At 69.7% G+C, this 57,089-nt stretch carries 49 protein-coding genes (2 of these 49 only partly in view); 29 read left to right on the forward strand and 20 right to left on the reverse strand.

From position 1 onward, the window contains the following. The 5 genes from ACYVGI_RS14780 to ACYVGI_RS14800 all read right to left on the reverse strand — a co-directional run. Positions 1-226: the 5' portion of a S66 peptidase family protein gene (locus ACYVGI_RS14780; RefSeq protein WP_460633348.1), read on the reverse strand. It extends 746 nt beyond the left edge of the window; 226 of the gene's 972 nt are visible here — the first part of the coding sequence; it begins with the start codon at positions 224-226; the stop codon falls past the left edge of the window. Further along, positions 223-1,869: an ATP-binding cassette domain-containing protein gene (locus ACYVGI_RS14785; protein WP_460633349.1), complete on the reverse strand. Its 1,647-nt coding sequence runs from the start codon at positions 1,867-1,869 to the stop codon at positions 223-225. The genes ACYVGI_RS14780 and ACYVGI_RS14785 overlap by 4 nt, the downstream gene beginning before the upstream one ends. Continuing rightward, positions 1,869-2,786, reverse strand: a complete 918-nt coding sequence (locus tag ACYVGI_RS14790) for an ABC transporter permease (protein ID WP_460633350.1) — start codon at positions 2,784-2,786, stop codon at positions 1,869-1,871. The genes ACYVGI_RS14785 and ACYVGI_RS14790 overlap by 1 nt, the downstream gene beginning before the upstream one ends. Further along, positions 2,783-3,823, reverse strand: a complete 1,041-nt coding sequence (locus ACYVGI_RS14795) for an ABC transporter permease (protein WP_460633351.1) — start codon at positions 3,821-3,823, stop codon at positions 2,783-2,785. The genes ACYVGI_RS14790 and ACYVGI_RS14795 overlap by 4 nt, the downstream gene beginning before the upstream one ends. A 69-nt stretch (positions 3,824-3,892) precedes the next feature. Further along, on the reverse strand, positions 3,893-5,749 hold the full coding sequence (locus tag ACYVGI_RS14800) for an ABC transporter substrate-binding protein (protein ID WP_460633352.1): 1,857 nt from the start codon (positions 5,747-5,749) through the stop codon (positions 3,893-3,895). 320 nt (positions 5,750-6,069) lie between these two features. Between ACYVGI_RS14800 and ACYVGI_RS14805 the strand changes: the two genes are divergently transcribed. Next, a complete protein-coding gene (locus ACYVGI_RS14805; RefSeq protein WP_460633353.1) occupies positions 6,070-7,182 on the forward strand; it encodes a C39 family peptidase in 1,113 nt (370 codons plus the stop codon). 17 nt (positions 7,183-7,199) lie between these two features. Here the strand turns inward: ACYVGI_RS14805 and ACYVGI_RS14810 are convergent, their stop codons facing one another. Next, on the reverse strand, positions 7,200-8,342 hold the full coding sequence (locus tag ACYVGI_RS14810) for a M20/M25/M40 family metallo-hydrolase (protein WP_460633354.1): 1,143 nt from the start codon (positions 8,340-8,342) through the stop codon (positions 7,200-7,202). A 111-nt stretch (positions 8,343-8,453) separates the two neighbouring features. On the opposite strand from ACYVGI_RS14810, the gene ACYVGI_RS14815 reads away from it, so the two are divergent. From ACYVGI_RS14815 to ACYVGI_RS14870, 12 genes are all read left to right on the forward strand, one after another. Then, positions 8,454-9,302, forward strand: a complete 849-nt coding sequence (locus tag ACYVGI_RS14815; RefSeq protein ID WP_460633355.1) for a hypothetical protein — start codon at positions 8,454-8,456, stop codon at positions 9,300-9,302. Continuing rightward, a complete protein-coding gene (menC, locus tag ACYVGI_RS14820) occupies positions 9,299-10,423 on the forward strand; it encodes an o-succinylbenzoate synthase (protein WP_460633356.1) in 1,125 nt (374 codons plus the stop codon). Before ACYVGI_RS14815 ends, menC begins: the two co-directional genes overlap by 4 nt. A gap of 13 nt (positions 10,424-10,436) precedes the next feature. Continuing rightward, positions 10,437-11,318, forward strand: coding sequence for an aminodeoxychorismate lyase (locus ACYVGI_RS14825; RefSeq protein WP_460633357.1), 882 nt, complete (start codon positions 10,437-10,439; stop codon positions 11,316-11,318). Continuing rightward, the gene (locus ACYVGI_RS14830) at positions 11,315-13,144 is read left to right on the forward strand and encodes a membrane dipeptidase (RefSeq protein WP_460633358.1); all 1,830 of its coding nucleotides are present in this window, start codon (positions 11,315-11,317) and stop codon (positions 13,142-13,144) included. Before ACYVGI_RS14825 ends, ACYVGI_RS14830 begins: the two co-directional genes overlap by 4 nt. Then, the gene (locus ACYVGI_RS14835; RefSeq protein ID WP_460633359.1) at positions 13,141-14,718 is read left to right on the forward strand and encodes a serine hydrolase domain-containing protein; all 1,578 of its coding nucleotides are present in this window, start codon (positions 13,141-13,143) and stop codon (positions 14,716-14,718) included. Before ACYVGI_RS14830 ends, ACYVGI_RS14835 begins: the two co-directional genes overlap by 4 nt. Further along, positions 14,718-15,770 carry a P1 family peptidase gene (locus ACYVGI_RS14840; protein ID WP_460633415.1) on the forward strand — a complete coding sequence of 351 codons (1,053 nt, stop codon included), beginning with the start codon at positions 14,718-14,720 and terminating at the stop codon, positions 15,768-15,770. The genes ACYVGI_RS14835 and ACYVGI_RS14840 overlap by 1 nt, the downstream gene beginning before the upstream one ends. A gap of 162 nt (positions 15,771-15,932) precedes the next feature. After that, positions 15,933-17,147: an ROK family protein gene (locus ACYVGI_RS14845; RefSeq protein ID WP_460633360.1), complete on the forward strand. Its 1,215-nt coding sequence runs from the start codon at positions 15,933-15,935 to the stop codon at positions 17,145-17,147. Continuing rightward, a complete protein-coding gene (locus ACYVGI_RS14850) occupies positions 17,144-18,103 on the forward strand; it encodes a carbohydrate ABC transporter permease (protein ID WP_460633361.1) in 960 nt (319 codons plus the stop codon). The genes ACYVGI_RS14845 and ACYVGI_RS14850 overlap by 4 nt, the downstream gene beginning before the upstream one ends. Then, positions 18,096-18,911 carry a carbohydrate ABC transporter permease gene (locus tag ACYVGI_RS14855; protein WP_460633362.1) on the forward strand — a complete coding sequence of 272 codons (816 nt, stop codon included), beginning with the start codon at positions 18,096-18,098 and terminating at the stop codon, positions 18,909-18,911. The genes ACYVGI_RS14850 and ACYVGI_RS14855 overlap by 8 nt, the downstream gene beginning before the upstream one ends. An 84-nt stretch (positions 18,912-18,995) precedes the next feature. Next, on the forward strand, positions 18,996-20,240 hold the full coding sequence (locus ACYVGI_RS14860) for an ABC transporter substrate-binding protein (protein ID WP_460633363.1): 1,245 nt from the start codon (positions 18,996-18,998) through the stop codon (positions 20,238-20,240). 83 nt (positions 20,241-20,323) lie between these two features. Beyond that, a complete protein-coding gene (locus ACYVGI_RS14865) occupies positions 20,324-21,499 on the forward strand; it encodes a glycoside hydrolase family 15 protein (protein WP_460633364.1) in 1,176 nt (391 codons plus the stop codon). Then, complete coding sequence (locus ACYVGI_RS14870; protein ID WP_460633365.1) at positions 21,496-23,772, forward strand: glycoside hydrolase family 31 protein; 2,277 nt, start codon at positions 21,496-21,498, stop codon at positions 23,770-23,772. Before ACYVGI_RS14865 ends, ACYVGI_RS14870 begins: the two co-directional genes overlap by 4 nt. 62 nt (positions 23,773-23,834) lie before the next feature. On the opposite strand, the gene ACYVGI_RS14875 is transcribed toward ACYVGI_RS14870, so the two are convergent. Beyond that, positions 23,835-24,578, reverse strand: a complete 744-nt coding sequence (locus ACYVGI_RS14875; RefSeq protein ID WP_460633366.1) for an ABC transporter ATP-binding protein — start codon at positions 24,576-24,578, stop codon at positions 23,835-23,837. Continuing rightward, a complete protein-coding gene (locus ACYVGI_RS14880) occupies positions 24,575-25,687 on the reverse strand; it encodes an FtsX-like permease family protein (protein ID WP_460633367.1) in 1,113 nt (370 codons plus the stop codon). The genes ACYVGI_RS14875 and ACYVGI_RS14880 overlap by 4 nt, the downstream gene beginning before the upstream one ends. 148 nt (positions 25,688-25,835) lie before the next feature. On the opposite strand from ACYVGI_RS14880, the gene ACYVGI_RS14885 reads away from it, so the two are divergent. From ACYVGI_RS14885 to ACYVGI_RS14895, 3 genes are all read left to right on the forward strand, one after another. Beyond that, positions 25,836-27,023: a sensor histidine kinase gene (locus tag ACYVGI_RS14885; protein ID WP_460633368.1), complete on the forward strand. Its 1,188-nt coding sequence runs from the start codon at positions 25,836-25,838 to the stop codon at positions 27,021-27,023. Beyond that, entirely contained in the window at positions 27,020-27,640 is a 621-nt protein-coding gene (locus ACYVGI_RS14890; RefSeq protein WP_460633369.1) for a response regulator, read from the forward strand. The genes ACYVGI_RS14885 and ACYVGI_RS14890 overlap by 4 nt, the downstream gene beginning before the upstream one ends. A gap of 80 nt (positions 27,641-27,720) precedes the next feature. After that, positions 27,721-28,452, forward strand: coding sequence for a flavodoxin family protein (locus tag ACYVGI_RS14895; protein ID WP_460633370.1), 732 nt, complete (start codon positions 27,721-27,723; stop codon positions 28,450-28,452). Between the two features lie 28 nt (positions 28,453-28,480). On the opposite strand, the gene ACYVGI_RS14900 is transcribed toward ACYVGI_RS14895, so the two are convergent. Continuing rightward, positions 28,481-29,176: an NAD(P)-dependent oxidoreductase gene (locus ACYVGI_RS14900; protein ID WP_460633371.1), complete on the reverse strand. Its 696-nt coding sequence runs from the start codon at positions 29,174-29,176 to the stop codon at positions 28,481-28,483. 54 nt (positions 29,177-29,230) lie between these two features. Here ACYVGI_RS14900 and ACYVGI_RS14905 point away from each other — a divergent pair, with 54 nt between their 5' ends. From ACYVGI_RS14905 to helR, 4 genes are all read left to right on the forward strand, one after another. Next, entirely contained in the window at positions 29,231-29,725 is a 495-nt protein-coding gene (locus tag ACYVGI_RS14905) for a MarR family transcriptional regulator (protein ID WP_460633372.1), read from the forward strand. Positions 29,726-29,808: 83 nt separating this feature from the next. Beyond that, the gene (locus ACYVGI_RS14910; RefSeq protein WP_460633373.1) at positions 29,809-30,474 is read left to right on the forward strand and encodes a GAP family protein; all 666 of its coding nucleotides are present in this window, start codon (positions 29,809-29,811) and stop codon (positions 30,472-30,474) included. 85 nt (positions 30,475-30,559) lie between these two features. Next, complete coding sequence (locus ACYVGI_RS14915; protein WP_460633374.1) at positions 30,560-32,575, forward strand: acyltransferase family protein; 2,016 nt, start codon at positions 30,560-30,562, stop codon at positions 32,573-32,575. A 109-nt stretch (positions 32,576-32,684) separates the two neighbouring features. Beyond that, positions 32,685-34,883, forward strand: a complete 2,199-nt coding sequence (gene helR, locus ACYVGI_RS14920) for an RNA polymerase recycling motor ATPase HelR (RefSeq protein ID WP_460633375.1) — start codon at positions 32,685-32,687, stop codon at positions 34,881-34,883. Between the two features lie 8 nt (positions 34,884-34,891). Here the strand turns inward: helR and ACYVGI_RS14925 are convergent, their stop codons facing one another. Then, on the reverse strand, positions 34,892-35,146 hold the full coding sequence (locus ACYVGI_RS14925) for a hypothetical protein (protein ID WP_460633376.1): 255 nt from the start codon (positions 35,144-35,146) through the stop codon (positions 34,892-34,894). Positions 35,147-35,349: 203 nt separating this feature from the next. Here ACYVGI_RS14925 and ACYVGI_RS14930 point away from each other — a divergent pair, with 203 nt between their 5' ends. Then, entirely contained in the window at positions 35,350-36,111 is a 762-nt protein-coding gene (locus tag ACYVGI_RS14930; RefSeq protein WP_460633377.1) for an SDR family NAD(P)-dependent oxidoreductase, read from the forward strand. A 251-nt stretch (positions 36,112-36,362) separates the two neighbouring features. Then, entirely contained in the window at positions 36,363-37,454 is a 1,092-nt protein-coding gene (locus tag ACYVGI_RS14935) for a DUF561 domain-containing protein (protein WP_460633378.1), read from the forward strand. A gap of 72 nt (positions 37,455-37,526) precedes the next feature. On the opposite strand, the gene ACYVGI_RS14940 is transcribed toward ACYVGI_RS14935, so the two are convergent. Continuing rightward, positions 37,527-37,742 (reverse strand): hypothetical protein, encoded by a 216-nt coding sequence (locus ACYVGI_RS14940; RefSeq protein ID WP_460633379.1) that lies wholly within the window; start codon positions 37,740-37,742, stop codon positions 37,527-37,529. Between the two features lie 164 nt (positions 37,743-37,906). Further along, entirely contained in the window at positions 37,907-38,623 is a 717-nt protein-coding gene (locus ACYVGI_RS14945) for a pentapeptide repeat-containing protein (protein ID WP_460633416.1), read from the reverse strand. Positions 38,624-38,755: 132 nt separating this feature from the next. On the opposite strand from ACYVGI_RS14945, the gene ACYVGI_RS14950 reads away from it, so the two are divergent. Both ACYVGI_RS14950 and ACYVGI_RS14955 read left to right on the forward strand, forming a co-directional pair. After that, complete coding sequence (locus ACYVGI_RS14950; protein ID WP_460633380.1) at positions 38,756-42,835, forward strand: Pls/PosA family non-ribosomal peptide synthetase; 4,080 nt, start codon at positions 38,756-38,758, stop codon at positions 42,833-42,835. Next, entirely contained in the window at positions 42,832-44,181 is a 1,350-nt protein-coding gene (locus ACYVGI_RS14955) for a M1 family metallopeptidase (protein ID WP_460633381.1), read from the forward strand. The genes ACYVGI_RS14950 and ACYVGI_RS14955 overlap by 4 nt, the downstream gene beginning before the upstream one ends. Here the strand turns inward: ACYVGI_RS14955 and ACYVGI_RS14960 are convergent. Further along, a complete protein-coding gene (locus ACYVGI_RS14960; RefSeq protein ID WP_460633382.1) occupies positions 44,159-44,659 on the reverse strand; it encodes a 4'-phosphopantetheinyl transferase family protein in 501 nt (166 codons plus the stop codon). The two genes, ACYVGI_RS14955 and ACYVGI_RS14960, sit on opposite strands and share 23 nt — an antisense overlap. Before the next feature lie 60 nt (positions 44,660-44,719). On the opposite strand from ACYVGI_RS14960, the gene ACYVGI_RS14965 reads away from it, so the two are divergent. Together ACYVGI_RS14965 and ACYVGI_RS14970 are read left to right on the forward strand one after the other, a co-directional pair. Next, positions 44,720-44,932 (forward strand): three-helix bundle dimerization domain-containing protein, encoded by a 213-nt coding sequence (locus tag ACYVGI_RS14965; protein ID WP_460633383.1) that lies wholly within the window; start codon positions 44,720-44,722, stop codon positions 44,930-44,932. 90 nt (positions 44,933-45,022) lie between these two features. Further along, positions 45,023-45,877, forward strand: coding sequence for an alpha/beta hydrolase (locus tag ACYVGI_RS14970; protein ID WP_460633384.1), 855 nt, complete (start codon positions 45,023-45,025; stop codon positions 45,875-45,877). Between the two features lie 128 nt (positions 45,878-46,005). Here the strand turns inward: ACYVGI_RS14970 and ACYVGI_RS14975 are convergent, their stop codons facing one another. After that, complete coding sequence (locus ACYVGI_RS14975) at positions 46,006-46,566, reverse strand: TetR/AcrR family transcriptional regulator (RefSeq protein WP_460633385.1); 561 nt, start codon at positions 46,564-46,566, stop codon at positions 46,006-46,008. Positions 46,567-46,674: 108 nt separating this feature from the next. Here ACYVGI_RS14975 and ACYVGI_RS14980 point away from each other — a divergent pair, with 108 nt between their 5' ends. Both ACYVGI_RS14980 and ACYVGI_RS14985 read left to right on the forward strand, forming a co-directional pair. After that, positions 46,675-47,571 (forward strand): SDR family oxidoreductase, encoded by an 897-nt coding sequence (locus ACYVGI_RS14980; protein WP_460633386.1) that lies wholly within the window; start codon positions 46,675-46,677, stop codon positions 47,569-47,571. 630 nt (positions 47,572-48,201) lie between these two features. Beyond that, entirely contained in the window at positions 48,202-50,142 is a 1,941-nt protein-coding gene (locus ACYVGI_RS14985) for a chitinase (RefSeq protein ID WP_460633387.1), read from the forward strand. 127 nt (positions 50,143-50,269) lie between these two features. Here ACYVGI_RS14985 and ACYVGI_RS14990 read toward each other — a convergent pair whose 3' ends face one another. Next, positions 50,270-51,688, reverse strand: coding sequence for an APC family permease (locus ACYVGI_RS14990; protein ID WP_460633388.1), 1,419 nt, complete (start codon positions 51,686-51,688; stop codon positions 50,270-50,272). A 150-nt stretch (positions 51,689-51,838) separates the two neighbouring features. Between ACYVGI_RS14990 and ACYVGI_RS14995 the strand changes: the two genes are divergently transcribed. After that, positions 51,839-52,624: a GntR family transcriptional regulator gene (locus tag ACYVGI_RS14995; protein WP_460633389.1), complete on the forward strand. Its 786-nt coding sequence runs from the start codon at positions 51,839-51,841 to the stop codon at positions 52,622-52,624. 45 nt (positions 52,625-52,669) lie between these two features. Here ACYVGI_RS14995 and ACYVGI_RS15000 read toward each other — a convergent pair whose 3' ends face one another. The 5 genes from ACYVGI_RS15000 to ACYVGI_RS15020 all read right to left on the reverse strand — a co-directional run. Then, on the reverse strand, positions 52,670-53,614 hold the full coding sequence (locus ACYVGI_RS15000) for an ABC transporter ATP-binding protein (protein WP_460633390.1): 945 nt from the start codon (positions 53,612-53,614) through the stop codon (positions 52,670-52,672). Continuing rightward, on the reverse strand, positions 53,611-54,489 hold the full coding sequence (locus ACYVGI_RS15005; RefSeq protein ID WP_460633391.1) for an ABC transporter ATP-binding protein: 879 nt from the start codon (positions 54,487-54,489) through the stop codon (positions 53,611-53,613). The genes ACYVGI_RS15000 and ACYVGI_RS15005 overlap by 4 nt, the downstream gene beginning before the upstream one ends. Beyond that, positions 54,489-55,469, reverse strand: coding sequence for an ABC transporter permease (locus ACYVGI_RS15010; protein WP_460633392.1), 981 nt, complete (start codon positions 55,467-55,469; stop codon positions 54,489-54,491). The genes ACYVGI_RS15005 and ACYVGI_RS15010 overlap by 1 nt, the downstream gene beginning before the upstream one ends. A 24-nt stretch (positions 55,470-55,493) precedes the next feature. Further along, positions 55,494-56,477 (reverse strand): ABC transporter permease, encoded by a 984-nt coding sequence (locus ACYVGI_RS15015; RefSeq protein ID WP_055897742.1) that lies wholly within the window; start codon positions 56,475-56,477, stop codon positions 55,494-55,496. 67 nt (positions 56,478-56,544) lie between these two features. Further along, positions 56,545-57,089, reverse strand: partial view of an ABC transporter substrate-binding protein gene (locus ACYVGI_RS15020; RefSeq protein ID WP_460633393.1) — the end only. Its footprint extends 1,135 nt past the window's final position; only the last 545 of its 1,680 coding nucleotides appear in the window; the start codon falls outside the window, past its right edge — the gene reads right to left on this strand; it ends in the stop codon at positions 56,545-56,547.

Below are 57,089 nucleotides of genomic sequence, written 5' to 3' on the forward strand. Positions count from 1 at the left end.
GTCCGTCGTCGGCCCCGGCGAGGTAGCTCGCGCGTGGATGAGGGTCGAGCACGTGCTCGCCTACCACCACATCCAGCCCCCAGTCGCGGTAGTAGCCGACCGCGCGCTCGAGGCTCTCGGCGCTGCCCAGGCCGGACGGCGACACGAACCGAACGCGGTCCCCTGGCTGCAGGGGAGCGGTGTCGAGATACGCGGACCTGTCGATCGCGATGGTCGATGTGCTCATGCCAGCTTCCTCTCGATGCTTGGTGCGGCCGCGAGCAGACGGCGCGTGTACGGGTGCTGCGGATCGAGCAGCACCTGTTCGGTCGGCCCGTACTCCACGATGGCTCCCTCGTACATGACGGCGACGGTGTCGGCGATGTTCCAGGCGAGACCGAGGTCGTGCGTGATCACGAGGGCGCTCAGGTCGAGCCTGTCGCGCAGCGAGAGCAGCAGCGCCAGGATCTCGCCGCGCACCGAGGCGTCCAGCGATGCCACCGGTTCGTCGGCGACCAGCAGTTGCGGGCCGACAGCCAGTGCGCCGGCGATCACCGCCCGCTGCCGCTGACCGCCCGAGAGTTCCTGCGGGATGGCGCGGAAGAAGCGCTCGGGCGGCAGGAGCTCGGCGTCTGCGAGGCTCTGCGCCACGCGCTCCTGCTCGTCGCCCTGGTAGCGCTGCACTCGCAGGCCTTCCGCGACGGATTCGTAGACGCTGATCTTGGGGTTGAGGGCGGCAGACGGGTCTTGGAGGACCATCTGCACCTCGCTGCGGAATTCGCGCAGAGCGCGTCCCCTGTGCGGGATGTCCTTGCCGCGGAACCGGATGACGGAGCCTTCGTCCGCCCGCTGCAGCCCGACGATCGTGCGGGCCAGCGTCGTCTTGCCGGACCCGGACTGTCCGACGAGGGCCAGGATCTCCCCCCTCCGGAGGCTCAGGTTCACGTCTTTCACGGCAGCGAGCGGCCTGCCCCGTCCGTGGTACGTGACGGTGACCCCTCGCGCTTCCAGCACCACGTCGTCCGAGAGCTCGCGGGTCTTGTCCGTGACGGCGTCCGTGCGGCGGGTCACGGGGTTGAGCCGCGACGCCGGGTCGCCGATGGTGGGGAACGCCTCCGACAGTTGCCGCGTGTACGGGTGCTGCGGACTGGTGCACACCTCGTACGCGTCTCCGACCTCGACGAGCTCGCCGTCGCGCATGATGGCGATCCGCTCGCAGGCGGTGGCGAGGACGGACAGGTCGTGGCTGATCATCAGCATCGAGATGCCGCGCTGGGAGACCAGAGTGCTGATCATGTCCAGGATCTGCTTCTGCACGATCACATCGAGGGCGGTCGTGGGCTCATCGGCGATGATGATGTCCGGTTCGCAGGCCAGTGCCATCGCGATCATGACGCGCTGCTTCTGGCCGCCGGACAGCTCGTGCGGATACGCCTCCGCCTTCGACGGCGCAAGATCGACGGCGTAGAGAAGCTCGAGTGCCCGCGCCTTGCGGGCTTTGTCGGTGCGCCAGGCGTCGGCGACGTGCAGCTCCAGCGCCTCCACGATCTGCTGGCCGACCGTGCGCACGGGGTTGAGGGAGTGCATCGCCCCCTGGAAGACGATGGATGCTTCTGCCCAGCGCAGCGCCCTCAGCTCGCCGAACCGCAGGTCGGCGATGTCGGTGTCGCCGATCAGGACCCGACCGCCCAGTTTGGCGTTCGCGGGCAGGAGGCGCAGGACGCTCATGGCCAGGGTCGACTTGCCCGATCCCGACTCGCCGGCGATGCCGAGGGTGCCTCCGGCCGGCAGGAGCAGCGAGACGTTCTTGACCGCGGCGATCTCGCCCTCGTCGTTCCGCCCGGCCGTCCGGTAGGTGATGCAGACGTCGTCGAAGGTCAGGTCCGGCATCAGCGGCTCCTCAGAGTCGGGTTCACGATGGTCTCGACGGCACGGCCGATGAGGGTGAAGGCGAGGACGACGAGCACGATCGCGATACCGGGCACGAGGATGTACCACCAGTAGCCGGCGGTCGCCGCCGAGACGTCCATCGAGTTCTTCAGCACAGAACCCCACGACTGGAGTGTGGTGTCGCCGAGCCCGAGGAACGAGAGCGTCGATTCCGCGATGATCGCCGAGCCGACGGTGAGCGTGGTGTTCGCCAGCACCAGCGGCAGCACAGCGGGAAGCAGGTGCTTGACGATGATGTGCCAGTGCCCCGCGCCGAGCACCCTGGCGCGTTCGATGTAGTCGCGCGACTCGACGGAGAGCGTCTGGGCCCGCACCACGCGCGCCGTCCCTGCCCACGAGGTCAGGCCGATGGCGATGACGATCGTCCACACCCCGCGCGACAGCACGGACGAGAGCACGATCGCGAGGATGAGCGACGGCAGCACGAGGAAGAAGTCGATGATGCGCATCAGCAGGCCGCCGGTCCAGCCCGTGAAGTGCCCTGCGGCGATGCCGACGATGGTTCCGATGATCATCGACACGGCGGTGGCGGCGAAGCCGACGAGCAGGGAGACTCTGGCTCCCCAGATCATCCGCACCCACAGTTCGCGCCCCTGGTCGTCTGTGCCGAGGGGATGCGCGAACGACGGGGGAGCGAAGCGCGGTTGGTCGAGGAGCTTGGTGACGTCGAGCATCCACGACGGTGCGAGGACGGGGGCGAGCAGCGCCAGCAGGATCACGACCACGAGGAAGATGAGTCCGGCCATCCCCGCGCGGCTGTGCGAGAACTCACGGCAGAAGCCGCCGAAGGCGTTCCGCCGCCGTGCCCACGCCATGCTGCGGGGCGAACGTGCTGCGGTTGCGGTGGTGCCGCTCATCCGCGCCTCACTCTCGGGTCGAGCCGACGGTACACGAAGTCCGCGACGAGGTTCATGACGATGATGATGGCCGAGAACACCACGAACGTGCCCTGCAGCAGAGGCAGATCCGGCCCCTGGATCGCCTGGTAGGTGAGCTTGCCGAGACCGGGCCAGGAGAAGACGGTTTCCACCGTGACGGCGCCCGCGATGAGCCCGCCGATGTGCATGAAGACCAGCGTCACCGTGGGGAGAAGCGCGTTCGGAACGGCGTGGCGCCTGCGGAGGTCGTCATCCCGCAGCCCCTTGGCTCGTGCGGTGACCAGATAGTCGGCGCTCTTCTCCTCCATCACGGATGCCCGCATCACCATCACGTACTGGGCGTAGACCACGGCGACCATCGTGATCACGGGGAGCACCATGTGCGAGGCGACGTCGAGCACGACGCCGAGAGGGTCGTCGGGAGGGTTGGGGGACGTCATGCCGCCGGTGGGGAACCAGTGCAGCGTGCCGCCGAACACCATCAGGAGGATCAGGGCCAGCCAGAACGTCGGCACGGACCACAGCACCAGCGAGGTGCCGGTGGTGACCTTGTCGAACAGCGAGCCGGGTCGCCAGCCCGCCTTCTGACCCAGCCAGAGCCCGAGGGCGATGGCCAGGATCGCGGACGTCCCTGTCAGCAGGATCGTGTTCCAGAAATACTCGCCGATGAGGGATGCGACGCTCTGCTTGTAGACGTAGCTCTGGCCGAAGTTGAGGGTGAAGACGTTGCCGAGGTACTCGCCGAACTGCTGCCAGAGCGGCTTGTCCAGGCCGAGCTGCGCGCGGAGCTGCGCCATCTGCTCGGAGGTCATCGGGTGTTCGCGCGCCATTGCGGCGACCGGGTCGCCCGGCAGGATTTTGAAGGCGAAGAATCCGAGGATGATCACCATCAGGAGGCTGATCGCCGCCCCGCCGATCTTGTTGAGCGCGTATTTCAGCGCTGGCGCGCTGCGGACGGTCGCCTCGCCTTTTTCTTCGAGGATCACCGCCTCGGTGACGGGGGTTGCGTTGCTCATATGCCTTCTCTTCTGACGCGAGGGGAGAGCGGTGGCCGCGACGGGGTTCCGCCGCGGCCACCCGGTCGACTATTCGACGTCGGCGCTCTTGCGTCGGCGCACCACGAAGAAGATGATCGCACCGATCACGATGAGGACGATCACTCCGCCCGTGACGAGGAGACCGACGTTGGGGCCAGAGTCACTGCTCGTGCCGTCTGCGACGGGGGCGACGTCCATGAACCCCCAGTAGCCGGACTGGTTGGCGATGATCCCGCCCTTCGACGGCATCATCCGGAAATCGGTGAACCGGTCGGAGCGGTAGGCCTCGAGGCCGTTGGCGTACCAGTACACGATCTGAGCGGTGTCGGTGAAGTTGAGCTGCAGCATCTTCTGCACGATGGCTTCGCGCTTCTTCGCGTCCGTCTCGGTCTGCTGCTCCTTGTAGAGCTTGTCGTACTCCGGGTTGCACCAGCCGTCCTGCGAGGTCGCTCCCGTGCCGTCCGTCTTGGTCGGCAGGCTCGAGCAGGTGTTGATGCTGAGCTGGTAGTCCGGGTCGGGCCCGACGCTCCACCCGCTGAAGTAGATGTCGTAGTTGCCCTTCAGCGTGTCGGCGTTGATGGTGTCGGAGTCGGTCGAGATCAACTGGATGTCGATGCCGATCGCCTTCATCCACGGCTGGAAGTACTGCGCGGCCGTCTGCTCCTGCGGGTCGGTGGCGTCGACGAAGAGGCGGAGCGAGAGGCGCTGGCCGTCCTTCACGCGAATGCCGTCCGCTCCGGCCTTCCAGCCGGCGGCGTCGAGCTTCGCCTTCGCCTTGTCCGGGTTGTACGCGAGCGCTTTCACGGCCGAGTCGTCGGTCGGCAGCGTCCACTGCGGGTACGAGGACGGGATGAAGCTCGTGCCAGGGTTGCCGAGGCCGTTGAGCACCTTCGACAGCAGCGTGTCGGTGTCGGTGCCCATCCGGATCGCCTGACGCACGTCCACGTCTTGCAGCGCGGGGTTTCCGTTGCCGAACGGCTGGCCGTCGACGGTCTTCAGCCCGGAGTTGAAGCTGAACGAGGAGAACCGGCGGCCGATGCCGGAGTGCTCGGTGATGCCCTCAGCGCCCTTCAAGGCCTGGTACTGGGTGGGGGTGAGGCCGGTCACGAAGTCCACGTCGCCCGAGCGGAGCGCCTGGACCTGCGCATCCGAGTTCGTGTAGTAGACGTACTGGATCGTGTCGATCTTCGGCGCGCCCTTCCAGAACTTCGGGTTCGCCTTCATGGTGATGAACTGGTTGGCCTTGTAGCTCTTCAGCAGGAACGGGCCGGAGCCGACGACGTCCTTGTCGTTGGCGTATGTGGCTGGGTCGGAGATCTTCTCCCAGATGTGCTTCGGGAGGATCGGGACCTCGATGCCCGGGTTCGGCGCCTGCGGCGCCTTCAGGTCGATGACGACGGTCTTGGCATCCGGTGCCTTCACGTCGGAGAAGTTGGCGAGGAAGTTGCCGTTCGCCACGGCGAGGTCGGGGTTCGTCATCATCTGGTCGAAGGTGTACTTCACATCGGCCGAGGTGATGGCTTTGCCGTCGGACCACGTGATGCCGTCCTGCAGCGTGTACACCCACTTCTTGCCGCCGTCTTCGACCTTCCAGTGGTCCGCGAGGCCCTTCGTCGGCGAACCGTCGACGTCGCTGTTCTGCACCAGGTTCTCGTACATGTAGCGGAAGAGGTTGGTCGGGAGGAGGTAGATCGAGGTCCACGGGTTGAAGCTGTCGACGAAGCCGGAGGTCGCGATCCGCATCGTCTTGGCATCGGTGCCAGACGACGGGGACGAGGTCGGGTCGGCGGCGTGAACGCTGTGCGGTTCCGCGGCATTCGCTGCGCCGGCCGGTGCGGCGATGATCGCTGCTGCCGCAACGAATGACAGCGCGCGGATCAGATGTTTGCGGTGCCTGGTGCGCATTGGAGTCCTTCCATCGGCCGAGGTCCAGAGCAGGACCACGAGGGTTGCAGTAATGGAACAGCATGGAGCACGTCCGGGTCAACGTATTCGTACCAGATGTTAATGAATTCGTAACGCCGTGGGGTTGGCGCGCATTACTGCCAGTTCACGGATTATGTGCACGATTACGCGCTACCTCGCGTGAATCGCACGCCAGGTCGGCGCGAAACGCTGAATTCGTGCGCAAAATGCCCGCTCGCGCCGCCGTCGGTATTCGTGAATATCGCCTGCGGGTAGAGGATGATCCGTACCGGATAATTCAACTCAGGCGAGGAGAAGCGATGCCAGGAGTACCGAAGTCCGCGTTGCCTGACGTGTGGCGCACTCGTCTGGTGCGCGCCGACATCGACGCGGGGTGGACGGGGCGACAGTGGATGTCCGGTGTGCTCGAACCGGGATGGGAGGGCGACCCGGGTGCCGACCAGGCCGTCGCATCGTGGAACATCGACCCGGCCGTCACCGCCGTCGTCGAACTGCGTGCCCGCACCGCCGACGGCGGGTGGCATCCCTGGCAGACACTGGCGCACTGGGGCGGCGACGGTCAGCGCAGCACTGCGCCGTCGGAGGCCGCACTCGCCCACGCGGCGCCGACGGTCGAGACCGACGTCCTGACGGCCGGGAACGCCGGACGCTTCGACGCTGTCCAACTGCGCGTCATTCTCGGGGAGTCGGCGGCGGACCGCCACGCACTGCGCCTCGCCGCCGTGAGCTTCAGTTCGCCGGGCGCCGACGCGCCAGTGCTGGCCCCTAGGGTCACCGCGGCTGCCGCAAACGCGGTCGGGGTCGGGGTCGCGGTCGGGGCTGCCGCAGCCGTTCGACCGCTGTCCCAGCGTGCATATCCCGCTCGTGCCGACCTCGGCGGCGGAGGCCCCGCCTGGTGCTCGCCGACGTCGCTCACGATGGTCGCGGCCGCGTGGGGTGCGGAGATCCCGGCTGCGGCTGCCGAAGACGTCCCGCCCGGCGCCGACCCGCGCATCCCGTGGGTGGCTCGCGCTGTCTACGACGCCGCATACGACGGCACGGGCAACTGGTCGTTCAACGCCGCTCTCGCCGGAGCGCTCGGCTTCGACGCGCTGGTGACGAGGCTGTCCTCCATGCGCGCGGCCCAGACGCTGACGGATGCGGGCATCCCGCTGGTGGCGTCTGTTTCGTTCGCCGCGGGCGAGCTGCCCGGCGCTGACTACGACACTCCCGGGCACCTGCTCGTGATCCGCGGCTTCGCCGCCGACGGTGACGTGATGGTGGCCGACCCGTCGAATCCCGGCGGCGACTCCGGGCTGCGCACCTATCCCCGGCGCGCGTTCGACGATGCCTGGTCGCACAGCCGTCGCACGGTCTACCTGATCGTGCCGCGTGGCCACGCGCTTCCGCCGAGCCCGGCCGGGGAGTGGTGAAGGGGTGCCGGAGCGGGTCAGCGTGCCGGACGAGCGGGGGCGGCGGGACCGTCGAGCACTGCCGTGAGCAGGTCGATCCGTTCGCCGAGCGAGCGAAGCGACAGATGCTCGGTCGCCGCGTGGGCGCCGCCGCCGCGCGGGCCGAAGCCGTCGACCGTCGGGATGCCGAGACTTCCGAGCAGGTTCGTGTCCCCTGCGCCGCTCGCCGGGCGGCCGGTCACGGTCTGCCCGACGCGCGCGCCCGCGGTCGCTATCGCCGAAAGCAGCTCGCCGTCCGCGGCCGACGGGCTCCAGGCGGGGCGGTGACTGAGCAGCTTCGTCTCGATGAGCGCGCCGCTCCGCACCGGGGAGAGCGTGCGCAGCGCATCGAGTACGGCGTCCTCCGCCCGCCCGTCCAGGAATCGCAGCCCGATCTCCGCCTGCGCCTCCGCGGGGACGACGTTCGCGCGCCCGCCGCCCGCGATCGTGCCGACATTGCAGAGCACCTCCGAGTGCAGCGAGGCATCCGCCACGATGGCCCTGAGCGCCACGAGCTGGTCGACGAGCTCGTCGATGGCCGAGATCCCGCCTTCCGGGTCGAGGGCGGCGTGGGAGGCGCGCCCGCGAACGGTCAGCCCCACGCGGGTGCTGCCGCGCCGCCCCACCTTCAACGCGCCATCCGGATGCGGGGACTCGAATCCGATCGCACCGGATACGCCGTCGGAGCAGGCGCGCAGGAGGGCCTGCGTGGTGGGCGAGCCGACCTCCTCGTCGCAGACGATGACCGCCCGCACGCTTCGATGCCGGCGACCGCGCAGGCGCTCGGCGGCGGCGAGCATCACGAGCAGCCCGCTCTTCATGTCGTAGACGCCTGGGCCGCCGACGGTGTCGCCGTCGACGTACCACGGCACCTGGTCATCGATGGCGCCGTGCGGCCAGACGGTGTCCGAGTGTCCGACGAGCAGCAGGGGGTCGCCGTCGCCGTCGAGGTCGGCGACGAGGCTGGCGCCGGCGGTCGTCCGCTCGATGCGCACGACCGCACCGGCCGCATCCCACCATTCGGCGAGGATCTCCGCCATCCGCTCGCTCGCCTGCGCGTCGAACGACGGCGATTCGATGCGCGCGAGGCGTTCCAGCCGAGCGAGCGTTTCACCCGCTTCTTCGTTCACCGCGTCTGCCACGCCGGCCCCTCTCCGTTGTTTTACGAATCATATCGTTTGCTTGATCGAGCCGTGATGAAAGAGATAGCCTGGCGGTCCACGCCTCCCACGCTCAAACATAGGAAACGTATCGTGCTCCAGGCTTCCCTTTCCTCGCTTCGCGCGGAGACGCTGAATTCGGGTGAAGAGTTCCGCGCGGCGGCCGCCTTGTACACCAGAGTCTTCGGGTATGAGCGTCCCGAGTTCTCGCTCAATCCCAATCTTCTCAGCGCGCTCGCGCGCAACGGCGGCTCCGCGGTCGGCGTGCGAACCGCGGACGACGAGCTCATCGGTTTCGCATACGGTTTCGCAGGCCGCGACGCGCTGGGGCGCGACTTCCACTATTCGCAGGCGGCCGTCGTGGATGCGGCGCACCAGGGCGCAGGCGTCGGCCGGATGCTCAAGGAGCGTCAGCGGGAGGTCGCGCTGGGCTGGGGGCACAGCACGATGCGCTGGACGTTCGATCCTGTGCTCTCGAGAAACGCCCACTTCAACTTCTCCTCACTCCGTGCGGAGGGCGTCGGGTTCGTTCCTGACTACTACGGCAGGCCGGGCACAGACCGCGTGGTGGTCGAGTGGGATCTGACCCGCGACGACGACCCGCTCTCAGACCCGTTCGACGACCTCCGGCGCGCTGAGCCGCCGGCGCTGGGCCGCGGTGACTGGGGGAGGATCGTCCACGGCCAGGTCTCCCGCCGCGATGGCTCCGTCGGGGAGGCCGCCTGGCTCGCCGTCCCTGCGCAGGCGCCCGCTGTCTCCGACGACGAGGAGGAGCGCGCTTCCCACGACCTTCTGCGCGCGAATGTGGGCAGGTCGCTCGCCTCTCTCGTCGGCCGTGGCGCCGTCCTCGTCTCCTGCGTGCGCGTCGATCAGGCGACCGCCGTCTACCTCGCCGTCGAGCGTCCTTCCCGGACCGATTCCGACAAGGAGCCTTCCGTATGAGAATCGACCGGTTGCGGCTGTTCGACGTCACGCTTCCCCTCGTCCACAGCTTCGAGACGAGCTCGCATCGAAAGACCGGGCTGAACCACATCCTCGTCGAGGCGACGGACGCGGATGGTCGAGTGGGCTGGGGGGAGATCGCGACGCCATCGGACCCGTACTACGGGTCGGAGACCACACAGACAGCGTGGAGCGTCGCGGAGCGCTACCTCGCGCACGCTGTGCTCGGCACCGCCTGGGAGACACCGGAGGAACTGGAGGCGCTGTGGCGGCGCGTCCGCGGGCACGAGTTCGCCAAGGCGGGCTTCTCCATCGCGGGCTGGGACCTCTATGCACGCTCGACCGGCCGCTCGCTCTCCTCGGCTCTCGGGGGCACTCGCTCCGCCGTCGAGGCCGGGGTCTCGCTCGGTATCGAGCCGACGGTGGACGAACTCCTCGCGCAGGTCGCCCGGCAGGTGGATGCGGGCTACGGGCGCGTGAAACTCAAGATCGCCCCCGGCTGGGACGTCGAGCCGGTACGCGCTGTTCGCGCCGCGTATCCCGACCTCGATCTGCACGTCGACGCCAACGGCGCCTACCAGGACACGGAGGAGTCGACGGCGGTGATGCTGGCCATCGACGCCTTCCGGCTGACGATGATCGAGCAGCCGTTCGCCCCGCGCGACTTCGTGGCGCACGCGCGCCTCCAGGCCGTCATCGGCACCCCCGTCTGCCTGGACGAGTCGGTCGTCGATCTGGGCGATCTTCACACGATGCTGGCGCTGGACGCAGGGCGGGTGCTCAACATCAAGGTCTCCAGGATGGGAGGACTCGCCTCCGCCCGTCGTGCTCACGACATCGCACGGGATGCGGGAGTCCCTGTCTGGTGCGGTGGGATGCACGAGTTCGGGGTGGGCAGGGCGGCGAACGTCGCGATCTCCTCGCTGCCGAACTTCTCGCTCCCCTCCGACGTCTCCGGTTCCGACAAGTACTACGCGCGCGACGTGATCGTGCCTCCCGTGGTCGCCACCGCAGGAACCGTGCAGGTTCCGGCCACGGCAGGCATCGGCCACGATGTGGATGTGGAGTGGGTACTCCAGAACGCGTCTCGCGCACTCGACACCTCGGCTGCGGCCGCCTGATCAGGAGAACACCATGAAGACCCTCACCCTGCACCGCCTCGACCTCGGTTCGGACGGCGAGGCGGCGGGCTGCCTGACCAGCATCGCCCCGTCGGCGGCGCTCCTGACCGCCACCGATCTGTCCGCCACCCGCGGAGACGGCATATTCGAGACGGTCGTCGTGGCCGACGGCGTCCCGCAGGCACTTGAGGCGCATCTCGACCGCTTCGAGCGTTCGGCCGCCATGCTCGACCTCCCCGCACCGCGCCGCGAGCTGTGGCGCCTCGCCGTCATGGAGGCCGCAGACGCGCTCCGCTCCCACACCGCCCGCGGCGCCGTGAAGTTCGTGATGTCACGGGGCGACGAGGCCGGCGAGCCGGTCCCGACGGGATGGGCGATCGGCTTCGCCCCGGACAGCCGGCCGGGAGGTACGACGCCGGAGGTGGATGTGGTGCTGCTGGATCGCGGCTACCGTCACGATGTGGCGCAGACGTCCCCGTGGTTGCTGCAGGGCGCCAAGACCCTCTCATATGCGGTCAACATGGCGGCCTTGCGTGAAGCCAGACGGCGCGGAGCGCAGGACGTGATCTTCGTCAGCAGCGACGGCTACGTTCTGGAGGGGCCGAACTCCACGGTCATCGCCAGGATCGGCGGAGCGTACGTGACGCCCCCCACCGAGCTCGGGGTGCTCCCTGGCACGACGCAGGCGGACGTCTTCTCTGCGCTGTCGGCGTCTGGCGATCCGGTCGAGACGCGTGTTCTCGATGTCGCTGAGCTGCGCTCCGCCGAGGCCGTCTGGCTCTGCTCCAGCACCCGCGGCGCCGCCCCTGTTCGTTCGCTCGACGGCCACGCGGTCGCTGTCGACGCCGATGTCACCGATCGGATGAACGGCGCGCTGGACGAGCGAACGGCATGACGACGATGATCCCCGTCGTCGACGGTCACAACGATCTGGCCTGGGCTCGCCGTGAGCGCCACCACTACGAAGTCGCCGGGCTGGATGCGTCCTGCCCCGACCTGCACACCGACCTCCCTCGCCTTGTGGCCGGCGGTGTCGGCGGCCAGTTCTGGTCGGTGTGGGTCGACCCTGTCCTGCAGGGGGCGGAGCAGGTGACCGCCACTCTGGAGCAGATCGACTTCGTGCACCGGCTGGTTCAGGAGTATCCGGAGCGGCTGCGGTTCGCGCGAACGGCAGCCGACGTGCGAGCTGCGATCGGCGACGGCCGGATCGCGTCTCTGATCGGAATCGAGGGCGGCGATCAATTGAACGGCTCGCTGGCCGTCCTTCGGCAGTTCGCACGTCTGGGCGCACGCTACGTCACGCTGACCTGGTCGCGCACGACGGACTGGGCGGATTCGGCGACCGACGAGGCGCGCCACGGCGGGCTGACCGATTTCGGGCGCGAGGTGGTGCGGGAGATGAATCGCATCGGGGTGGTGGTCGACCTCGCGCATGTCGCGCCGTCGACGATGCGAGACGCGCTGGCGGTCTCCACGCGGCCGGTCATGGTGAGCCATTCCTGTGCGCTCACGCTGTGCGATCATCCGCGCAACGTGCCAGACGATGTCCTGCGCGCGATCGGCGAGGGCGGAGGAGTGGTCATGGTGGCCTTCGTGCCATCGTTCCTCTCGCCTGCGCGCGCCGAGTGGGTGCGCGGGGGCGCGCTCGGGGAGGCACCGCCGGTCGGCATCGCCGACGTCGCGGATCACGTCGAGCACGTGCGGGACGTCGCCGGCGTCCACGCGGTCGGCCTCGGCGCGGACTACGACGGCACGGATTCCATGCCGGCCGGCCTCGGGGACGTATCGCGCTATCAGGACCTGCTCGACGAGTTGCGCATCCGGGGCTGGTCCGAACAGGAGCTCGCGGCGCTTGCCCACGAGAACGTGCTGCGCCTCCTCGAAGCCTCGGACCCCGACCATCTCGCCTTCCTGGACGGCACAGCGCCGTCTCCGCGCCCGGCAGCGCTGACTCCCGCAGTGGATGTGGCAGCGCGCGAGACACCGGACGCTCCGGATGCACCGCGCGTGCTCGTGGTCGTCAACGCGAAGGAGTCCGCCCCACGCCGTCTCGGCCGCTGGCTCGAGGAGCAGGGCATCGTCGTCGAGCCCGTGCTCGGAACCGACGGCCTCCCGGACGGCCTCGACGGCTACGCGGGGCTCGTGATGCTCGGCGGCGGCCTCATGCCGGACGACGACGCGCGCGCTCCGTGGCTCGCTCAGGAGCGCGCCCTGGCTCGGGAGGCCATCGCCGCCGACCTTCCCACCCTGGGCATCTGCCTCGGCGGGCAGATCCTCGCCCATGTCGCGGGCGGAGAGGTGCGCGCGGCTTTCGGGCCGAAGGAGCGAGGCGCGACCTTCATCTCGACGTCGGCCGCAGGCCGCGGCGATCCCGTCATCGGCGGTCTGGGAGAATCGGCGCCCATGATCGAGAACCACCAGGACATGATCACGGCGCTTCCTCCGGGCGCGGTGCTTCTCGGGTCGAGCGACGCCATCGACATTCAAGCGTTCCGCCTGGGCGAGCGCGTCTACGGTCTGCAGTTCCATCCGGAGGTCTGCGCGGACGACCTGCTGCGCTGGAAGGAGCCGACCTCGCCGGCGCCTGGTGACCGCCCGGTGGCCGAGCTGGTCGAAGAGGCGCGCAGCGTCGACGAGGAGAACACGCGCGCCAGCTTCGCTCTCGTGAACGGGTTCGCCGACCACGTGCGCGCGTTCGCCGGTGAGCGGGCCGCCCGATGACCGAGGATGCGGTGCACGGCGGCCTCGCCGATCTCACGGACCCCGCCGATCTCACGGACCCCGCCGATCTCGCGCGAGCGGCCGGGGACGCGCTCGCTGCGCGACTGGACGAGCCGACGCTGCGGCGGGCACCCGCATCCATTGCCGCGGTCGTCTGCCGGGGGCGCGTCGTCTCCGCCAGCGCGCACGGCGAACCGCGCAGAGACGGAGCCGCGACCGCCGAGAACACGGTCTTCCGCATCGCGTCCATGTCGAAGAGCTTTCTGGGTGCGACCGCTCTCGCGCTGCGCGACGACGGGCTGCTCGACCTGCACGCACCGGCGACCGAGTACCTGCCCGAGCTGTCGGCCGCTCGATTCGGGGATGCGAAGTTCGCCGTGACCCTGGACGGGTTGCTGTCGAACAGGGGCGGTCTCGCGGAGGACAACGCGTGGGGAGACCGGCAGCTCGGCGCATCCAGGGCTGAGCTTGCGGCGGTCGTCTCCGCAGGGCTCACGCCTTCCAGTCAGCCGGGAACCGAGTACCAGTACTCCAACATCGGGATCTCCCTCATCGGCCGGGCCATCGAGGCCGTCACCGGCCGCGAGGTCGAAGCGGTGGTGCACGAGCGGATGCTCGACCCGCTGGGACTGTCGGACACCCGTTGGGCGGCAGACCGGTATCCCGTCGGGGCAGACCTGGCTGCCGGGTTCCGCACCTTCGACGACGGCGCGACCTTTGCGCGGGAACCGTACGTCGGCTCCGGCGCGCTGGCGTGCATCGGCAGTCTGTTCAGCACCGTGCGAGACATCGCCCGGTGGGCCGACTTCCTCGGCTCGGCGTTCGCCGACGAGCCGGAGGAGAGCGGCGTGCTGAGCGCGTCATCCCGGCGCGAGTTGCAGACGGCGCGCACCCTGATCCCCAGCGCGGCGGCGTCCGGCGGCCGCGAGCTCGACGGTCTCGGATACGGTTACGGCCTCGTGGTCGAGCACGATCGGCGTTTCGGCCGCATCGTGCAGCACGCGGGAGGGCTTCCCGGATTCTCTTCGCACATGCGCTGGCAGACCGCCACCGGAGTCGGGGTCATCGTCTTCGGCAACTCGGACGCGTTCGGCGCCGGCGACATCGCGACCGACATCCTCTCCGATGTCCTCTCCCGCGTGGATGCGCCTGCCGCCGTCGTTCGGCCCTGGCCGCAGACGCTGACCGCCGCTCACCGGATCGACGAGCTCGTCAGAGCCGGCCGGCCGCTGTCCGACGCGCCGGGGCTGCTCGCCGCCAACGTGCTGATGGACGTGCCGGAAAGCGTGCGCGCAGCCCGTCTCTCCGCCGCGCTCGCCGAGGTGGGTCCGGTGCGCCGCGACGCGGCCCCGTTCGCCGAGCGCATCGTGTCCGCCTCAGATCGGTCGGCCCTGCGTTGGGTCGTGCCGTGCGAGCGCGGCGTCCTGGTGTGCGATGTGCACCTGGTCGGACTGCACGAGCCCGCGGTGCAGGAGTTCCGCGTCACGGTGGCCGGCGAGGATGGACGCAAGCCGCGCGACGAGACCGCGCGGGTCACCGACCATCATCGGGTCGCGGATGAGGGGGTGCGGTGATGGACTCCACGGCGACACGAGCGCGACTCGAAGACCTCGGTGTCACTCTCGGCACGTATCCTCGCGGGCGTCACAACGCGATCACCGACGTGCCCGGCGTGCTCGTCGGCCACGCAACCGTGCACACGGATCGGCTCAATACCGGTGTCACGGCCATCGTCCCAGAGGTCATCGGCACCGGCCGGCGCTGGATTCCGGCCGGTCTCGCCGTCGGGAACGGCTACGGCAAGCTCATCGGCGCGACGCAGCTCCAGGAGCTCGGCGCGCTCGAGACGCCCATCCTGCTCACGAGCACACTGTCGGCGTACCGCGTCGCGGATGCGCTGCTGGGGCACATGCTGTCGAAGCCGGGCTACGAGACGGTCACGACGCTCAATCCCGTCGTCGGCGAGACCAACGACGGCTTCCTCTCCGACATCCGTTCGCGTGCGCTCGGCGCACACGACGTGGAGGCAGCGCTGGCGGCCGCCTCCGCCGGGCCCGTCGAGGAGGGGAGCGTCGGCGCGGGGTCGGGGACTGTCGCGCTCGGATTCAAGGGCGGGATGGGAACGTCGTCCAGAACCGTGCCTGTCGGAGAGGGGACGTACACCGTCGGAGCGATCGTCCAGTCGAACTTCAGCGGCACCCTCTCGATCGCAGGGGTGCCGATGCCGTCGAAGGAGCTCGTTCCCGGCCCGGCGGCGGAGACCGTCGGCAACTCGTGCATGATCGTCGTCGCGACCGACGCTCCGCTCGACGCCCGCCAGCTCGCCCGCTGCGCCAGGCGCGCGGTCTTCGCGATGCGGGGCGTCGGAGCCGACTTCTCCCAGGGCAGCGGCGACTACGCGATCGCGTTCTCGGTGGGGCACAGCGCACCGCCGGACGACACCGTGCTTTCGCCGCTCTTCCAGGCGACGATGGATGCGGTCGAGGAAGCCCTGGTGAACTCGATCCTCACCGCGACGACGCAGATGCACGCCGATGGTCACATCGCCCGCGCGATCCCGCTGCCCGCGGTTCGCGAGCGGCTCGCGGCTGCCGGTGTCGTCGGCGTCATGGATTCGAACGGATAGAGTCTTTCCATCGGCGGGTTGCGTCTGGCGCCAACGGCCGGCAACCCGCCGCCTTCCTTTTTCTTCCACTTCTTCGTCCCGCTTCGGCGCCCTGCGCATCCCGATCTTGACGTCTTCACAACTATCTTTTATGGTTTATTTAGTTCTGAAGAAAAGGATGCAATGGCGCTCACATCTCCCTCACGCACCGACGTGAACCGCACGGCGATCCTGGCCCACCTCGGCGGTCAGGGGCCGGCCTCGCGTGCAGACCTGGCGCGAATGCTCGGCGTCTCGCCCGCCCTCGTCACCCAGCTCACGCGCGACCTTCTCGCGGAGGGGCTGATCGAGGAGCTCGACACCTCCACGTCGCAGGGCGGGGGGCGACCGGCCAGGATGCTCGGGGTCGTCGCGCGCACCGCCTGCGCCGTCGGGGTCAAGGTCGTCGCCGATCACGTCGCGTTCGTGGAGGTCGGGATCGACGGCTCCGTGCTCCGTTCGGCGACCGAGCCGTTCGACGCGATGTCGCCCCTGGCCACGTCCGCGCTCATCGAACTCGCTCGGATCTTCATCGAGGCGGGCGGCGACAACCGGTTGCTCGGCATCGGCGTCGGCATCCCCGGCACAGTCGACGAGCAGGGCATCGGGGTCGTGGACTCCACTCAGCTCCGCTGGAACCAGGTTCCGCTCGGTGCCTCCCTCCGCAGGGCGCTTGACCTTCCCGTCGTCGTCGAGAACAACGTCAATGCGCTCAGCGTCGCGGAGCGCCTGTTCGGGCAGGGGCGCGATTGCGCCGACTTCCTGGTGGTCACGATCGGAACCGGCGTCGGAGCTGGCATCGTGTCCGGCGGCTCGATCCTGCGCGGCCGGGCGGGCGGAGCAGGCGACATCGGCCACATCCCCGTCTCTGAGGGCGGCCCTCTCTGCCAGTGCGGCAACCACGGCTGTCTCGAAGCCTTCGTGGGCGAGAGCGCCCTGGTCGCCACCGCCATCCGGGACGGCGCGGTCGGAGAGGGCGCCGACATCCGGGATGTCCGCGAAGCGGCCGATGCGGGGAACGCGGCGGCCGTCCGCGTCTTCGACGACGCCGGCCGGCTGCTCGGCCGCACGCTCGCCGGGGTCGTCAACATGCTCGACCCGGAACTCGTCGTGATCCTGGGCGAGGGCGTCGAGGCGTGGAACCACTGGTCGCCGTCGTTCGAGCCCGCGCTGCGCGCATCCCTTGTTCCCGGCAAGCGCGGCGTGGAGGTGGCCGTCGAGACCTGGCAGGACGACCGGTGGGCGCAGGGCGCAGCAGCACTCGTGCTCGCGACCCCGTTCGACACGCACGGGGTGGCGGGCGAGCAGGGGCGCCTGATGCGCGAGCGGCTGGTGTCGAGCGCCGGAGTGCGGCCATGACCGTCTCTGGGCTCAGCACGCGCACCGCCGCGGCTGACGCATCCACTCGTATCCCGGCATCCGGTCGAGGTCGCCGTCCGGGCAGGAAGCGCCTCTCGTACTTCCTCATCGTGGCGATCTTCCTGCTGCCGAGCCTCAGCCCCCTGCTCGCGTTCACCATCGGCCCGATGATCGCCGCCGCGTGGACGAGCTTCCACGAGTGGAACCTGATCGGCCCGATGAAGTGGGTCGGCTTCGACAACTACGCCACCCTGGTCAGCGACCCCACCACGCAGCAGGCGTTCCTGCACACGCTCTACTACATCGTCGGGTACCTCCCACTGGTGTACGTCGGCGGCCTCGGACTGGCCCTCGCGCTCAACAGCAGGATCAAGGGGCGCGCTTTCCTCCGAGGCGTCTACTTCCTTCCGGTGGTCACCAGTTGGGTGGTCGTCGCCCTGGTCTGGCGTTGGCTTCTCAACCCCAGCGTCGGGATCGTCAACTGGGCGCTCTCGCTGGTCGGGATCGACGGGCCCGGCTGGTGGGCGGACCCTGCCTGGTCGATGCCGTCGATCATCCTGGCCTCGGCCTGGAAAGACCTCGGATTCGTCATGGTCATCCTGCTCGCCGGGCTGCAGACCATCAACCCCGACCTCTACGAGGCCGCCGAGATCGACGGCGCCGGATGGTGGCGGCGGCTGTTCAGCATCACCCTGCCGATGCTCTCCCCGTCAACGTTCTTCGTCATCGTGCTTTCGCTGATCAACGGCTTCCAGGTCTTCGATCAGGTGTTCGTGATGACAGGCGGCGGTCCGAACAACTCGAGTCGCGTCGTCGTGCAGCAGGTCTACGACCTCACCTTCAGGTACGGGCAGGCCGGCATGGCGTCGGCGCTCTCCTGGCTGCTCTTCATCGTGATCCTGATCGTCACCCTCATCCAGTTCCTCGGGCAGAAGAAGTGGGTGAACTATGCGTAGCCCGGTCGCGAAGGTCTCGCTGTACACGGCCGTCATCCTCGGCGCGCTTGTCATGGTGTTCCCCTTCGTCTGGACGATCGTCACCTCGATCAGCCCGGGCGCGAGCCTCACCAGCACGCCCAAGCTCATCCCGGACAACCCGTCGCTCGCGCCGTACGCCGAGCTGTTCCAGCGCGTGCCGTTCGGACAGGTCATCGTCAACAGCCTGGTGATCGCCGTGGTGAGCACGCTGTTCCAGCTCGTCACCAGCTCCATGGCCGCGTACGTGTTCGCCCGGATGCCGTTCCGCGGTCGTGGCGCGATCTTCGTGCTCTACTTGGCGACCATGATGATCCCGTTCCAGGTGCTCATCGTTCCGCTGTTCGTGGAGATGAAGTCGCTCGGCCTCATCAACACGTATGCGGGCGCCATCCTGCCGACGGTCGCCTCCGCATTCGGGGTGTTCCTGCTCCGGCAGGCGATCAGCACGGTCCCGTACGAACTCGACCAGGCGGCGACGCTGGATGGGGCCGGCCACTTCCGGGTGTTCTTCCAGATCGTGCTGCCCCTGGTGCGCCCTGCGCTCGCCACCCTCGCGGTGTTCGGCTTCCTGAACACCTGGAACAGTTTCCTCTGGCCGCTCATCATCCTGCGCGATCCGCTCATGCAGACGCTCCCTGTCGCGCTGTCCAGCCTGCAAGGGCAGTACTCCACCCAGTGGGACGTGCTCATGGCGGGATCGGTCGTCAGCATCATCCCGATGTTCGCGCTCTACCTCTTCGCCCAGAAGTACATCGTCCAGGGCGTCGCCGGCACCGGCCTCAAATAGCCGCGCCACCGCATCCATCACCACCGCATCCATCACCACAGCAGCAATCACCGCACCATCCGTATCAAAGGAGATAGCAAACACATGAACAAGAAACTCGCCGCGACAGCAGCACTCGCTGTCGCAGCCCTCGCCACTGTCGGGATGAGCGGATGCAGCGCATCCGGGTCCGACAGCGGCAAGACGACCATCACGTACTCGAACTTCATCTCGAACGGCGGCAATGAGAAGAACCTCGCCACCATCGTGAGCGCGTTCGAGAAGGCGAACCCGGACATCACCGTCAAGGTGTCGACCACCGACTACGCCAACTACTTCACGAAGCTGCAGACCGACCTCTCTGCCGGAACGCAGTCCGACGTGTTCGATGTGGACCTCGGCAGCTACGGCAACCTGCAGGCGGACGGCGTGCTCGCCCCGCTCGACGGCGTAGACGCGAAGGCGTACCGCACCTCGGTCCTCGACACGTACAAGACCGACGGCAAGCAGTACGGCCTGCCCACCTCGTTCTCCAACGTGGTCCTGTTCTATAACAAGGATCTCTTCGACAAGGCGGGTGTGAAGTACCCGACCGACTCGTGGACGTGGGCAGACGAGGAGGCGGCGGCGAAGAAGCTGACCGACAAGACCGCAGGCGTGTGGGGCGACTACCAGCCGATCACATACAACGAGTACTACAAGACCGTGCAGCAGGCGGGCGGTTCGTTCCTGACCAAGGACGGCAAGAAGTCGGCGTTCGATTCCGACGCAGGGGCGAAGGCGGCCGACTGGCTCGCGGGCAAGAGCGGCGTGACCATGCCGTCCGCAGCCGATGGAGCCGGCACGCCCGACTTCGACTCCAACCTGTTCAAAGAGGGCAAGCTCGCGATGTGGCACACCGGCATCTGGATGTTCAGCACACTCGGGACGCTGCCGTTCGGCTGGGACGTCGCCGTCGAGCCGGGTGACACCCAGAAGGCCAGCGCCACGTTCTCCAACGCGGTCGCGGTCTCCAACGACTCCAAGCACAAGGACGCCGCGCAGAAGTTCGCGACCTACCTGTCCAGCTCGAAGACGATGGTGGATGTTCGACTCAAGGCCGGCTGGGAGCTCCCCGCGATCTCGGACGAGTCGCTGCTGAAGCCGTACCTCACCGCCGGCACCCCGGAGAACCGACAGGCCGTGTTCGACTCGCTCGAGCACATCGCCACGGCGCCGAACCTGGGCTCCAACTCGCAGAAGATCCAGGACGACGTGACCAACGCCCTCGGCGAGATCGCAGCGGGCAGGTCGAAGACCGCCGACACGATCCCTGCGACGGCGAAGCAGGTCGACGCGCTGCTCAAGTAGCGCATCCCACCGCTGCGGCCCGGCCGGGTTCCCCCCGAACCGGTCGGGCCGCACCCTCACGCATTCACCTCAGAAAGGCCGTTGTGCCCACCTCCACCCCACCGTCGACCACGCTGAGCCGCGTCGCCGTCCTGGCCTCGACAGGCCATCGGCTGATCGTGTCGTTACAGACGCCAGAGGGCGCATACCCTGCGAGCCCCACCTTCTCGGCCTACGCCGGATACTGCTGGTTCCGCGATGGCTCGTTCATCGCCGACGGCGTCTCGTCCTACGGTGACGAACACTCCGCGACACGCTTCTTCGGCTGGTGCGCGCGCGTGCTGACAGAGCGGGCCGACCACATCCACTGGATCGTGGAGGAGACACGGGCAGGTCGTCCGCCGAGCGGCGAGCACATGCTTCCGGCGCGGTTCACCTACGACGGCCGGGACGGCGACGACGAGTGGTGGGACTTCCAGCTCGATGGATACGGCACCTGGCTGTGGGCGCTCGTCGCCCACGCGGAGCGGCATAGCATCGACCTCGCGCCGTGGCGCGAAGCCGCCGAACTCACCGTCGACTATCTCACCAGCTCGTGGGAGCGCCCCTGCTACGACTGGTGGGAGGAGCACAGCGAGGCCGTCCACGTTTCGACGTTGGCCTGCGTGTCCGCCGGGCTGAGCGCCGCGGTGCGCGCGGGACTAGTGAGCGGCGCGCGCGCCGAGGAGGCGACCCACGCATCGGCGGCCATCGGTGAGGTCATCGGCGACCGCGGCGTGCGCGGCGGCCACCTCAGCAAGTGGCTCGGCGTGGCGACCGTCGACGGCAGCCTCGCCGCCGTCATCGCCCCACTGGGAGTCGTGGATGCGCGCTCGGCGCTCGCCGCGGGAACCATCGACGCCCTCGAACGGCAGCTCACCGTCGACGGCGGCGTGCACCGCTACCTCGGCGACACCTTCTACGGGGGCGGCCGTTGGCCGATCCTCAGTTGCTTCCTCGGCCTTGCGCACTCCGCGGCCGGCGACACCGGCCGTGCGGAGGAACTGCTCGGCTGGGCCGCCTCCACCGCTACCGCGAGTCTCGACCTGCCAGAGCAGGTCGACGGTCACCTCATCGCACCGGGGATGCGGCAGGAGTGGGTCGACCGCTGGGGTCCCGTCGCCACCCCGCTCCTCTGGAGCCACGCCATGCTCATCCGCCTCGCCGTCGACCTCGACCCCAGCATCGCCCACGCGGGCGACCTCGCCCCGACTCAGCTCTCGGAAGGACCGACCCGATGATCCGCCACCGCCCCTCCGGCTCCGGCCACCCGTACTCGATCGACACGGAGCAGCGCTCGCCGATCATCCCGGAGGCGGGCGCGACCGCCGTGCTCGGGGTCAGGGCGAGCGGCACGGTGGATGCCGTCGCCGTCGAATTCGCGTGGCGACCGGACGCGGGAAGCGCGGAGTCGCAGACGCTGCCGCTTTCCAGGGTCGCCAGCTCCTCCCGCGGCCGCACGGAGGACGGCGGCCACCTCGCCTCCGCCCAAGCACGGCTCGCCCGCGCGGTCGGCGGATGGCAGGTCGAGACCCCGGAGCTCCGGTTCGGCGGTGTCTACAGCTACCGCTTCACGGCCACGCACACCGGCGGCAAGACGGAGCGAACGCGCTGGTTCTCCTTCCGTGCGGGGCAGTGGCAGGAGGTGGATGCGGGTGCCGTGGCGACCGGAGCGACCGGCGCGACCGGCGCATCCCGCGTCGTCCCCGGTTCGGTCTCGGTGCTGCACGACGGCGAGCGGGCAGCGCGCATCCGCTTCGCGCTCCCGCTGACGGACGGTGAGCACGTCACCGGTTTCGGTGAACGCTACGACGCGCTCGACCACCGCGGCTCCGAACTCGACTCGGTGGTGTTCGAGCAGTACAAGAACCAGGGCGCCGAGCGGAAGACCTACCTGCCCATGCCGTTCGCGCACGTCGTCGGTGGCGATGGATGGGGTTTCCATGTCCGCACCTCCCGGCGCGTCTGGTTCGACATCGGCGCATCCACCTCGTCTCGGCTGCGGGTGGAGGCTGAGCTCGACGCGCCGTTCGGCGCATCCGGTACTGCCGCCGACCTGCTCGACGTCGCGTTCTTCGACGGCTCGCCCACCGACGTGCTCCGCGGCTTCCTCGCCGAGGCCGGCACGCCGACCGAGCTTCCGGACTGGGTGTTCCGTCTGTGGGCGAGCGGCAACGAGTGGAACACTCAGGCCGAGGTCATGCGCCAGGTCGACCTGCACCGTGAGCACGACATCCCGGTGGGTTCCGTGGTGATCGAGGCGTGGAGCGACGAGAGCACGTTCACGGCGTTCAGGGACTCGCGCGCAGCGGTCAGCGAGGACGGTGCGCCCCATCGCCTCGCCGACTTCGAGTTCCCTGCCGATGGTGCGTGGCCCGACCCCAAAGGCATGACCGACGCATTGCACGCCAGGGACATCCGCCTGCACCTCTGGCAGATTCCGCTGATCAAGATGCGCCCCCACCCGCGCGACCAGGTTGCCGCCGATGCTGCCGCCGCGATCCGGGAGAACGTGCTCATCCGGGAGCAGGCGCCCGACGGCAGCCTGCGCCCGTACCGCAACCGCGGCTGGTGGTTCCCGCTCGGCCTCATGCCCGACCTCACCGACGAGCGCGCCGCCCGCTGGTGGACGGAGAAGCGCCGCTACCTCGTCGAGGAGGTCGGCATCGACGGCTTCAAGACGGACGGCGGCGAGCACGCCTGGGGCAGCGACCTCGTCTACCTCGACGGAAAGCGAGGGGACGAGAAGAACAACACCTTCCCTGTCGCGTATGCCGCCGCTTACGGCGACCTGCTGCGCTCGGCCGGCAAGGCGCCCGTCACCTTCAGCCGCGCCGGCTTCACGGGCTCGCAGGCCCACGGCGCGTTCTGGGCGGGCGACGAGAACTCCACCTGGGAGGCGTTCCGCTGGTCGATGCTCGCCGGTCTCTCCGCTGCCGCGAGCGGCATCGTCTACTGGGGCTGGGATCTCGCCGGATTCTCGGGGGATGTGCCGAGCGCCGAACTGTTCCTCCGCTCGGCCGCGGCCGCGACGTTCGTGCCGATCATGCAGTACCACTCCGAGTTCAATCATCACCGCACGCCGTCGCGCGACCGCACTCCGTGGAACATCCAGGAGCGTTCGGAGGACGACCGGGTCATCCCGGTCTTCCGCCGCTATGCGAAGCTGCGCGAACGCCTCGTTCCCTACCTCGCGGAGCAGGCGGCGATCACCGTCGAGACGGCCCGCCCGCTGATGCGCCCGCTCTACTTCGATCACCCGGCAGACCCGGCCGTCTGGTCGGCGCAGCCGCAGTGGATGCTCGGTGACGACCTGCTCGTCGCCCCGGTGCTGTCCGAGGGCGCGACCACCTGGCCGGTCTACCTCCCTGCCGGCTCGTGGGTGGATGCGTGGACCGGCGAGGAGTTCGCGGGCGGCGTCACCATCACCGTCGACACCCCGCTCGACACCATCCCGGTCTTCCTCCGCGCCGATTCGGCGTACCGTCTCCTCCCCCTCTTCGCGGCCGGATAGGCCACGAGATACCAGCAACTGCGCGTCTCCCGCGGGATCTCGCGCAGTTACTGGTATCTCGATTACGGGATGCGCGCTGGCTGGGGAGAGCCCTGTGGAGAGCCGCCAGCGGTCGCCGCGGTCTCCACCACCCGTCCGTCCACCACGGTCACCAGCTCGTCGAGCGCGGCGCTGTGCGCCAGGTCGTGTGTCACCAGCAGGGTCGCCGTGTCCAGTTCGCGGCTGAGCCGCCCGATCAGGTCCATGATCGCCGCGCCCCGCTCCTGGTCGAGGGCGCTGGTGGGCTCGTCGACGAGCAGCACCCGCGGTTCCCGCACGAGCGCCCGGGCGATCGAGACGCGCTGCCGCTGGCCGCCGGACAGTTGCGCCGGCCGTCGGTCGGCCTGTCCGCTCAGCCCGACAGCGTCGAGCAGTTCGTCCACCCGCCCGCGCACCGCGCGTCGCAGCCCGCGGGGCCCGCGCGCACCGCGGTCGCCGAGCTCGCCCATCACCTGCAACTGTTCGCGGGCCGTCAGGGACGGCAGCAGGTTGGACTGCTGGAACACGATGCCGATGCGGGAGCGGCGGAGGGCCGTCGCCTCGTCGCGGGACAGGCCGGCCGCATCCACGCCGTCGATGAGCACACGGCCGGAGTCCGGGCGGATGAGCGTTCCGGCGATGGCCAGGATGCTCGACTTGCCCGAGCCGGACGGGCCGGTGATCCCGGTGACGCGGCCGGCACGGCCGTGCAGGGTGACCGCATCCACTGCCGTGACGCGGGATGCGCCGTCCGGGAAGGTGAGGGTGACGTCGTCGAGGGTGATCATCTGTTGCTCCCGAGTGCTGTGAGGGGGTCCGCCGACGTGACGGTCCGAAGGGCGACGGCCGCTCCGGCGAGACCGAGGACGGCCATCGCCAGGGCGGGTACGACCGTGGTGAGCGGGCTGATGAGGAACGGCAGCGCGCCGCCCGCGAGCGCACCGAGTCCGACGACCGCCGCGAGGCCGACGCCGATCCCGACCACGAGGACCACCAGCGCCTGCCCGAGCGCGTCCCGCACGAGCGAGCCTGTCGTCGCACCCAGCGCTTTCAGCACGGCGATGTCGCCGGAGCGCTGCATGGTCCACACGGTGAAGAACGCGCCGACCACCAGGGCGGAGATGCCGAACAGCATCACCACCATGAGTGCGAGGGAGCCGATCTCCGATTTGAAGGTCTCCAGTGCGGTGAGGCTCGCGAGGGGCGCGAACGCCGCCGTTCCCGTCGCCTTCGCGACCGCATCCCAGTCGGGGTCGCCGCTCACGGCGAGGACAGTGGCCGCACCGCTTCCGCCCATCCGCTTGGCGGCGGCCTCTGCCGCGTCGGTGGTCATCGCGATCACCGGGGTGTGGCTGTACCAGAGGTCGCCACCGACGGATGCGACCCGGTATGCGGTCCCCGCGATGCTCACCCTGTCGCCGACGCGCGCATCGAGGTCGGCGGCGGCTCCCGTCGACAACCCGATCTCGGTGGCGGCGTGCGGGGCCATCCGGCCGAGCGCCGACCCGTCGAGCGCCGACCCGTCGAGCGCCGACCCGTCGAGCGCCGAACCGTCGCCCGGCACCCCGAACACGGTGACCCCGGCCGTCTTCCCGTCCGCCTGGGCGCGGCCCTGCAGGATGCTCACGGGCACGGCCTCGCTCACCCCTGGGGCGCTGCGCCACGCATCCACGGTCTTCTCCGACAGCTCCGACTCCGAGAAGCTCGACTTCCCGTCCGTCTGCTGCAGCACCAGCCGGTTCCCCGGCAGGTCGAGCACGGCGGACACGTTCTGGAACGCCAGACCCCCTGTCAGCCCCGCGAGGAACCCGACGAGCACGGTGATGAGCGCGACGACGGCTCCGATCAGGATGAAGCGGCCCCGCGCGAAACGTAAGTCCCGCCATGCGACGAACACGATGATTCCTTTCCGGCAGGGAGGACCTCCCCGCACGTCTTCCAGCCTCCTTTCTGCGCCGTCGCCGGTCATCGCCTGCCCTGTGGATGCTGCGCTCGAACTTTCGATGGATGCCCCCGCGGCGCCGAGTGCATACGCTGGAAGCGTCATGCCGCACAACACCCTCACCCCCGTCTTCGTCGGGCTGCGCACGGGCCTCCACCTGCTCGTGGTCGGCCTGCTGACGCTGGTGCTGGTGAGGGTGTTCGTGGTCGGCGGTCCCTCGCTCGCACCGTCGCTCGCGCTCACGGCGGCGTTCGCTGTCGTGTACGCACTGGTCGCGCTGATGCGGTTCGTGCCGGAGCGACGCAGGAGGGTCGCGGCCGCGTGCTGGATCGCCGGGCTCTCGGTGATCTGGATCGGGCTGATCGTGCTCGTCCCCGAGGCGGCGTACCTCGTCTTCCCGATGTTCTTCCTCTACTTGCACGTCCTCCACGGGCTGCTCGGTCCGGCAGCCGTCGTCGCGGCGACCATCGTGGCGATCGTCGCCCTCGGGATGCACGGCGGCTTCACCATCGGCGGCGTGATCGGCCCCATCGTCGGCGCGGCGGTCGCCCTCCTGATCGGCCTCGGTTACCGGGCGCTCGCCCGCGAGGCCGCCGAACGGGAGGCGCTGCTCGCCGAACTCGTCGCCACCAGGGACCGCCTGGCCGAGAGCGAACGGGAGCAGGGGATGCTCGCCGAGCGTTCCCGTCTCGCCCGCGAGATCCACGACACGGTCGCGCAGGGTCTGTCGAGCATCCAGTTGCTGCTGCACGCCGCGGAGCGCGCGGACGGCGACCGGCCGGGCGCCGAGCATGTGCGGCTCGCACGGGAAACCGCGGCGGAAGCGCTCGCCGACACCCGCCGCTTCATCAGGGAGCTCGCATCGCCCCTGCTCGACGACGGCCTCGCGCAGGCGCTCGCGCGCCTCGCCGAGCAGCAGACGGCCGCGGACGGGGCGTTGCGCGTGGAGGTGGAGGCGTCGCAGACGGGTCACCTGCCGATGACCGTGCAGACCGCACTGTTGCGGATCGCGCAGGGCGCCCTGGCGAACGTGCGCCAGCACGCACACGCCACGCACGCGAGGATCCTGCTCGACGCGACAGCCACCGAGGTCACGCTCACGGTGTCCGACGACGGCGACGGGTTCAGCTTCGCGCCGGAGTTGGTCGGCGCTCGCGCCGCGGGCTCCGACTCGTTCGGGCTCCGCGCCATCGCCGAACGCGTCGAACAGCTCGGTGGTGACCTCAGTGTCGACAGCGCGCCGGGCGACGGCACGACCCTGACGGTCACGATCCGACTGGATGCGCCATGATCCGCGTCGTGATCGCCGACGACCATCCCGTCGTGCGGGCGGGCATCAGGGCGCTTCTGGAGGGCGAGGACGACATCCAGGTGATCGGCGAGGCTGGAACGCCCGACGAGGCCGTCGCCCTCGCGGAGTCCACAGCGCCGGAACTCGTGCTGATGGACCTGCAGTTCGCGGACGGCGAGAGCGGCGCGGACGCGACCAGGCGCATCCGGGCCCTGGATGCCGCGCCGTACGTGCTGGTGCTCACCAACTACGACACCGACGGCGACATCCTCGGCGCGGTGGAGGCGGGAGCGAGCGGCTACCTCCTCAAGGACGCCCCTCCCGGCGACCTGATCGCCGCCATCCGCAGCGCGGCCGCCGGAGAGAGCGCGCTGGCCCCCGCCATCGCGGGCCGCCTCATGGAACGGCTGCGCTCGCCGCGGGTGAGCCTGTCGGCACGCGAAATCGAGGTGCTGCAGTTGGTCGCGGACGGCGCATCCAACGCCGAGATCGCCCGCCGGCTCTACGTGACGGACGCCACCGTGAAGTCGCACCTGGTGCACGTCTTCTCGAAGCTCGGGGTCGCATCCCGCACGGCGGCGGTGTCGACGGCCCGCTCGCTCGGGGTGCTGCGGTGAGCGGGCCTGCGCGCAGCAGGCGGCCGCTGAGCAGCCGGCCGCACTAGCCACACCCGCGCATCGCGTCTACCGTCCGGCGCATGGATGCGATTCCCGCCGACTTCTCCGCCCTCAGCGCCCTCTTCATCAACACCACGCTCACGCGTTCTCCCGGAGTCAGCCACACCCAGCGGCTGATCGACGTCAGCGCGGGCATCATGGCGAAGCAGGGGGTGAAGGTCGACCAGTTTCGCTCGGTCGACTATCCGATCGCGTCCGGCGTGTACCCGGACATGCGCGAGTACGGCTGGGAGGAGGACGCCTGGCCGGACCTGTTCCCGCGCGTGCAGGCCGCCGACATCCTCGTGATCGCCGGACCGATCTGGCTGGGGGACAACAGCAGCGAGACCAAGAAGATCATCGAGCGCCTCTACGCCCACTCCGGCGAGTTGAACGATCGCGGGCAGGCGGGCTTCTACGGCCGGGCGGGTGGATGCATCATCACCGGCAACGAGGACGGCATCAAGCACTGCGCATCCAACGTCCTCTACAGCCTGCAGCACATCGGGTACAGCATCCCGCCGGAGGCGGACGCCGGGTGGATCGGCGACGTCGGTCCCGGCCCGAGCTACGGCGACGAGCTGGAGGACGGAACGCGCGCCGGGTTCGAGAACGACTTCACGAACCGCAAGGTCACGTTCGCCACCTGGAACCTGATCCACCTGGCCGCCATGCTCACGGCGGCGGGCGGGTTCCCCGCTCACGGCAACCAGCCGGAGGAGTGGGCGGCCGGCACACGCTTCGACTTCGAGAATCCCGAGTACCGGGCGTAGGCGAAGCCGCCCGCGGAACCTGACCGCGTCACTTCTTCCCCAGCGCCTCCTTGACGATGAGCTCTCGCACGGTCGGCGCTCCCGCCGAGGTCGAGACGGCGACGATCTTCCTCGCGTACTCGTCCTCGGTCGCCTGACGGAGCAGCACGTTCGCCAGGTCGGCTCGCGAGGTGAACGGCCCCGGTGTGTACCGCTCGGCGTAGTCGTATGCGCTCACGTCCGGCGCGTCGAACAGACCGGACGGGCGCACGATGGTCCAGTCCACGTCGCTGGCCGAGACGATCGACTCCATTCGGCGCATGTCCGCGTAGAGCTGCTTGCCGAACACGTTGACGATCACCGGCTGCAGCACCCGTTCGAAGAAGAAGCCGCCGTGCGGCCCCGCCGCGGGGTCGAGGGCGCTGGAGCTCACGCAGGCGAAGCGCCGGACGCCGTTGGCGCGCATCCCGGCGAGGATGTTGGTCGCGCCGTCGGAGTACACGCTGATCGGCTGTCGACCGTATGGGACGCCGAGGGCGGAGAGGACGGCGTCTGCGCCCGCGATCACGGAGGTGACCGCGGCGGCATCGTGCACGTCCGCTTCCGCGACCGTGAGCGCTGGATGCTCCAGCGGGAACCGCGCAGGGTCGCGCGTGACCGCGATCACGGTGTGGCCTTCGGTCAGAGCCTGCTCGACAAGGAGGCGACCGGTCGGACCGTTGGCCCCGAAAACGACGATACGCATACGGACTCCGCTACTCTTGGGTTAGAAAACCATATAATACGGAAACGATACCATATGACTTCAGGATCATCTTCGCTGCCCGACCGGCGACTCCAGCGCCGCGCGGCCGCAGCCGTGAAGCAGTCGCTCAGGGACCTCCGGGTGCAGCTCTCGATGCTCAACCATCAGGTGGGCGTCGCCGCCGAACTGCGCGACACCGACCTCGACTGCCTCGACCTCATCTCGAACGACGGGCCTCTCGGCCCGAGCGCGCTCGCCAAGCTGGCCGGACTGCATCCCGCGACCCTCACCGGCATCCTCGACCGCCTCGAGAAGGGCGGCTGGATCGCCCGCGATCGTGATCCGGCCGACCGTCGCTCGGTGCTGCTGCGCGCACTTCCCGACCGCAGCAGAGACATGTTCCGGCTCTACGGGGGCATGAACGCCAGAATGGACGAGCTCTGCTCCGGCTACGACACGGAACAGCTCGAGCTGATCGGCGAATTCCTCCAGCGGGCCACCGCGGCGGGCCGCGACGCCACGGAGCGGTTCGGCGACGAGAGCGCCTGACCACCGCCTGACCGCGCCGCCCGACCGCCGCCCAACCTCCCCGGTGTGGATGCGCTGCTCCCGCGCCTGCCATGATCGTGACTATGACCCAGGTGCTCGGCGACCTCATCCCGTACGCCATCGCTGTCTCGACCAGCCCGCTGCCGCTGATCGCCGTGCTCCTGCTGTTCCGTTCCCCGCACGCTCGCGCGGCGTCCGCGGCGTTCCTGATCAGCCGCTTCCTGGTGGTGGCCGTGGTCGCCGGTGCGGTCGCGTTCGCGGCCGAGTTCCTTCCGCAGTTCGACGACTCCTCGCTGCTGCTCGCCGCGCTGCGCATCCTGGGCGGCCTGGCACTGATGGTCTGGGCGATCGTCAAGGTGCTGAAACGCCCGAGGCGCGGCGACGACGTGGACATGCCGGGCTGGATGGCCTCGATCGAGAACGCCACGGTCCCCTCCGCCGCCCGGCTCGGCGTGCTGCTGTCGGCCGCGAACCTCAAAGAGATCGCCTTCGGCTTCGGCGCAGGGCTCACCATTGCGAGCGCCGACCTCGCCGTCGGCCCCACGATCCTGATCGCCGTGCTCTACGCGCTCGTCGCCTGCCTGGCGCTCATCGTCGTGGTCGTCGCGTTCCTCGTCGCCGAGCAGCGAGTCCGCGGGCCGCTCGACAGCGCACGCGGCTGGCTGGTCCGCAACAACTCGGTGCTGATCGCCGGGGTGCTGCTCATCATCGGCGCGATCCTGGTGGGCGAGGGCGTCAGCAGCCTGTGAGGCGCGGGAGTGGGGCGGTGGCGCGCGGGATGCCGCAGCGCGTTCTGCGCGGGAGCTATACACGGATAAACTAACGCGCGTTCCCATGACGACGACACCCACGCGCGCCCGCCGCGGCGATATTCAAGGCCTCCGTGCCGTCGCCGTCGTTCTCGTCGTCGTCTATCACGCCTTCCCGGGTGTTGTCCGCGGCGGCTTCGTCGGCGTCGACGTCTTCTTCGTGATCTCCGGCTTCCTCATCACCGGGCTCTTGTTGCGTGAGTTCGACGCCACCGGAAGCATCCGGCTCGGTCAGTTCTATGCGCGACGGATGCGACGCCTCCTGCCGGCCGCCCTCACCGTCACCCTGGTGACCCTGATCGCCGCGGCGATGGTCTACGGTCCCTTGCGGTTCGTCCAAGTGCTCCGAGATGCAGCCTGGGCAACACTCTCGCTGGCGAACATCAATTTCGGCATGGACCCCGATGGGTACTTCGCGACCACGTCGCCGAGCCCGTTCCTCCACTTCTGGTCGCTCTCGGTCGAAGAGCAGTACTACCTGCTGTGGCCGGTGCTGTTGATCGGAGCGTCGCTGATCTGGAAACGGAGAGGCGCGCTCACGTTGCTTGTCGTCGTGCTGCTGGGCTCGCTCGCCACGAGCGTGGTGCTCACATCGTCTGGCAGCCCCATGGCGTACTACTCTCTCGCTACCCGCGCGTGGGAGCTCGCGATCGGCGGTGCGCTCGCTTGGTTCACACGTCCCCGGCCAGCGCTGACGATCGAAGGCGCTGAGCGGGATGGTCGTTTGGCGAACATGCCTCAGTGGGTCCGTGCCACCCTTTTGCTGGTCGGCGGAGCCGCGATCCTCGCATCAGCGTTGCGGTTCTCGGTCGTCACGCCGTTTCCCGGATGGGCGGCGTTGGTTCCGACGGTCGGCGCAGCGCTTGTCATCGCATCGGGATCAGGGGGACGCGCACCGTTGCCCTGGCTCCTCGGCAACCAGGTCAGTCGCTATGTCGGCGACATCTCGTATTCCCTCTACCTCTGGCATTGGCCGGTGCTCGTCATCGGAATGGTGGTGTTCGGCGACGAGGTCGTGATTCGGGTTGCGCTCGTCGCGCTCGCCTTTCTTCTCGCGGCAGGAAGCTACCGCTTCATCGAACAGGGATACGGGAGGATCAGGCGAACGGCTCGGGCTCGGGCGGTGGTCGCGACGGGCCTCGCCGCCGCACTCGTGCTCTCGGCAGGCGCGGCTGGGATCGCCGCTGCCATCCCACTGGACTCGGGCAGGGCAGCACCCGTCGCACCGCGGGCCGTCAGTTTCGACTCCGGGCCAGGGTTCCTGCCCACAGGGGTGCCATCGAACGCCCGGCCGTCAATCGAAGATCTCGAGGGCGACCTGGCCCCGGTCTTCACCAACGGTTGCTATGCGGCCACGCTGCAGGTGTGCAGCGGTGGCGACCCAGACGGCGTCAAAACCGTGGTCCTGGCGGGTGACTCCCACGCGGGAATGTGGTGGCCTGCATTCGACGCTGCCGCCAAACAGAAGGGTTGGCGGCTCTATATCGTCGGGAAGAACGGATGTCCGATCGTCGACGTACGCATCAGTGCCGGCGCGACAGCCGACGCGTGGCCGGAGTGCGATCGGTGGCAGGCAGAAGCAATGGATGCGGTCACCTCCCTTCATCCTGACCTCATCGTCGTCGACAATTACGCGGCCGGTTACCGCGACAAGGTGAGTCTCCGCGACAACTTTGCCGAGCAGTGGGAGCCCGCGGCCATTTCTACCCTGACGGAGCTCGGCAAGGCCGCCCCTGTCGTCGTGTTCGGGCCAGAGCCTGTCCTGCCCAGCGCTCCAGGAGACTGCCTGCCGGAGCACGTTTTCGATGTGAGCGCGTGCGCCATGCCTCGGGAAAAGGCCGTTTCGGCGGACCTCCAGAAGCTGAGCTCGCGAATCGCGGTGGCGGCGGGTGCGACACTCATCGACCCGACCACCCTGCTGTGTACCGCGACCGTCTGCCCGGTGATCTCGTACAACCTGATCATGTACCGCGACCCCAACCACTTCACGGCGACGTTCTCGGAGCATCTCGCACCTGCCGTCGCGGACCTGCTGAATTGAGCGGCCGTTAACGAACGAAACGGAGGGAAAACTCCCTCCGCCACTTCTAATATATAGCACACCAGGGGGCTTGCCACAAGCCCCCTGGTCGGGCGGAGAATCGTCCATCGTGACTCTCTCCTCCTCTGCTTCCGCGCTCCCCGGCCCCTCTGCTTTCGCCCTGCCGGAGCGCCTCGCGGCCAAGCGGGACGCCCACCTGATCGCCCGCGACGAAGACCAGTTCGCCGCGATCTCCGTGAGTCTCGACGAGCAGATCGCCGAGTTGGAACGCCGCCTGGCGGACGAACGTCTCGCCCCCGTCGGCGAGGGCCAGGCCGCCCTGGATCGCGACATCGAGATCCACCGGCTCACCGCGCGGCTGCGGGCGCTGCGCCGCTTCACCCTCGACCTCTGCCTCGGCAGGATCGTCCCGGACGACGGCTCCGAGCCCGTCTACATCGGGCGGCTGAGCCTGTCGGACAGGGATGGTCGCAGGCTGCTCATCGACTGGCGCGCCCCCGCGGCCGAGCCGTTCTTCGCGGCGACCCACGCGCATCCACAGGGCATCGCCAGTCGTCGTCGCTACCGCTGGACCCGCGGCAGGGTGAGCGACTACTGGGACGAGGTCTTCACCGAGGACGGCCTGCGGAACGACGCGGCCCTCGACGACCAGTCGGCGTTCATCGCCAGCCTCGGCAGCAGCAGGTCGCCGCGGATGCGCGACGTGCTCAGCACCATCCAGTCCGATCAGGATGCGATCATCCGGGCCGCCTCGCGCGGCGCCCTGGTGGTCGACGGCGGCCCTGGCACGGGCAAGACCGTGGTCGCGCTGCACCGGGCGGCCTACCTGCTGTACGCCGACCCGCGCATCTCCCGAGGCGACGACGGCGTGCTGTTCGTCGGGCCGAGCCAGGGCTACCTCGCCTATGTCGACGACGTCCTGCCGAGCCTCGGCGAGGAGAGTGTGCAGATTTGCACGATGCGAGACCTTGTCGTCGAGGGCGCGTCCGCGGTGCCGGAGGGCGATCCGCGGGTGGCGGCGCTGAAGTCGTCCGGTGCGCTGACGGCTGCGGTGGAGGCGGCGGTCCGGTACTACGAGGCGCCCCCATCCCGTGCTCTGACGGTGGAGACGCCGTGGGCCGACCTCCGGCTGAGCCCGGCCGAGTGGGCGGAGGCGTTCGCCGCTGCCGACCCCGGCACCCCGCACAATGAGGCGCGCGACCAGGTGTGGGAGGCGCTGCTCGACATCCTCACCGACGGGTTCGACGACGAGGAGGTGCCCCTGCACCAGGTGCGCAGGGCGCTGCTGCAGAACGAGGAGCTGACCAGGACGTTCGCGACGGCCTGGCCGGTGCTCGACCCGGTGGGCGTGGTCGGCGACCTGTGGTCGGTGCCCGCCTACCTCAGGGTCTGCGCGCCGTGGCTGAATGCAGAGCAGGTCGCTCTGCTGCACCGAGTGGATGCGCGGGCCTGGACACTCTCCGACCTCCCGTTCCTCGATGCTGCCCGCCAGCTCATCGGCGATCCGGAGGCGTCCCGGCGCGCCAGGCGGCGGGCGGCGACCATCGCGGCGGAGAAAGAGCAGATGGCGAAAGTCATCGACGACCTCATCGCCTCCGACGACTCGGAGATGCTCGTCATGTCCATGCTGCGCAGGCCGGACGCGCAGAACAGCCTCATCGACGAGGCCGCCCTGCCCGGCGCAGACCCCGACCTGCTTGCCGGACCGTTCGCGCACATCATCGTGGACGAGGCGCAGGAGCTGTCCGACGCGGAATGGGAGATGCTGCTGCGCCGCTGCCCGTCGCGCAGCCTCACGATCGTCGGCGACCGCGCACAGGCCAGGCACGGCTTCACCGAAACCTGGCAGGAACGCCTCAACAGGATCGGCCTCCCGCACGCCCAGCTCGCGTCCCTCACGATCAACTACCGCACGCCGGAAGAGGTGATGGCGGAGGCGGAGCCGGTCATCCGCGCTGCGCTGCCCGACGCGAACGTGCCCACCTCCATCCGCAGCAGCGGCGTGCCGGTGACACACGGCAGGGCGGCGGACCTGCAGCCGATCCTGGATGCGTGGCTCGCCGAACACGAGGAAGGCGAGGGCATCGCGTGCGTGATCGGCACGGCGCCAGCCCCCGCAGACGGCGCCGGCCTGTTCGCGCCGTCGCCGCGCATCCGGTACCTGACGCCGGAACTGTCGAAGGGCCTGGAGTTCGACCTCGTGGTGCTGCTCGAGCCCGCAGGGTTCGGCGATGGGATCGAGGGGGCGGTGGACCGGTATGTGGCGATGACGCGGGCGACGCAGCGGTTGGTTGTGCTGGGGGTGTGATGGGCGGCTCAGCCGGCGCTGCTCAGAAGGGTCGCAAGGCCACCCACGACCATGACCACCCCGACGAGGACCCCGCCCAGCCCGGCCACTCCGACCCACGCGGAGGTCTGCAACCGTCCGAGGCGTTCGCCTGCTCGCTTACCGAGCGCAGCTCCTTCGGAGTCGACGGTGCTGTCGCGAATCGGCTTCCGGAAGACGAAGACGAGGATGCCGATGACGATAGCGATCGGCCCGACGATCAGGCTGGGCAGCACGACGACCATCGGCTGACTCCTCCTGTGCTCGGTTGACGGAACGCGGACCGGTGGATGCTCGGCGTCGCGCCGGTCTCGTCGACCGTAGCGGATTGCCGGGCTGGGTGGGCGGGCGCTGGCGCGCGCACGGGCGCCGGCGCTGGCGCTCGCCGCTCCCGCCGAGGTGGTTGACTTTCGAGGGCGGCATTCGCGGTCTGGTCGGAGGGAAACACATGAATACAGTGCTGGAGGGCCGTCGGGTCCTGGTGACGGGCGCCGCGCGCGGGCTGGGGCGCGCGATCGCGGTCGCGTGTGCCGAGGCCGGAGCGGACGTGGCGCTGGGGGTGCGCGACGAGAACGCGGTGGCCGGTCTGGTGGCCGAGATCGAGGCGTTCGGCAGGCGGGCGCTCCCGGTTCGGATGGATGTGACCGACCTCGCCCAGAGCTACGCGGCCGTCGACAGGGCCATCGAGGAGTTCGGCGGACTCGACATCCTGGTCAACAATGCGGGAGGCGGCGTGCCTGACCGGCCGGTCGAGGAGTACACGGTCGACGTGTTCGACGCGCTGATCGACCTCAACGTGAAGTCGACGTTCTTCCTCAGCCAGTATGTCGGCGCGCACCTGATCGCGAACGGCGGAGGCTCGATCGTGAACATCGGCTCCCAGGCGGGCGCCGTGGCGCTGCCGGGAGAGGCGGTCTACTGCCTGAGCAAGGCGGCCGTCTCGCAGCTCACCAAGAGCTTCGCCGTGGAATGGGGTGTGCACGGTGTGCGCGTGAACTGCGTCGCCCCGACCTTCGTGCGCACCGACGGCACGGAGGAGATGCTGGCGGACCCCGCGTTCGAAGCGGACGTGATCGACCGGATCGCTGCCCTGCACCGGATCGGCGAGCCGAGAGAGGTCGCGGACGCGGTGGTGTTCCTCGCGTCGGACGGGGCATCGCTGATCTCGGGGCAGACACTGCTGGTGGATGGGGGCTGGACGGCCAGGTGAGGTTCAGGCGCGACTGCCCCGACGAGATACCGGTAACTGCAGCCGAGCCGTGATGTGGGGCGCAGTTACTGGCATCTCGTGGATGCGGGGCGCGCGAGTTGTGGAGAAGAGTGTGGACACGGCTCTCGCTGCGTGCAACGTCCCGCCCGTGGGGAGCCCGGCCCCGCGCATCCACCGGTCGGCACCCGGCGCCCCACCGCGCGGCAGTGGACGATGATGGAGGAACGAGTCGAAAAGCGGGAGGTGCGTCGATGAACGCAGGCCGGACGAGCGGTGAGCTCGGGAAGCGCGCGTCGCTCAGCGGGATGCTCGGGATCGACGTTCCGGTGTTCCTCGGCCCGTTCGGCGGGCTGTCCTCGGTGGAGCTGACCGCGACGGTGAGCGAGCTCGGCGGCCTCGGCGGCTACGGTCTTTACGGGTACGACGCCGCGCGCATCCAGCAGACGGCGGCCGAACTCCGGGCCGCGACCTCGCGGCCGTTCGCGCTCAACCTGTGGCTGCCGATCGAGGAGACGGGCGAATCGGCGGACTCCGCGGACGCCGCCTTCGACCGGGCAGTGGATGCGCTTCGCCCGATCTTCGACGAGCTCGGCCTCGATGTCCCTGCCCGCCCCGGCCGTTACCTTCCGGCGTTCGACGAACAGGTCGAGGCGGCGCTCGCCGCAACCCCGGCCGCGCTGAGTTTCGTCTTCGGCGTGCCGCCCGCGGCGGTGGTGGAGGCTGCGCACGAGCGCGGGATCGCGGTGGTCGGGACTGCGACCACCGTCGATGAGGCCGTCGCCCTCGCCGCTGGCGGCGTGGACGTGGTCGTGGTGACCGGGATGGAGGCGGCAGGGCACCGGGTGTCGTTCCTGCGCCGGGCGGAGGAGTCGCTGGTCGGGTCGTTCGCGCTGATCCCGCAGGTGGTGGATGCGGTGGACGTGCCGGTGATCGCGGCCGGCGGCATCGCGGATCGGCGGGGTGTCGCTGCGGCTTTCGCGCTTGGCGCATCCGGAGTCCAGGTGGGCACGGCGTTCCTGGCGACGCGTCAGTCGGCGGCGACGGATGCGCACCGCAGAGCCATCGGCGAGACCCCGGCCGACCGCACGGTGCTGACTCGGGCGATGAGCGGACGGTTGGCGCGTGGGGCGGAGAACAGGGCGGTCAGGCAGATCGAGGCGGCGGGAGCGGTCGCGCCGTTCCCGGTGCAGAACTGGCTCACCGGACGCTTCCGCGCCGAAGCGGGGAGCCGCGGCATCGGGGAGCTGCAGTCGCTGTGGCTCGGTCAGGCGGCGCAGCTCGCGCGATTCAGCGACGCCCGAGCAGTCTTCGCGGAGCTGACCGCAGGCCTCCCCGCCACGTAGCAATCGAGCCCAGGCTTTTTCACCTTAAAACGCGGTCTTGGGGTGAAGAACCCTGGGCTCGATGGCGCGGGGTCAGACGAGGCGCTCGCGGGACTGCGCCGCCCAGAGGGTGCGGAGCGCCTCGGCGAGGCTGGGGAAGGTGCCCAACTGGCGGTCGGCCCAGTCCCAGAGCAGGAATCCGGCGGCGGTGCGCCAGACCTGACCGGCGATGAGCAGGGTCTCGCGGAGCTGGATGTCCCAGCGTCCTTCCCCGGCGTCGACGATGTCGAAAGCTTCTGTGTACGTCATGGTCCACCTCCTGGTCCTTTGGCCGCACGCTACGCGCGGAGTGTGACGTGCAGGCAAAGAGTGGGCGACATTTCATCTCCGTTTCGACCGACGGCTGTGCAAAACTGGGCCTGCCGAGCAGGAAATCCGCCAAGGAGGCCCGCAATGCCGAAACAGTCCAAGCTTCAGAAGGCCGCGACCGACGCCCTCGCGAAAGCAGAAGAGGCGCTCGCCGACGCGAAACGCGCGGCCAAGAAGGTCGACAAGAAGGCACGCAAGAAGGTCGACGAACTCGCGACGGAGTTCGAGCGGCTGCGCACGAAGTCCGCGGGCAAACCGGCGCCGAAGGGCAGCGCGCCGAAGGGCAGCGCAAAGAAGGGCAGCGCAAAGGACAGCGAGAAGAGGGTCGCTGCGAAGGCGCCGTCTGGGAAGAAAGCCGCGGTGAAGGCGCCTGCGGTGAGCAAGCCGGTGGCTGTGAGCAAGGCTGCTCCTGCGAAGGTCACCGCCAAGGTCGCTGGCCCCGCGAAATCCCCCGCAAGGAAGGCGGCGCCCACGAAGGCGGCGCCCGCGAAGGCGGCCCCTGCGAAGTCGGCGCCCACGAAGACGGCGCGCACGAAGACGGCGCCCACCAAGACGGCACCCGCTAAGACGGCCCCTGCGAAGTCGGCCCCTGCGAAGACGGCGCGCACGAAGGCGGCGCCCACCAAGACGGCACCCGCTAAGACGGCCCCTGCGAAGGCGGCGGGCACGAAGGCAGCGCCCACCAAGGCGGCCCCCGCGAAGTCGGCAGCCGCGAAGCACCCGGCTCGCGCATCCACCACTGTCACGCCAGCCCCGGCCGCCGACGTGCTCGCCGAGCTGACAGTCGTCGAGTTGCGGCGGCGGGCGCGCAGCCGCAGCATCGTCGGGTATTCGTCGATGACGAAGGTGCGCCTGGTGGAGGCGCTGTCGGGGGTGAGCTGATCGTCGTTCACCTCCCGGCTACTCCGGACGGCTAGTTTCTGGTCTTCTCACCTTTCCGGACGGAGTGACACGTGACCGAAGCTCGCACGGGCATCCTGGCGCGCGGCGCGTTCGCCGCCGAGCCTCGCACGCTGCTGGATGTCCTGCGCGCGACCGCGGCAGCGCATCCGGATGCGTCGGCCCTGGAGGACGGACGCGGCGCGCTCAGCTACCGCGAGCTGATGGCGGCCGTGGTGCGGGTGGCGGCGCGGCTGACCCTGGCCGGGGTGCGGCGCGGCGACCGGGTGGGCATCCGGCTGGCGTCGGGCACGCGCGAGCTGTACATCTCGATCCTGGCCGTGATCGCTGCGGGCGCGGCGTACGTGCCGGTGGATGCGGACGATCCCGAGGAGCGCGCCGAGCTGGTCTTCGGCGAAGCGGCCGTGCGCGGCATCATCACCGGCGACGCGGAGTACGTCCCCACCGACCCGACCGACGCCACCGTCCCCACCGACCCGACCGACGCCCTCGACGCACTCGACGTCGCCCCCGCCCCGAACCACACGGATGCGCCAGCCCACCTCTTCGAGGGCGCCCCCGCGCATCCCAGCACCGCCACCACCCCGATCATCTCGGCCCCGACGCCCGCCGACGACGCCTGGGTCATCTTCACCTCCGGGTCAACGGGGACGCCGAAGGGTGTCGCCGTCAGCCACCGGTCCGCCGCCGCGTTCGTGGATGCGGAGGCCAGGCTGTTCCTGCAGGACGAGCCGATCGGCCCTGGCGACCGGGTGCTGGCCGGGCTGTCGGTCGCGTTCGACGCCTCCTGCGAGGAGATGTGGCTGGCCTGGCGGCACGGCGCCTGCCTGGTGCCCGCGCCGCGATCGCTGGTGCGCAGCGGCATGGACCTGGGGCCGTGGCTGACGACGCGCGGCATCACCATCGTCTCGACGGTGCCGACCCTCGCCGCGCTGTGGCCTGCGGGGTCGCTGGAGAATGTGCGGCTGCTGATCTTCGGCGGGGAGGCGTGCCCGCCGGAGCTCGTGGACCGGCTCGCTGTGGAGGGGCGCGAGGTGTGGAACACCTACGGGCCGACCGAGGCCACCGTGGTCGCGTGCGGATCGTTGCTGCGTCCGGGGGAACCGGTGCGGATCGGCCTGCCGCTGGACGGCTGGGATCTGGCCGTGGTGGATGCGGAGGGGCAGCCGGTCGGCGACGGCGAGGTGGGCGAGCTCATCATCGGCGGCGTCGGTCTCGCCCGCTACCTCGACCCTGCCAAGGACGCAGAGAAGTACGCGCCGTTCCCGACGCTCGGCTGGGAGCGGGCGTACCGCAGCGGCGACCTGGTCCGGTTCGACCCGGCGGGCCTGCTGTTCCAGGGGCGCGCCGACGACCAGGTGAAGGTCGGCGGCAGGCGGATCGAGCTGGGCGAGATCGAGTCGGCCCTGCAACAGCTTCCCGGCGTCTCGGCGGCGGCTGTCGCCGTGCGGACCACGGAGGCGGGCAATCAGATCCTGGTCGGCTACCTGTCCGCCGTCGATCCGGCCGCGTTCGACAGGGCTGCGGCGCTCGCGCGGCTGCGTGAGGAGCTGCCGGCCGCGCTGGTGCCGTTGCTCGCGGTGCTCGGCGAGCTGCCGACGCGCACCTCGGGCAAGGTGGACAAGGCCGCCTTGCCGTGGCCGCTGCCGTCGAGCCTCGGCGTGGCCGGTTCCTCCGGCGCGTCAGGCGACGGTGCAGCAGGCGGCACCGCCGACGCTGCCGCCGACCCCGCCGACCCCGCCGACCCCGCCGTCGCCGCACTGGCCGCCGACTGGCAGGCCGTCCTCGGCCTCCCGGTCTCCGGCGAGGACGACAACTTCTTCGACCTCGGCGGCGGTTCGCTCGCCGCCGCCCAGCTCGTCACGCGCATCCGGCAGCGCGACCCGGAGTTCACGGTCGCCGACATCTACGCGCATCCACGGCTGGGTGCGATGGCCGCAGAGCTCGCCTCCCGCGCATCCGGTGCCCACGAGGCCGCCGCATCCACTCACGCCGTGCCGCCGACCCCGGCCAGGATGCAGTGGTTGCAGACCGTGCTCGGCGTGCCGTTGTTCGTGCTGAGCGGGGTGCGCTGGCTGCTCTACGCGCTCACCGCGTCCGCCGTCCTGCGCGGCTTCGACGGATTCGGTTTCCTCCCTACGACACCGCTCTGGCTCCTGATCGTCGGGCTGCTCGTCTTCGCGACGCCGTTCGGCCGCATGGCCATCTCGGTGGTCTGCGCGCGGCTGCTGCTCACCGGCGTGCGAGCCGGAGACTACCCGCGCGGCGGCGGTGTGCACCTGCGGCTGTGGCTGGCCGAGCAGGTGGCGCACCAGGTGGGCGCGGTCAGCCTGGCCGGAGCCCCCTGGATCTCGTACTACGCCCGCGCGCTCGGCGCCCGCATCGGACCGAACGTCGACCTGCACGCCCTGCCCCCGGTCACCGGGATGCTCCGCATCGGCGAAGGGGCGGCGATCGAGCCGGAGGTGGACCTCTCCGGCTACTGGATCGACGGCGACCTGCTGCGCATCGGCGCGGTCCGGATCGGAGCGAACAGCACGGTCGGCGCGCGAAGCACGCTGCTGCCGGGCACGCGCATCGGCAAGAACGCGCAGATCGATCCTGGCTCGTCGGTCTTCGGCCGCGTGCGCTCCGGTGAGCGCTGGGCGGGTTCGCCCGCGGTGCGCGTCGGGGCGAGCGAGCCGTGGTGGGAGGCGGATCGCCCACCGCTGCGCAAACGCTGGCTGGCCGCGTACGCGGTCGGCGGCGTGGTGGTCGCGCTGCTTCCGATCGTGGCGTTCGCGGCAGGGGGCGTGATCGTGGCGTTCGGGATGGCGGGGTCCGCATCCATCGGGGAGGCCGCCGTGCGCGCCGCGGCGGCTCTCGTCCCCGCGGCCCTGGTCTCCGGCGTGGTGCTGGCCGGGCTCATCCTGGTGATCGTGCGGCTGCTCGGCCTCGTGCTGAAGGAGGGCGTCCACCCCGTCCGCAGCGCGGTCGGCTGGGCGGTCTGGGCCACAGAGCGCGTGCTCGACCTCGCCCGCACGCTGCTCTTCCCGCTCTACGCGTCGCTGTTCACCCCCGTCTGGCTCCGGATGCTCGGGGCCGACATCGGGCGGGACGTCGAAGCATCCACGGTGCTGCTGATCCCCGCGATGACGCGGGTGAGGGACGGCGCGTTCCTCGCAGACGACACGCTGGTCGCGTCATACGAGCTCGGCGGCGGCCGGGTACGGGTGGCCCGCTCGGACATCGGCGCGCGGGCGTTCCTCGGCAACTCCGGCATGGCCGCCGCCGGCCACCGGGTGCCGAAGGACGGCCTCGTGGCCGTGCTGTCCGCTGCACCGCGAAAGTCGAAGCCCGGATCGTCCTGGCTCGGCTCCCCGCCCGTGCGGCTGCGGCGCACCGCGGCGAGCGGCGACGTGAACCGCACGTACAGCCCGTCTCCGGGGCTCCGCGTCGCGCGCACGCTGTGGGAGCTGTGCCGCATCGTGCCCGTGTTCGTCACCTGCGCCATCGGGCTCGGCGTGCTGTTCACGCTGACGGCGCTCGCAGAAGCGTGGGGCGTGTGGGCAGCTGTGCTGCTGAGCGGCGTCGTGATGCTGGCGTTCGGAGCCGTCGCCGCCGCGGTGAGCACGGTGGCCAAGTGGCTGCTGGTGCAGCGCATCCAGGTGGCGGAGCATCCCCTGTGGTCGTCGTTCGTGTGGCGCAGCGAGGTGTCGGATGCGTTCGTCGAGATGGTCGCTGCGCCATGGTTCGCGCAGGCCGCGTCCGGCACGCCGGCGCTGGTCTGGTGGCTGCGCAGCCTGGGCGCGCGGATCGGGCGAGGGGTGTGGTGCGAGAGCTACTGGCTGCCGGAGGCCGACCTGGTGCGGCTGGGCGACGCATCCACTGTGAATCGGGGCTGCGTGGTGCAAACGCACCTGTTCCATGATCGAATCATGAGCATGGACACGGTGACCTTGGAGACCGGCGGCACCCTCGGGCCGCACAGCGTCATCCTCCCTGCGGCCAGGATCGGGGCGCACGCGACGGTCGGGCCGGCGTCGCTCGTGATGCGCGGGGAGCTGGTGCCGGATCGCAGCCGCTGGAGCGGCAACCCGATCGGGCCGTGGCGCGAGGTCAAGGTCGCCGACTACCACGCGACCGTCTCATGACGTCCGCCACCGCGGGCTCGCGCGGCGTCGGCGACGAGTACCTGCCGCACTCCGGCAACGGCGGCTACGGCGTCGACCTCTACGATCTGGATCTGCGCTACCGCGTGGCGACGAACCGACTGGATGCGCGTGCCGTCATCACCGCGACGGCCACCCAGGAGCTGACCTCGTTCAGCCTCGACCTGGTGCGGCTGAAGGCGGGGAAGGTCAGCGTCGACGGCGGTCGCCGCACCCGGTTCAGGCAGGCGGCGTCGAAGCTGGTCGTCACCCCGGAGCGGTCGATCGCTGCCGGGGAGACGTTCACGGTGGACATCGAGTACGCGGGAACCCCCGCCCCTCGGCGCAGCCCGTGGGGGCTCGTCGGCTGGGAGGAGCTGACGGACGGGGTGATCGTGGCCGCCCAGCCGTCCGGTGCGCCGACCTGGTTCCCCTGCAACGACCACCCGTCGGACAGGGCGCGGTACCGCATCCGGGTCTCGGCGGAGCAGACGTATGCGGTGGTCGCGACGGGCGAGCTGGTCGAGCGCACGGTGTCGTCCGGGCGGGCGACGTGGACGTACGCGTGCGATGTGCCGACCGCCACCTACCTCGCCACGGTGCAGGTGGGGCGGTACCAGCTGGCCGAGAAGGAGACGGCGGCGGCGACGGTCGGCTTCGCGTACCCGGCCGAGCTGGAGCAGCGCGTCCGGGCGGACTTCTCGCCACTGCCGGAGATGCTCTCCTACTTCGCCGAGGCGTTCGGGCCGTATCCGTTCGATGCGTACACGGTGGTGGTCACCGCCGACGACCTCGAGATCCCGCTGGAGGCGCAGGCCGCTGCGATCTTCGGTGCGAACCACGCGGACGGCGCCGGCGGCTCGGAACGCCTCATCGCGCACGAGCTCGCGCACCAGTGGTTCGGCAACAGCGTCGGACTGGCGGCGTGGAAGCACATCTGGCTCAACGAGGGATTCGCCTGCTACGCGGAGTGGCTGTGGTCGGAGCGGGCGGGCAAAGAGCACGCAGACACGCTGGCGCGCCGCTTCCACGCCGGACTGCTCCGGCTTCCGCAGAACATCCGGCTCGGCGACCCGGGGGCGGCCAGTATGTTCGACGACCGCGTGTACAAGCGCGGGGCATTGCTGCTGCACGCGCTGCGCCTCACCGTCGGCGACGAGCGGTTCTTCGCGCTGCTGCGCGGCTGGACGGAGCGCTACCGGTACGCCACGGTGACGACGGACGACTTCCGCGCATACGCCGCCTCGGCGACAGGGGCCGACCTGGATGCGTTCTTCGACGCCTGGCTGGACGACCTCCCGCTCCCTGCCCTCCCGGCGACCGGCGTCACCGTTCGAGCGCGACGGTGACGAACAGGTCGTCGCCGAGGGGCGCATCCCGCACGAGGTAGCGGCGCGGGTCGCCGGGCACGGAGGCGAGGAGTCGGTCGCCGGTCTGCTCGAACACGACGGCGGCCGGGTCGACCCGCAGGCCGCGGCCGTCCGCCTTGAGGACGGCCTCGATGCGGGTCCACTGGCGCAGCTCGTCCTCGGTGCGCTGGGCTTGCGTGCGCGGCGTGCGAGGTTCAGCATCCACGCCGACCGAGCCGCCCACCAGCGCCGCCGCCACCGTGACGCCACCGGCGTGCGCGAGCGAGACGCGGACCGCGGTCGCCGCATCCGGAGCCATCACCACGGGGCGACCGTGCTCGCCGCCGCAATCGGGGCAGCGCGCCGCGATCCGCACGTCCTCCGGCGCCACGGAGGCCAGTTCGGCCACCAGGTCGCGCAGCATGGAGCGGCCGTCGACGGCAGTGCCGCGACGCAGGAGCAGGTCGCCGGTGCGCACGCGCCCAGTGTGCCACGGGATTCACAGCTTTTGGTCACCTGGCCACGCCACGCTTCGACCATGCCTGAGAAGAAGACCGAACGCGCATCGATCGACGACGTGATCACCCGGCTCAAGAAGAAGTACCCGGATGCGTCTGGCAAGCACATCGAGAAGCTCGTGGAGGAGAACTACGACTCCTTCAAGAACGCGCGCCTCCGCGACTACATCGCCGTGCTGGTCGAGCACGGGGCGAAGTCCACGTTGCAGGCGGAGAAACGGAAGAAGAAGTAGGTCTTTCGGCTCTTCCCGTGACAGTGCGCCGGTCGCTACGCTCAGACCAGTCCGCGCCGCCGGGCGCCGACCCGAGAGCAGGGGTGTTTGATGAGCACTTTGACGCAATGGGAACAGGACGAAGTCGCGAAAGCGAACGAGAGCGGAAAGCGGCCGGTGGTGTTCGTCCACGGGCTGTGGCTGCTGTCGAGCAGTTGGGACAAGTGGCGGGCGCTGTTCGAGGACCAGGGGTACTCGACGATCGCGCCCGGCTGGCCGGACGACCCGGACAGCGTCGAGGAGGCTCGGCGCGACCCTGAGGTCTTCGCGAAGAAGATGGTCAAACAGGTCACCGAGCACTACCTCGAGGCGATCGACGCCCTCGAACACGAGCCGGCGGTGATCGGCCACTCGTTCGGCGGCCTGATCGCGCAGAAGATCGCGGGCGAAGGGGTCGCCGCGGTGACGGTGTCGATCGACAACGCGCCGTTCCAGGGGGTGCTGCAGCTCCCGGCGTCGTCGCTCAAGTCGGCCGCGCCCGTGCTCACCAACCCGACCAACATCGGCAAGGCGGTGTCGCTCACGTTCGAGCAGTTCCGCTACGGCTGGGCGAACCACGTGGACGAGGCGGAAGCGCACGAACTCTACGAGACCTATCACGTACCCACCTCCGGGGTGCCGCTGTTCCAGGCGGCGACGGCCAATTTCAACCCGTTCGCGGAGACGAAGGTCGACTCGAAGAACCCCGAGCGCGGCCCGCTGCTGCTGATCTCGGGAGAGGGTGACAACACGGTGCCGACGGCGATCGTGGATGCGAGCTACAAGATCCAGTCCCGCAACGAGGGCGTGACGCGCCTGGCGACTGTCCCCAACCGGGGCCACTCGCTCACGATCGACAGCGGCTGGCGCGAGGTCGCCGACATCGCCCTCGAGTTCGTGCAGGAGTTCGCGCCCGTCGAGGCCTGATCGCCCCACGCATCCGTCCCCCCACACCCACGTCCCCACGCCATCGAGCCCAGGCTTTTTCACCGTAAGCGAGCCGTTTGCGGTGAATTATCCTGGGCTCGATTGCTCGGGATGCTCGGGATGCGGGCTCAGGCGGTGAGGGACTTGAGCGAGGCGAGCGCGGCGCGGACGCTGTCGGCGATGCCGGGGGTGGGCTGGTCGGTCGCGATCCAGTGCTCGAAGCCGACCTTGAACACGGTGACGGCCGTCTCGGCGGCGAGGGTGGCGGCAGGGTCGGCGACCCCGCGCGCCCGCAGTGCGTCGGCGGCGGCCGTTCCGAGCTTCGACAGCTTGAGCAGCTCGCGCTCCTGCAGGCTGGCGTTCGCGGCGATGACCTGCGCGCGCACCTGCGCGTAGGAACGGCGCTCGTCCAGCATGGTCGATGCGAGCGCGATGGCCTCGGCCGCGATGTCTACGGGCGACCCATCCCGCGCATCCGCGATGTTCTGCACGACCGCGTTCTGCAGGGCGTTCGATCCGTCGAACAGCGCTTCGCGCTTGTCGGCGAACTGCCGGAAGAACGTGCGCTCCGTCACCCCTGCGCGCTCGGCGATGTCGGCGACCGTCGTTCGGTCGTAGCCGCGCTCCGCGTACAGCTCGAGCGCGGCGACGGCGAGGCGCCCACGCGCATCCGGTTCCCATCGTGCCACGGGAACGATTCTACTGATGACAGTCGCTGACATGGGGTGCTATCGTGTGATGACAGTAACTGACATCGATGGTCCGGCGCTGATCGCCGGGTCGGAAGAAGGCACATCATGCGCGTTTTCGTCACAGGAGCATCCGGTTGGATCGGCTCCGCTGTGGTCCCGGAACTCCTCGACGCCGGCCACCAGGTCGTCGGCCTCACCCGCTCGGACGCGTCGGCCGCCGCCATCGAAGCCGCGGGAGCCGAGGTGCGCCGAGGAGCACTCGACGACCTCGACAGCCTGCGCTCCGGCGCGGCAGAGTCCGACGGCGTCGTGCACCTCGCGTTCAATCACGACTTCTCCGACTACCAGGGCGCAGGGCGCACCGAGCGCGCGGCCATCGAGACGCTCGCGGGTGAGCTGGAGGGCTCCGACCGCCCGTTCCTGTTCGCCTCCGGCGTCGCCCTGCTCGCGCCGGGCCGTCTGGCGACCGAGCGCGACCTTTCTCCGTTCGATGGACCGGATGCGCCGCGCGGAGGAGCGGAGCCCCTCGCGCTGAGCTACGCCGAGCGAGGCGTCCGCCCGGTGAGCCTGCGGTTCGCGCCGACCGTGCACGGCGACGGCGACCACGGCTTCACGGCCGCGCTGGTCGACATCGCCAGGCGCACGGGCGTCGCCGCATACATAGGAGACGGAGCGAACCGCTGGCCGGCCGTGCACCGCCTCGACGCCGCCCACCTCGTGCGCCTCGCCCTCGACGGAGCCCCGGCCGGCAGCGTTGTGCACGCGGTCGGCGAGGAGGGCGTGCCGACGCGCGACATCGCCGCGGCCATCGGCGCAGGGCTCGGGCTGCCCGTCGTCTCCGTCACTCCAGAGGATGCGCCGGAGCACTTCGGCTGGCTGGCCCGCTTCTTCAGCGTGGACGTCCCGGCGTCGAGTGCGCTGACCCAGGAGCTGCTCGGCTGGACGCCGACCCACCCCGGCCTCCTCGACGACCTCGCCGCCGGCTACTACTTCCGCGGCTGACGGGCCCGCACGACTCGGGCCGCCCGGCGGCACGCACGACTCGTGCCGCGCGTGCGGTGCGTCGCGCGGCGACCGCACCTTTCGCACGACTCGTGCCCGCCGCCCCCCCCCCGCGGGTCCGCACGACTCGTGCCGCCCGACGGTCCGCACGACTCGTGCCGCCCGACGGTCCGCACGACTCGTGCCGCCCGACGGTCCGCACGACTCGTGCCGCCCGTGCGGTCGCCGCGGCGCGCGCGGTGGACTCGTGCCGAACATGCGGTGCGGGGCGCTGGGACCGCGCGTTTCGCACGAGTCGTGCTGGGTGGTCGGTGCGGCAGCGCGGGTGGGCTCGTGCTGAACGTGTGGTGCGTCGCGTCGCGACCGCGCGTTTCGCACGAGTCGTGCGGGGCGGCGGGGCTGCGGGGCGGCGGGGCGTGCGGTGCATCGCGTCGCGACCGCGCGTTTCGCACGAGTCGTGCGGGGCGTGCGGGACGTGCGGTCGGCGCGGGGGTGGGGTGGGCTCGTGCCGAACGTGCGGTGGGTCGCGTCGCGACCGCGCGTTTCGCACGAGTCGTGCCGGGGCGCACGCGCGATGGTACGTTAGTGGTACTGCGTGGTATAGCGCGTGTCTAGCGGCCGGGAGGCGTCATGGAAGCGGTCGGATCGAGCCCGGTCGTGCTGGTGAACCACCTCGGCTACGACAGCGCGGCGCCGAAGGCCGCGATCGTGGCGGTCCCCGCGGGCGCCGTGGTCGAGCGGCTCCGCATCCTCTCCGCCCGGCCAGACACGCCGCAGGCGACAGTGGATGCGGTCCCCACCGCCTCCGCCCCGGAGCAGGTCCCCGGCTGGCGTTCGGCCGCATACGCCCGGTTCGACTTCTCCGAGCTCACCGAGGCCGGCAGCTACCGCGCCGTCGCGACGGTCGACGGTGTGGAGGTGAGCAGTGCGCCGTTCGTGGTGGCTGAGCACCGCATCCCGTCGCTGGTGGTCTCCGACGTCACCGCCTACTTCCGGTCGCAGCGGTCCAGCGGCGAGATCGATCGCAAGGACGCCGCCGCCCGCTTCTACGGCGACGATTCCGGCCGTACCGTCGACGCGCGCGGCGGCTGGCTGGATGCGTCGGGCGACTACAGCAAGTTCCTCAGCCACCTGACGTACACGCGCATGATGAGCCCTCAGCAGATCCCGCTGTGCGCGTGGGCGCTGCTGACCGCCGGGCGCGAGTTGCGAGAGGCGCACCCGGGTTTCGAGACCAGCCAGTACCCGCGGTTGCGCGACGAGGGACTGTTCGGTGCCGACTTCCTGGTGCGCTTCCAAGCGCCGGAGGGCTACTTCTACACGGGCATCTTCGACGCGCTCACGAAAGACCTCGACGAACGCGTGATCAACGCGCCCCTGCAGGACAGCGTGCGCACCCAGCGCTGGCAGGCGGCGTACCGCCACGGCGGAGGGTTGGCGATCGCCGCGCTCGCGCTGGCATCGACACAGGATGCGTCAGGTGAGGTCGACGCCGAAACGTACTTCGCGTCTGCCGTCCGCGGCTTCGAGCATCTGGAGGCCCACAACACGGAGTACCTATTCGACGGGCACGAGTCGGCGATCGACGACTACTGCGCCCTGCTCGCAGCGGCCGAGCTGGCGAACGCCGCCGCGGCGCGCGGCGTGGACGCCGACGCGTTCCTGGATGCGGCGGCCCGTCGAGCGGACGCGCTCACCGCCCGCGTGCGCCACGACGGGAACGGCGCCGCCTACCTGGAGGGCGATGTGGATGGGCGCCCATACTTCCACGCGGCGGAGTCCGGCCTGCCGGTGGTGGCGCTCCTCCGCTACGCCGACGTCGTCGACCAGCGGGCGGGCTCGGCCCCCGCCGCTGCCACCGCAGCGACCGTGGCCAGCCCGGTCGCTGCCACTGCCGCTCGCACCGCCGCCGCTCGCACGGCCAGCCCGGTCGCTGCCACCCGCGCCGCGACCGTGGCCAGCCCGGTCGCTGCCGCCGCCGCTCGCGCCGCCGCCGCTCGCGCCACCGTCGCTCGGGCGGCCGTCCCGGTCGCTGCCACCGCCGCCCGCGCCACCGCCCTCGACCTCATCCGCGCCACTGCCGCCCGCGTGGATGCGGTCCCCAACCCGTTCGGCTACGTGCGGCAGCGGGTCCAGCCGGTGGGCGGGGAGCCGCGCGACGCCTTCTTCTTCCCGCACGAGAACGAGACCGGCTACTGGTGGCAGGGCGAGAACGCCGGGATCTCGTCGGTCGCGTATGCGGCGAGTCGAGCATCCACTGCGCGGGAGTGCGATGACGCCACCCGCGAGAGGCTGCGGCGCCTGGCCGCCGACCTCACTTCGTGGGTCGGCGGCCTGAACCCCTTCGATTCGTGCATGATCCAGGGGCGCGGACGCAACACGGTCGAGTACTCGGGCGTCTACCAGAACAGTCCGGGCGGCATCGTCAACGGGATCACCGGTGGCTGGACCGACGAGGACGATATCGCGTTCCTGCCCGCCGACGCGCCGGACGGCAACGAGTGGCGCTGGGCCGAGCAGTGGATCCCGCACTCGGCGTGGTTCCTGCTGGCCGTCTGCGCGCAGCGCTGACGGGGCTCTGTTCGGAAGGAGTCCGCGGGCGACACGCCGTCGGCGGCTCCTTTCGGAAGGAGTAATCGCCGCCAGGGGGCGAAGACTCCGTTCCGAAGGAGATTCCGGGCGCTAGGGGGGCCGGGCGCTAGGGGGCCGGGGTGGGGGTGGCGGCCGGGAGGGGCGCCGGGTCCTCTTCCGAGAAGTCCATGACCGGGGGCTTGCGGCGGAAGCCGCCCGTGATGATCGCGAGGATCAGCACGCCCGCCAGCACCCAGATGCCGCCGGCGATGAAGGTGGTGGTCGAGAGGCTGGTCCACAGCCAGACCGTGAGCACGACGCCGATGGCCGGGGCGACGATGTATGCGAGCACGGCTCGTGCGCCGCGCGCCTTCCGGTCGACGACGTAGTGCTTGATCACGGCGAGGTTCACGAAGCTGAACGCGACGAGTGCGCCGAACGAGATCACCGAAGCTGCGATGTCCAGCGGGAGGAACAGCGCTCCGCCCAGCCCGACCACGCCGACCACGATCACCGCGAGCCACGGCGTCTTGAAGCGGGCGTGCACCACGCCGAACACGCGGCGGGGGAGCTGGCCGTCGCGGCCCATCGCGTAGAGGATGCGGGCCACGCTCGCCTGCGAGGTCATGGCAGAGGCGAAGCTTCCCGCGATGTACGCCGCCGTGAAGAACGTGAACAGGGCTGTTCCGCCGATGCGGGTCATCACATCCAATGGGGCGGAGTCGAGGTCGGTGAAGTTCTTGTAGTCGGGGAATACCAGCCCGGCGACGTATGCGGTGACGATGAAGAGCAGGCCGCCGGCGAGCGTGCACAGCAGGATCGCCCGCGGGATGGACTTCTTGGGGTCCTTGGCCTCCTCGGACAGGGTGGAGACCGCGTCGAACCCGAGGAAGGCGAGAGCGAGGATGGCCGAGCCGGCAGCGATGGAGGAGAGCGGGGTGTCGGCGGAGAAGAACGGCGAGAGGAGGTCGGGGACCTGTGCGGCGCCGGTGAGGTAGGCGATGCCGGTGACGACGAACACCACGATGAAGACGATCTGCACGCCCACCAGGGCGAGGTTCGCGCCGGAGACCAGGTTGATCCCGATCACGTTCAGCACGGTCACGAGCACCACCGACGCCACCACGAACGCCCACGCGGGCACGGCGGGGAACGCCGCATTGAGGTAGATGCCGATCACCAGGTAGTTGAGCAGCGGGAGGGCCAGGTAGTCGAGCAGGAGCGTCCAGCCGGTGAGGAAGCCGAGGTGGCGGCCGAACGACCGCTGCGTGTACGTGTACGCCGACCCGGCGACCGGGTACGCGCGCACCATGTTGGCGTAGCTGTACGCGGTGAAGAGCATGGCGATCGTCGTCACGAGGTACGCGCCGGCGAGGTGGCCGCCCGTCGTGTCCGTGACGAGGCCGTAGGTGGTGAAGACCGCGAGCGGCAGCATGTACGCGAGCCCGAACAGCAGGAGGGCCGGTGTGCCGAGGGCGCGCTTGAGGCGAGGTGTGGATGCGGAACCGGCTGGTGCTGCGCCGGTCGGGCTGGAGGTGCGGGTCACGGGTGTTCCCTTCGTTGCGTTCACTCGTATCGATGCGGGAAAGCGTTTACCGAGAATGTACACCTTTGGTCTGCCATTGGTTAAGCAATTTCTGAAAGTCCACGAGTGGTATGAATGAGGCGTGCATTGGGCCAGCGGAGGGTGTCGCCTGTGATCGATGAAGCCGAGGACACGGCGGGGGCTGTCGCCGTCATCCGCCCCGACTACCCGGAGCCGCTCTGGATCCAGGCCGTCAACCTGATCAACAGGGAGATCGCCGCGGGGATCCTCAAGCCGGGGATGCGCCTGCCGCCGGAGCGCGAGCTCTGCCAGCAGCTCAGCATCTCGCGCGTGACGCTGCGGAAGGCTCTCACGAAGCTGGTCGAGGACGGCGTGCTCAGTGCATCCCACGGTCGCGGCTGGTACGTGGCGGAGACCGCGCGCGCAGCGGGAACGTCAGGGACGGAGTTCCCGAACAGCCTCGAATCGTTCACGGAGACGGCCGCCAGGATGGGGCTGTCCGCCGGGTCGCTCGTCCTGCGTGCGGAGACGCGCCCTGCCACGCTCGACCAGGCGGAGGAGCTGTCCATCGCGCCCGGCACGCCACTGTTCCACCTGGAGCGTGTGCGCCTGCTCGACAATGTGCCGATCGCGCTCGACGTCACGCGCATCCCCGCGCAGTTGGCGCCGTCGCTGACCGAGGCCGACTTCGCCGAGGACTCGCTGTACGAGAAGCTGGCGGAGGCGGGCATCGAACCGCTCAGGGCTGACGCGACGATCGAGGCGCGCGAAGCGGACGCGACCGTCGCTGAGCACCTGGACCTCGTGGAGGGCAAGCCGGTGCTCGTGATGCGTCAGGTCGCGGTCGACCGCTCCGAGCATCCGCTGTTCGTGTCGACGATCACGTATGCGGGCGACCGCTACCGGCTGCGGACATTCTTCGCGCGCTCCCGCTGACCGATCGGGGCACACGCCCGGGTCACGCCCGGGCTCACGCCCGCCTCACGCGGGCGTCAGCGTCTCCAGCAGTGCCGTCACCGCCGCATCGCCCTCCCACGAGCGCGCCCAGTGCGCACCGTCGGCGCTCGGCCCGGGGTCGCTCTCCGTCACGAGCACGTGCGGCGCATCCAGGTAGCGCTCGGGGTCGACCACGAACGGCTCCGACTTCGGGTCGGGCGCAGCCCTCACCAGGAGCTGGGTGTACGGATGCACCGGGTTCAGGATGACCTCGCTCGACCCGCCGCGCTCCACCACGCGGCCGTTGCGCATCACCACGATCTGCGAGGAGAAGTGCCGGGCCGTCGCCAGGTCGTGCGTGATGTACAGCACGGCGAGGTTGCGCTCCTTCTTGAGGTCGTCGAGGAGCTGCAGGATCTCCAGGCGGATCGACACATCGAGCATCGACACCGGCTCGTCGGCGATCAGCACCTCCGGCCGAGGGGCCAGAGCGCGCGCGATGGCGATGCGCTGCCGCTGGCCGCCGGAGAGCTCGTGCGGGTATTTCGCGAGCATGGCGTCCGCCGGGCCGAGGTTCACGGAGTCGAGCAGGCGTCGCAGCTCGCGCTCCTCCTCCGCCCGGTTCGTGACGATCCCGTGGATGCGCAGGGGCCTGGCGAGCTGGTGCCGGATCGGTAGCGAGGGGTTCAGCGACGAGAACGGGTCCTGGAAAACCATCTGCACGCGCGACCGGTACTGCTTGGTGGCCCTGCGCCCCTTTCCGATGGTCTCGCCGTCGAGGGTGATGTCGCCGGCGGTCGGCTCGACGAGCCGGATCAGCATCTTCGCGATGGTGGACTTGCCGCTGCCGCTCTCGCCGACCAGGGCGACGGACTCGCCGGGCCGCACCACGATCGAGACGTCGTCGACGGCTTTGAGGACCTTGTTGCGCAGGCCGGTGCCGCGGATGTCGTAGTTCTTGCGCAGGTGCAGCGCTTCGAGGGTGGTCATGCCGTGACCTCTTCTTCCCTGTCGATGTAGCGGGTGCCGGTGAGCGGCACGTCGCCGCGGAGGCTGGGGAACGAGCGCAGCAGGTGCCTGGTGTACTCGTGCGACGGGTTCTCCAGCAGCACGTCGGGGGTGTCCTGCTCGACCAGGCGGCCGGAGAGCATCACCCCGACCCTGTCGCTGATCTCCAGCAGCAGACCGAGGTCGTGCGTGATGAAGAGCACGGCGAAGCCGAACTCGTGGCGGAGGCGGTTGATCTCCTCGAGGATGTTGCGCTGCACCACCACGTCGAGGGCGGTGGTCGGCTCGTCCATGATGATCAGGCGCGGACGCAGGGCGAGGGCCATCGCGATCATGACGCGCTGGCGCATCCCGCCGGAGAGCTCGTGCGGGTAGCTGCGCAGCCGGTCGGCGGGGATGCCGACGGTCTGCAGCAGCTCGGCCGCGCGCTCGCGGCGCTGCTTCTTGCTGAGACCGGTCTTGTGGTCGATGAAGACGTCCTCGATCTGCGCGCCGATGCGGTGCACGGGGTTGAGCGCGTTCATCGCTCCCTGGAAGACCATCGAGATCTCCTGCCAGCGGAACGCGCGCAGCGCGGGACCGTCGAGGGTGAGGATGTCGGTGCTTCCGCCGTCTTCGCGCTGCCACTCGATGGAGCCGCCCGTGATCTCGGCCGGTGCCTGGAGCAGCCGGGTGATCGTGTACGCCAGCGTCGACTTGCCGCAGCCGGACTCGCCGGCCAGCCCGACGATCTCGCCGGGGTGGATGTCCAGCGACACCGAGTTCACCGCCCGGACAGGGGATGCGGTCTGGTAGTCGACGGTGAGGTCGCGGATGCTCAGCAGCGGGCTCGCCGACGATGCTGCGGTGTCTGTCATCAGTGGGCGCCTTTCGCCTTGCGTGCGTGCTTGACGATGGCGGCCGTGCGCAGGCGCGGGTTGATCCGCTCGTCGATGCTGAAGTTGATGAGGCCGAGCGCGGCACCGAGGATCGCGATGCAGAGGCCGGGAGGAACGAACCACCACCAGGCGCCGAGGGTGATCGCCTGCGCGTTCTGGGCGAAGAACAGGATGCTTCCCCACGACTTGCCGCCGGGAGCTCCGAGCCCGAGGAACGACAGCCCGGCCTCGGCCAGGATCGCGCCGAGCGCGCCGAACACGAACTGCGCCGCGATGATCGGCATGAGGTTCGGCAGGATCTCGCGCAGCATGATGCGCCAGTTCGACTCGCTGGCGACGCGGGCCGCATCCACGTAGTCGCGCGAGCGCACGGAGAGCGTCTGCGCACGGAGCACGCGCGCCGCTCCCGCCCAGGAGACGAGGGCGATCACGACCGAGATCACGATGATGTCGCGCGACTCGACGTAGTCCGTCACGATGATCAGCAGCGGAAGGCCGGGGATCACCAGGAAGACGTTGCTGACGAGGGAGGACGCGTTGTCCCAGAACCCGCCGAGGAACGCGCCGCCGACGCCGAAGATCATCGAGAGGACGACGGTGATCGCCCCGGCCACGACGCCGATGACCACGGACCCGGTGGTGCCCGCGATCACCTGGCCGAGCACATCCTGTCCGATGTTGGTGGTGCCGAACAGGTGGTCGAGCGACGGCGGCTGCAGGCCGACCGGGCTGGACTGGTTCGGGTTGGGCACGAGGAACGGGGCGACGATCGCGAGCAGCGCGAAGAACGCGCAGACGCTGATGCCCACCCAGAATTTCCAGCCGCGGGATGTGCGGCTCCTGCCGGCGCTGCGGCCCGCGGCCCGGAAGAAGCCGGTGCGGGGCGCCCCATCGTCGGCGAGGTCCGGCTCGGCGCCGGACAGCTCAGGGTCGGCGAGTTCTTGTTGCGTGAAGCTCATGGTGCTCTCCTAGTCCGTCGCTCGTCAGTTGGCCAGTCGCGTGCGCGGGTCGATGAAGCCGTAGACCAGGTCCACGACGAGGTTCGCCCCGAGGACGGCGAGGGTGATGACGAGGAACAGGGCCTGCATCAGGGGGTAGTCGTTGTTCTGGACGGCGGTCAGCAGGGTGAAGCCGACGCCGGGGTAGCCGAAGACGCTCTCGGTGACCACCGAGCCGTTGACGATGAAGCCGAGGGACATCGCGAAGCCCGCGACCGACGGCAGCAGGGCGTTGCGCATCGCGTACGAGCCGAACACGCGGCGCGGGCGGAGGCCCTTGGCGCGCGCGGTGACCACGTAGTCCTCCGCCATCGTCGACACCATCATGTTGCGGGTGCCGAGAAGCTGCCCGGAGACGGAGGCGAGCACGATGGTGATCGCGGGGAGCATCCCGTAGAGGAGCACGGAGCCGATGAACTCGGGCGTGAAGCCCGGCGTGATGGTGAAGTCGTACCCTCCGCTCACCGGGAACCAGTGCAGGATCGAGCCGAACACGTAGACCAGCACGAGGGCGAGCCAGAAGTACGGGATGGCGGAGAAGAAGGTGGATGCGGGGAGGATCGCGTCTGTCCAGGTGCCGCGGCGCCAGCCGAGCCACGAGCCGAAGACGATGCCGATCAGGTAACTGATCACGGTGGCGAGCCCGACCAGGCCGACGGTCCAGGGCAGCGCCTGCATGACGACGTCGATCGCGGGGGTCGGGTAGTAGCTGACCGAGAGCCCGAAGTTGCCGGTGAAGAGGTTGCCGAGGTAGTGCACGTACTGCACGATCAGGGGGTCGTGCGTGACGCCGAACTGCAGTTCGAGCGCGTGCCGCGCCTCAGGCGGCATGGGTGCGACGCCCTGCGTCTTGGCGAGGATCACGTCGACAGGGCTGCCCTTGACGAGCCGTGGCAGCAGGAAGTTGAGGGTGATCGCGATCCAGGCCGCGATCAGGTAGAAGCCGAGCTTGTTGAGGTAATAGCGCATTGGGGGGTGCTTTCCGCCGGTGTCCGGGGCGGGAGGCGACCGGGACCGGCCGCCTCCCGCGCGCGAGTTACTTGACTGGTTTCAGCTTCTTGGCGATGAAGCCGATGTTTCCGGACAGCCAGTTGGAGGGCGTGGCCCACAGGTTGTCGGTGGTGGGCATCCCGGTGAAGTACTGGTCGCGGTAGGTGGTGACCGCGCCGTTCTGGCTCAGGATGATGTACGGCTGGTTCTCGGCGAAGTACGTGCCGAGAGCCTGGTACGCAGCGGTGAGCTTGGCCGGGTCGTTGGTGCTGCCCGCCTCGGCGATCAGCTTGTCCACGTCCGCGTTGTCGAAGCGGACGAAGTTCGCGTTCGCCGCCTGGCCGACCGGAGCCGACTTGGCGGAGTCGAGGCTGTCGCTGAACTGCTGGAACGGGTTGGGCCCGGTCGGGATGCGGTCGTCGAGCAGGTCGAACGTCCCGTTCTGGCGAGCGGTCGAGTACGCACCGAGCGACAGCTCTTCCGGCGTGGCCGTGACGCCGATCTTCGCGAAGTCCTGCACCAGGAGCTGGTTGGCGGTGATCGTGTCGGTGTACCCGGTCACGGTGGTGATCTTGAACGCCACCGGCTTGC

The sequence above is a fragment of the Leifsonia lichenia genome, from assembly GCF_054780215.1.

Coding starts and splice junctions, on each gene's coding strand:
- ACYVGI_RS14785 (WP_460633349.1), bottom strand. CDS start 1,869: ATGCCGGACCTGACCTTCGACGACGTCTGCATCACCTACCGGACGGCC.
- ACYVGI_RS14790 (WP_460633350.1), bottom strand. CDS start 2,786: ATGAGCGGCACCACCGCAACCGCAGCACGTTCGCCCCGCAGCATGGCG.
- ACYVGI_RS14795 (WP_460633351.1), bottom strand. CDS start 3,823: ATGAGCAACGCAACCCCCGTCACCGAGGCGGTGATCCTCGAAGAAAAA.
- ACYVGI_RS14800 (WP_460633352.1), bottom strand. CDS start 5,749: ATGCGCACCAGGCACCGCAAACATCTGATCCGCGCGCTGTCATTCGTT.
- ACYVGI_RS14805 (WP_460633353.1), top strand. CDS start 6,070: ATGCCAGGAGTACCGAAGTCCGCGTTGCCTGACGTGTGGCGCACTCGT.
- menC (WP_460633356.1), top strand. CDS start 9,299: ATGAGAATCGACCGGTTGCGGCTGTTCGACGTCACGCTTCCCCTCGTC.
- ACYVGI_RS14825 (WP_460633357.1), top strand. CDS start 10,437: ATGAAGACCCTCACCCTGCACCGCCTCGACCTCGGTTCGGACGGCGAG.
- ACYVGI_RS14830 (WP_460633358.1), top strand. CDS start 11,315: ATGACGACGATGATCCCCGTCGTCGACGGTCACAACGATCTGGCCTGG.
- ACYVGI_RS14835 (WP_460633359.1), top strand. CDS start 13,141: ATGACCGAGGATGCGGTGCACGGCGGCCTCGCCGATCTCACGGACCCC.
- ACYVGI_RS14840 (WP_460633415.1), top strand. CDS start 14,718: ATGGACTCCACGGCGACACGAGCGCGACTCGAAGACCTCGGTGTCACT.
- ACYVGI_RS14845 (WP_460633360.1), top strand. CDS start 15,933: ATGGCGCTCACATCTCCCTCACGCACCGACGTGAACCGCACGGCGATC.
- ACYVGI_RS14850 (WP_460633361.1), top strand. CDS start 17,144: ATGACCGTCTCTGGGCTCAGCACGCGCACCGCCGCGGCTGACGCATCC.
- ACYVGI_RS14855 (WP_460633362.1), top strand. CDS start 18,096: ATGCGTAGCCCGGTCGCGAAGGTCTCGCTGTACACGGCCGTCATCCTC.
- ACYVGI_RS14860 (WP_460633363.1), top strand. CDS start 18,996: ATGAACAAGAAACTCGCCGCGACAGCAGCACTCGCTGTCGCAGCCCTC.
- ACYVGI_RS14870 (WP_460633365.1), top strand. CDS start 21,496: ATGATCCGCCACCGCCCCTCCGGCTCCGGCCACCCGTACTCGATCGAC.
- ACYVGI_RS14875 (WP_460633366.1), bottom strand. CDS start 24,578: ATGATCACCCTCGACGACGTCACCCTCACCTTCCCGGACGGCGCATCC.
- ACYVGI_RS14885 (WP_460633368.1), top strand. CDS start 25,836: ATGCCGCACAACACCCTCACCCCCGTCTTCGTCGGGCTGCGCACGGGC.
- ACYVGI_RS14890 (WP_460633369.1), top strand. CDS start 27,020: ATGATCCGCGTCGTGATCGCCGACGACCATCCCGTCGTGCGGGCGGGC.
- ACYVGI_RS14895 (WP_460633370.1), top strand. CDS start 27,721: ATGGATGCGATTCCCGCCGACTTCTCCGCCCTCAGCGCCCTCTTCATC.
- ACYVGI_RS14900 (WP_460633371.1), bottom strand. CDS start 29,176: ATGCGTATCGTCGTTTTCGGGGCCAACGGTCCGACCGGTCGCCTCCTT.
- ACYVGI_RS14905 (WP_460633372.1), top strand. CDS start 29,231: ATGACTTCAGGATCATCTTCGCTGCCCGACCGGCGACTCCAGCGCCGC.
- ACYVGI_RS14910 (WP_460633373.1), top strand. CDS start 29,809: ATGACCCAGGTGCTCGGCGACCTCATCCCGTACGCCATCGCTGTCTCG.
- ACYVGI_RS14915 (WP_460633374.1), top strand. CDS start 30,560: ATGACGACGACACCCACGCGCGCCCGCCGCGGCGATATTCAAGGCCTC.
- ACYVGI_RS14925 (WP_460633376.1), bottom strand. CDS start 35,146: ATGGTCGTCGTGCTGCCCAGCCTGATCGTCGGGCCGATCGCTATCGTC.
- ACYVGI_RS14930 (WP_460633377.1), top strand. CDS start 35,350: ATGAATACAGTGCTGGAGGGCCGTCGGGTCCTGGTGACGGGCGCCGCG.
- ACYVGI_RS14935 (WP_460633378.1), top strand. CDS start 36,363: ATGAACGCAGGCCGGACGAGCGGTGAGCTCGGGAAGCGCGCGTCGCTC.
- ACYVGI_RS14940 (WP_460633379.1), bottom strand. CDS start 37,742: ATGACGTACACAGAAGCTTTCGACATCGTCGACGCCGGGGAAGGACGC.
- ACYVGI_RS14945 (WP_460633416.1), bottom strand. CDS start 38,623: ATGCTGCGGCTGCGCGCCCGCCGCCGCAACTCGACGACTGTCAGCTCG.
- ACYVGI_RS14955 (WP_460633381.1), top strand. CDS start 42,832: ATGACGTCCGCCACCGCGGGCTCGCGCGGCGTCGGCGACGAGTACCTG.
- ACYVGI_RS14965 (WP_460633383.1), top strand. CDS start 44,720: ATGCCTGAGAAGAAGACCGAACGCGCATCGATCGACGACGTGATCACC.
- ACYVGI_RS14970 (WP_460633384.1), top strand. CDS start 45,023: ATGAGCACTTTGACGCAATGGGAACAGGACGAAGTCGCGAAAGCGAAC.
- ACYVGI_RS14980 (WP_460633386.1), top strand. CDS start 46,675: ATGCGCGTTTTCGTCACAGGAGCATCCGGTTGGATCGGCTCCGCTGTG.
- ACYVGI_RS14985 (WP_460633387.1), top strand. CDS start 48,202: ATGGAAGCGGTCGGATCGAGCCCGGTCGTGCTGGTGAACCACCTCGGC.
- ACYVGI_RS15000 (WP_460633390.1), bottom strand. CDS start 53,614: ATGACCACCCTCGAAGCGCTGCACCTGCGCAAGAACTACGACATCCGC.
- ACYVGI_RS15005 (WP_460633391.1), bottom strand. CDS start 54,489: ATGACAGACACCGCAGCATCGTCGGCGAGCCCGCTGCTGAGCATCCGC.
- ACYVGI_RS15010 (WP_460633392.1), bottom strand. CDS start 55,469: ATGAGCTTCACGCAACAAGAACTCGCCGACCCTGAGCTGTCCGGCGCC.
- ACYVGI_RS15015 (WP_055897742.1), bottom strand. CDS start 56,477: ATGCGCTATTACCTCAACAAGCTCGGCTTCTACCTGATCGCGGCCTGG.